This is a genomic window from Sphingobium sp., from assembly GCF_036170395.1.
Taxonomy (GTDB): Bacteria; Pseudomonadota; Alphaproteobacteria; order Sphingomonadales; family Sphingomonadaceae; genus Sphingobium.
The window spans coordinates 53926-109521 of record NZ_JAVHPD010000047.1; the positions used below are offsets into that span (position 1 = coordinate 53926).

Annotated in this window: 56 protein-coding genes (2 of these 56 cut by a window edge); 41 read left to right on the forward strand and 15 right to left on the reverse strand. The window is 65.5% G+C overall.

What is annotated here, in order from left to right:
* Both V2B31_RS12550 and V2B31_RS12555 read right to left on the reverse strand, forming a co-directional pair.
* Nucleotides 1-1273: the beginning of an efflux RND transporter permease subunit gene (locus V2B31_RS12550; RefSeq protein ID WP_328278990.1), read on the reverse strand. It extends 1892 nt beyond the left edge of the window; only the first 1273 of its 3165 coding nucleotides appear in the window; it begins with the start codon at nucleotides 1271-1273; the stop codon falls past the left edge of the window.
* A gap of 79 nt (nucleotides 1274-1352) precedes the next feature.
* Entirely contained in the window at nucleotides 1353-2525 is a 1173-nt protein-coding gene (locus V2B31_RS12555) for an efflux RND transporter periplasmic adaptor subunit (protein ID WP_328278992.1), read from the reverse strand.
* Between the two features lie 206 nt (nucleotides 2526-2731).
* Here V2B31_RS12555 and V2B31_RS12560 point away from each other — a divergent pair, with 206 nt between their 5' ends.
* Entirely contained in the window at nucleotides 2732-2980 is a 249-nt protein-coding gene (locus V2B31_RS12560) for a GlsB/YeaQ/YmgE family stress response membrane protein (protein ID WP_328278994.1), read from the forward strand.
* A 64-nt stretch (nucleotides 2981-3044) separates the two neighbouring features.
* On the opposite strand, the gene V2B31_RS12565 is transcribed toward V2B31_RS12560, so the two are convergent.
* The 3 genes from V2B31_RS12565 to V2B31_RS12575 all read right to left on the reverse strand — a co-directional run bounded on the left by V2B31_RS12565 (nucleotide 3045) and on the right by V2B31_RS12575 (nucleotide 4203).
* Nucleotides 3045-3299 carry a GlsB/YeaQ/YmgE family stress response membrane protein gene (locus V2B31_RS12565; RefSeq protein ID WP_328278996.1) on the reverse strand — a complete coding sequence of 85 codons (255 nt, stop codon included), beginning with the start codon at nucleotides 3297-3299 and terminating at the stop codon, nucleotides 3045-3047.
* Nucleotides 3300-3499: 200 nt separating this feature from the next.
* Nucleotides 3500-3799 carry a CtrA inhibitor SciP gene (gene sciP / locus V2B31_RS12570; RefSeq protein WP_328278998.1) on the reverse strand — a complete coding sequence of 100 codons (300 nt, stop codon included), beginning with the start codon at nucleotides 3797-3799 and terminating at the stop codon, nucleotides 3500-3502.
* A 104-nt stretch (nucleotides 3800-3903) separates the two neighbouring features.
* Nucleotides 3904-4203, reverse strand: coding sequence for a hypothetical protein (locus tag V2B31_RS12575; protein WP_328279000.1), 300 nt, complete (start codon nucleotides 4201-4203; stop codon nucleotides 3904-3906).
* 310 nt (nucleotides 4204-4513) lie between these two features.
* Between V2B31_RS12575 and V2B31_RS12580 the strand changes: the two genes are divergently transcribed.
* The 19 genes from V2B31_RS12580 to nusB all read left to right on the forward strand — a co-directional run bounded on the left by V2B31_RS12580 (nucleotide 4514) and on the right by nusB (nucleotide 24182).
* A complete protein-coding gene (locus V2B31_RS12580) occupies nucleotides 4514-5374 on the forward strand; it encodes a GNAT family N-acetyltransferase (protein WP_328279002.1) in 861 nt (286 codons plus the stop codon).
* Nucleotides 5371-6834: an NAD-dependent succinate-semialdehyde dehydrogenase gene (locus V2B31_RS12585; RefSeq protein ID WP_328279004.1), complete on the forward strand. Its 1464-nt coding sequence runs from the start codon at nucleotides 5371-5373 to the stop codon at nucleotides 6832-6834. Before V2B31_RS12580 ends, V2B31_RS12585 begins: the two co-directional genes overlap by 4 nt.
* A 12-nt stretch (nucleotides 6835-6846) precedes the next feature.
* Entirely contained in the window at nucleotides 6847-7917 is a 1071-nt protein-coding gene (locus V2B31_RS12590) for a tartrate dehydrogenase (protein WP_328279006.1), read from the forward strand.
* A gap of 141 nt (nucleotides 7918-8058) precedes the next feature.
* On the forward strand, nucleotides 8059-9447 hold the full coding sequence (locus V2B31_RS12595; RefSeq protein WP_328279008.1) for an aspartate aminotransferase family protein: 1389 nt from the start codon (nucleotides 8059-8061) through the stop codon (nucleotides 9445-9447).
* A 14-nt stretch (nucleotides 9448-9461) separates the two neighbouring features.
* Nucleotides 9462-9965, forward strand: coding sequence for an Lrp/AsnC family transcriptional regulator (locus V2B31_RS12600; RefSeq protein WP_328279010.1), 504 nt, complete (start codon nucleotides 9462-9464; stop codon nucleotides 9963-9965).
* Nucleotides 9966-9967: 2 nt separating this feature from the next.
* On the forward strand, nucleotides 9968-11134 hold the full coding sequence (locus tag V2B31_RS12605; protein WP_328279012.1) for a M20 aminoacylase family protein: 1167 nt from the start codon (nucleotides 9968-9970) through the stop codon (nucleotides 11132-11134).
* 143 nt (nucleotides 11135-11277) lie between these two features.
* A complete protein-coding gene (locus V2B31_RS12610) occupies nucleotides 11278-12465 on the forward strand; it encodes a DUF1624 domain-containing protein (RefSeq protein WP_328279015.1) in 1188 nt (395 codons plus the stop codon).
* Nucleotides 12466-12479: 14 nt separating this feature from the next.
* Nucleotides 12480-14018 carry an ABC transporter substrate-binding protein gene (locus V2B31_RS12615; protein WP_328279017.1) on the forward strand — a complete coding sequence of 513 codons (1539 nt, stop codon included), beginning with the start codon at nucleotides 12480-12482 and terminating at the stop codon, nucleotides 14016-14018.
* On the forward strand, nucleotides 14015-14995 hold the full coding sequence (locus V2B31_RS12620; RefSeq protein ID WP_328279019.1) for an ABC transporter permease: 981 nt from the start codon (nucleotides 14015-14017) through the stop codon (nucleotides 14993-14995). The genes V2B31_RS12615 and V2B31_RS12620 overlap by 4 nt, the downstream gene beginning before the upstream one ends.
* Nucleotides 14992-15819 (forward strand): ABC transporter permease, encoded by an 828-nt coding sequence (locus V2B31_RS12625; RefSeq protein ID WP_328279021.1) that lies wholly within the window; start codon nucleotides 14992-14994, stop codon nucleotides 15817-15819. Before V2B31_RS12620 ends, V2B31_RS12625 begins: the two co-directional genes overlap by 4 nt.
* Nucleotides 15816-17612 (forward strand): ABC transporter ATP-binding protein, encoded by a 1797-nt coding sequence (locus V2B31_RS12630; RefSeq protein ID WP_328279023.1) that lies wholly within the window; start codon nucleotides 15816-15818, stop codon nucleotides 17610-17612. Before V2B31_RS12625 ends, V2B31_RS12630 begins: the two co-directional genes overlap by 4 nt.
* Nucleotides 17613-17751: 139 nt before the next feature.
* Nucleotides 17752-18492 carry a DUF4198 domain-containing protein gene (locus V2B31_RS12635; RefSeq protein WP_328279025.1) on the forward strand — a complete coding sequence of 247 codons (741 nt, stop codon included), beginning with the start codon at nucleotides 17752-17754 and terminating at the stop codon, nucleotides 18490-18492.
* Between the two features lie 23 nt (nucleotides 18493-18515).
* Entirely contained in the window at nucleotides 18516-18893 is a 378-nt protein-coding gene (locus V2B31_RS12640) for a hypothetical protein (RefSeq protein WP_328279027.1), read from the forward strand.
* On the forward strand, nucleotides 18890-19594 hold the full coding sequence (locus tag V2B31_RS12645) for a HupE/UreJ family protein (protein WP_328279029.1): 705 nt from the start codon (nucleotides 18890-18892) through the stop codon (nucleotides 19592-19594). Before V2B31_RS12640 ends, V2B31_RS12645 begins: the two co-directional genes overlap by 4 nt.
* Nucleotides 19591-20193 carry a hypothetical protein gene (locus V2B31_RS12650; protein WP_328279031.1) on the forward strand — a complete coding sequence of 201 codons (603 nt, stop codon included), beginning with the start codon at nucleotides 19591-19593 and terminating at the stop codon, nucleotides 20191-20193. The genes V2B31_RS12645 and V2B31_RS12650 overlap by 4 nt, the downstream gene beginning before the upstream one ends.
* Before the next feature lie 44 nt (nucleotides 20194-20237).
* Nucleotides 20238-21341: a tRNA 2-thiouridine(34) synthase MnmA gene (gene mnmA / locus V2B31_RS12655; protein WP_328279033.1), complete on the forward strand. Its 1104-nt coding sequence runs from the start codon at nucleotides 20238-20240 to the stop codon at nucleotides 21339-21341.
* A 234-nt stretch (nucleotides 21342-21575) separates the two neighbouring features.
* Nucleotides 21576-22238 (forward strand): ATP phosphoribosyltransferase, encoded by a 663-nt coding sequence (hisG, locus tag V2B31_RS12660; RefSeq protein WP_328279035.1) that lies wholly within the window; start codon nucleotides 21576-21578, stop codon nucleotides 22236-22238.
* A 135-nt stretch (nucleotides 22239-22373) separates the two neighbouring features.
* Nucleotides 22374-23663 (forward strand): histidinol dehydrogenase, encoded by a 1290-nt coding sequence (hisD, locus tag V2B31_RS12665; RefSeq protein ID WP_328279038.1) that lies wholly within the window; start codon nucleotides 22374-22376, stop codon nucleotides 23661-23663.
* Between the two features lie 72 nt (nucleotides 23664-23735).
* On the forward strand, nucleotides 23736-24182 hold the full coding sequence (gene nusB / locus V2B31_RS12670; RefSeq protein ID WP_328279040.1) for a transcription antitermination factor NusB: 447 nt from the start codon (nucleotides 23736-23738) through the stop codon (nucleotides 24180-24182).
* Nucleotides 24183-24189: 7 nt separating this feature from the next.
* Here nusB and V2B31_RS12675 read toward each other — a convergent pair whose 3' ends face one another.
* Nucleotides 24190-25116: an alpha/beta hydrolase gene (locus tag V2B31_RS12675; protein ID WP_328279041.1), complete on the reverse strand. Its 927-nt coding sequence runs from the start codon at nucleotides 25114-25116 to the stop codon at nucleotides 24190-24192.
* 57 nt (nucleotides 25117-25173) lie between these two features.
* On the opposite strand from V2B31_RS12675, the gene thiL reads away from it, so the two are divergent.
* On the forward strand, nucleotides 25174-26088 hold the full coding sequence (gene thiL, locus V2B31_RS12680; RefSeq protein ID WP_328279043.1) for a thiamine-phosphate kinase: 915 nt from the start codon (nucleotides 25174-25176) through the stop codon (nucleotides 26086-26088).
* Here thiL and V2B31_RS12685 read toward each other — a convergent pair.
* Both V2B31_RS12685 and V2B31_RS12690 read right to left on the reverse strand, forming a co-directional pair.
* Nucleotides 26085-26711, reverse strand: coding sequence for a DUF1345 domain-containing protein (locus tag V2B31_RS12685; protein WP_328279045.1), 627 nt, complete (start codon nucleotides 26709-26711; stop codon nucleotides 26085-26087). The two genes, thiL and V2B31_RS12685, sit on opposite strands and share 4 nt — an antisense overlap.
* A 41-nt stretch (nucleotides 26712-26752) precedes the next feature.
* Nucleotides 26753-27331 (reverse strand): peptidase S14, encoded by a 579-nt coding sequence (locus tag V2B31_RS12690; protein ID WP_328279047.1) that lies wholly within the window; start codon nucleotides 27329-27331, stop codon nucleotides 26753-26755.
* 130 nt (nucleotides 27332-27461) lie between these two features.
* Between V2B31_RS12690 and ruvA the strand changes: the two genes are divergently transcribed.
* From ruvA to V2B31_RS12715, 5 genes are all read left to right on the forward strand, one after another.
* Nucleotides 27462-28070 carry a Holliday junction branch migration protein RuvA gene (gene ruvA / locus V2B31_RS12695; RefSeq protein WP_328279049.1) on the forward strand — a complete coding sequence of 203 codons (609 nt, stop codon included), beginning with the start codon at nucleotides 27462-27464 and terminating at the stop codon, nucleotides 28068-28070.
* 82 nt (nucleotides 28071-28152) lie between these two features.
* Nucleotides 28153-28398, forward strand: coding sequence for a type II toxin-antitoxin system ParD family antitoxin (locus tag V2B31_RS12700; protein ID WP_328279051.1), 246 nt, complete (start codon nucleotides 28153-28155; stop codon nucleotides 28396-28398).
* Nucleotides 28391-28693, forward strand: a complete 303-nt coding sequence (locus V2B31_RS12705) for a type II toxin-antitoxin system RelE/ParE family toxin (protein ID WP_328279053.1) — start codon at nucleotides 28391-28393, stop codon at nucleotides 28691-28693. The genes V2B31_RS12700 and V2B31_RS12705 overlap by 8 nt, the downstream gene beginning before the upstream one ends.
* On the forward strand, nucleotides 28690-29709 hold the full coding sequence (ruvB, locus tag V2B31_RS12710; protein ID WP_328279055.1) for a Holliday junction branch migration DNA helicase RuvB: 1020 nt from the start codon (nucleotides 28690-28692) through the stop codon (nucleotides 29707-29709). Before V2B31_RS12705 ends, ruvB begins: the two co-directional genes overlap by 4 nt.
* Nucleotides 29710-29849: 140 nt before the next feature.
* Nucleotides 29850-31592 carry an AMP-dependent synthetase/ligase gene (locus V2B31_RS12715; RefSeq protein ID WP_328279264.1) on the forward strand — a complete coding sequence of 581 codons (1743 nt, stop codon included), beginning with the start codon at nucleotides 29850-29852 and terminating at the stop codon, nucleotides 31590-31592.
* 93 nt (nucleotides 31593-31685) lie between these two features.
* Here the strand turns inward: V2B31_RS12715 and V2B31_RS12720 are convergent, their stop codons facing one another.
* Entirely contained in the window at nucleotides 31686-32261 is a 576-nt protein-coding gene (locus V2B31_RS12720) for a TetR/AcrR family transcriptional regulator (protein ID WP_328279057.1), read from the reverse strand.
* A gap of 177 nt (nucleotides 32262-32438) precedes the next feature.
* Between V2B31_RS12720 and V2B31_RS12725 the strand changes: the two genes are divergently transcribed.
* From V2B31_RS12725 to V2B31_RS12750, 6 genes are all read left to right on the forward strand, one after another.
* Complete coding sequence (locus tag V2B31_RS12725; RefSeq protein WP_328279059.1) at nucleotides 32439-33548, forward strand: LLM class flavin-dependent oxidoreductase; 1110 nt, start codon at nucleotides 32439-32441, stop codon at nucleotides 33546-33548.
* Nucleotides 33545-34123 carry an NADPH-dependent FMN reductase gene (locus tag V2B31_RS12730; RefSeq protein ID WP_328279061.1) on the forward strand — a complete coding sequence of 193 codons (579 nt, stop codon included), beginning with the start codon at nucleotides 33545-33547 and terminating at the stop codon, nucleotides 34121-34123. Before V2B31_RS12725 ends, V2B31_RS12730 begins: the two co-directional genes overlap by 4 nt.
* 71 nt (nucleotides 34124-34194) lie before the next feature.
* Nucleotides 34195-36564 (forward strand): TonB-dependent receptor, encoded by a 2370-nt coding sequence (locus tag V2B31_RS12735; protein ID WP_328279063.1) that lies wholly within the window; start codon nucleotides 34195-34197, stop codon nucleotides 36562-36564.
* A gap of 56 nt (nucleotides 36565-36620) precedes the next feature.
* A complete protein-coding gene (locus tag V2B31_RS12740) occupies nucleotides 36621-37388 on the forward strand; it encodes a TIM barrel protein (RefSeq protein ID WP_328279067.1) in 768 nt (255 codons plus the stop codon).
* A complete protein-coding gene (locus tag V2B31_RS12745) occupies nucleotides 37381-38742 on the forward strand; it encodes an MFS transporter (RefSeq protein ID WP_328279070.1) in 1362 nt (453 codons plus the stop codon). The genes V2B31_RS12740 and V2B31_RS12745 overlap by 8 nt, the downstream gene beginning before the upstream one ends.
* Nucleotides 38743-38780: 38 nt before the next feature.
* Nucleotides 38781-39761 (forward strand): ThuA domain-containing protein, encoded by a 981-nt coding sequence (locus V2B31_RS12750; RefSeq protein WP_328279072.1) that lies wholly within the window; start codon nucleotides 38781-38783, stop codon nucleotides 39759-39761.
* A gap of 57 nt (nucleotides 39762-39818) precedes the next feature.
* Here V2B31_RS12750 and V2B31_RS12755 read toward each other — a convergent pair whose 3' ends face one another.
* Both V2B31_RS12755 and V2B31_RS12760 read right to left on the reverse strand, forming a co-directional pair.
* Nucleotides 39819-40652, reverse strand: coding sequence for a nuclear transport factor 2 family protein (locus tag V2B31_RS12755; protein WP_328279074.1), 834 nt, complete (start codon nucleotides 40650-40652; stop codon nucleotides 39819-39821).
* Nucleotides 40649-40978: a DoxX family protein gene (locus tag V2B31_RS12760; protein ID WP_328279265.1), complete on the reverse strand. Its 330-nt coding sequence runs from the start codon at nucleotides 40976-40978 to the stop codon at nucleotides 40649-40651. The genes V2B31_RS12755 and V2B31_RS12760 overlap by 4 nt, the downstream gene beginning before the upstream one ends.
* A 217-nt stretch (nucleotides 40979-41195) precedes the next feature.
* Here V2B31_RS12760 and V2B31_RS12765 point away from each other — a divergent pair, with 217 nt between their 5' ends.
* The 6 genes from V2B31_RS12765 to V2B31_RS12790 all read left to right on the forward strand — a co-directional run bounded on the left by V2B31_RS12765 (nucleotide 41196) and on the right by V2B31_RS12790 (nucleotide 48731).
* Nucleotides 41196-42203, forward strand: a complete 1008-nt coding sequence (locus tag V2B31_RS12765) for a sugar phosphate isomerase/epimerase family protein (RefSeq protein ID WP_328279075.1) — start codon at nucleotides 41196-41198, stop codon at nucleotides 42201-42203.
* Nucleotides 42204-42218: 15 nt separating this feature from the next.
* A complete protein-coding gene (locus tag V2B31_RS12770; RefSeq protein ID WP_328279076.1) occupies nucleotides 42219-42611 on the forward strand; it encodes a C-glycoside deglycosidase beta subunit domain-containing protein in 393 nt (130 codons plus the stop codon).
* A 68-nt stretch (nucleotides 42612-42679) separates the two neighbouring features.
* Nucleotides 42680-45070, forward strand: a complete 2391-nt coding sequence (locus V2B31_RS12775; protein WP_328279078.1) for a beta-glucosidase — start codon at nucleotides 42680-42682, stop codon at nucleotides 45068-45070.
* Nucleotides 45071-45080: 10 nt separating this feature from the next.
* Nucleotides 45081-46199: a Gfo/Idh/MocA family protein gene (locus V2B31_RS12780; protein WP_328279080.1), complete on the forward strand. Its 1119-nt coding sequence runs from the start codon at nucleotides 45081-45083 to the stop codon at nucleotides 46197-46199.
* A gap of 10 nt (nucleotides 46200-46209) precedes the next feature.
* A complete protein-coding gene (locus tag V2B31_RS12785; RefSeq protein WP_328279082.1) occupies nucleotides 46210-47265 on the forward strand; it encodes a sugar phosphate isomerase/epimerase family protein in 1056 nt (351 codons plus the stop codon).
* Nucleotides 47265-48731, forward strand: coding sequence for an MFS transporter (locus tag V2B31_RS12790; RefSeq protein WP_328279085.1), 1467 nt, complete (start codon nucleotides 47265-47267; stop codon nucleotides 48729-48731). Before V2B31_RS12785 ends, V2B31_RS12790 begins: the two co-directional genes overlap by 1 nt.
* Here V2B31_RS12790 and V2B31_RS12795 read toward each other — a convergent pair.
* Nucleotides 48728-49261 carry a hypothetical protein gene (locus V2B31_RS12795; RefSeq protein WP_328279087.1) on the reverse strand — a complete coding sequence of 178 codons (534 nt, stop codon included), beginning with the start codon at nucleotides 49259-49261 and terminating at the stop codon, nucleotides 48728-48730. The genes V2B31_RS12790 and V2B31_RS12795 overlap by 4 nt on opposite strands.
* The gene (locus V2B31_RS12800) at nucleotides 49252-49854 is read right to left on the reverse strand and encodes a thioredoxin family protein (RefSeq protein ID WP_328279089.1); all 603 of its coding nucleotides are present in this window, start codon (nucleotides 49852-49854) and stop codon (nucleotides 49252-49254) included. The genes V2B31_RS12795 and V2B31_RS12800 overlap by 10 nt, the downstream gene beginning before the upstream one ends.
* A gap of 93 nt (nucleotides 49855-49947) precedes the next feature.
* Between V2B31_RS12800 and V2B31_RS12805 the strand changes: the two genes are divergently transcribed.
* Together V2B31_RS12805 and V2B31_RS12810 are read left to right on the forward strand one after the other, a co-directional pair.
* Complete coding sequence (locus tag V2B31_RS12805; protein ID WP_328279091.1) at nucleotides 49948-50571, forward strand: gluconate 2-dehydrogenase subunit 3 family protein; 624 nt, start codon at nucleotides 49948-49950, stop codon at nucleotides 50569-50571.
* A complete protein-coding gene (locus V2B31_RS12810; protein ID WP_328279093.1) occupies nucleotides 50571-52262 on the forward strand; it encodes a GMC family oxidoreductase in 1692 nt (563 codons plus the stop codon). The genes V2B31_RS12805 and V2B31_RS12810 overlap by 1 nt, the downstream gene beginning before the upstream one ends.
* 13 nt (nucleotides 52263-52275) lie before the next feature.
* Here the strand turns inward: V2B31_RS12810 and V2B31_RS12815 are convergent, their stop codons facing one another.
* Together V2B31_RS12815 and V2B31_RS12820 are read right to left on the reverse strand one after the other, a co-directional pair.
* Entirely contained in the window at nucleotides 52276-53202 is a 927-nt protein-coding gene (locus V2B31_RS12815; protein WP_328279095.1) for an alpha/beta hydrolase, read from the reverse strand.
* Nucleotides 53199-54401, reverse strand: coding sequence for an MFS transporter (locus V2B31_RS12820; protein WP_328279097.1), 1203 nt, complete (start codon nucleotides 54399-54401; stop codon nucleotides 53199-53201). Before V2B31_RS12820 ends, V2B31_RS12815 begins: the two co-directional genes overlap by 4 nt.
* Nucleotides 54402-54559: 158 nt before the next feature.
* Here V2B31_RS12820 and V2B31_RS12825 point away from each other — a divergent pair, with 158 nt between their 5' ends.
* Nucleotides 54560-55596 carry the 5' portion of an MFS transporter gene (locus tag V2B31_RS12825; protein ID WP_328279099.1) on the forward strand. It continues 415 nt past the right edge of the window, so only the first 1037 of its 1452 coding nucleotides appear in the window; its start codon is at nucleotides 54560-54562; its stop codon lies off the right edge, out of view.

Sequence of the window (55596 nt, forward strand, 5' to 3'; positions counted from 1 at the left end):
ACGCCTGATAGGCGCTCTTGCCCATGCGCATGTGGCGCACGATATTCTCGATCTCCACGATCGCGTCGTCGACCAGCACGCCGGCGACGAGACTGAGCGCCAGCAGCGAAATCCCGTTCAGCGTAAAGCCCATCATGTCCATGAACCAGAAGGTCGGGATCGCCGACAGCGGGATGGCGAGCGCCGAGATCATCGTCGCGCGCCAGTCGCGCAGGAACAGGAAGACGATGACGACCGCGAGCACCGCGCCCTCGATCATCGCCGACATGGCGCTGTGATACTGGCCCTTGGTGTAATCGACGCTGGTGTAGAGCTGCTTGAATTCGACCTTGGGATTTTCCTTCTTGAGCTTGTCCAGCACCTTCATCGCTTCGTCATAGACGGTGACGTCGGACGCACCCTTGGCCTTCTCCATGCTGAAGCTGGTGACCTGCCGCCCGTTCATCAGCGACAAAGTGCGCTGTTCGGCATACATGTCGCGCACCTGCGCCAGGTCGGACAGCTTGACCGTGCGCCCGCCGGAAATCGCGATCTGCGTCTCGCCGAGCGAGCGGGCATTGGGCGCGTTGCCGAGCACACGGATCGACTGTTCCGCTCCGGCGATTTCGGTGCGGCCGCCCGCCGCGTTCAGGTTCACCTGCTGCAACTGGCCGTTCACCTGCGCGGCGGTGACGCCATAGGCCTGCAGCTTGGCGGGGTCGAGGATGACGCGGATTTCGCGGCTGACGCCGCCGCCGCGATTGACCGCCGCCATGCCGGAAATCGCCAGCAATCGCTTGGCGACGGTGTTGTCGACATACCAGGACAGCTCCTCCAGCGTCATGTCGGTCGCTTCGGCGCTGAAATAGGCGATCGGCCCGCCATCCACGTCGATGCGGCGGACCTGCGGCTCCAATATGCCGTCGGGCAGGTCGCTGCGGATCTGGTCGACGGCGTTCTTGACGTCGTTCACCGCGCGATCGACCGGGGTGCCGATCTGGAACTGGACGTTGGTCAGCGACTGGCCTTCGGACGCGAAGGAGGTGATGTCCTCCACCCCGCTGATGCTGCGCACCGCCGCCTCGATCCGCTGGGTGACCTGGGTTTCCAGCTCCGTAGGCGCGGCGCCGGGCTGGACCACGGTCACGCTGACCATTGGGAAGCTGACGTCGGGATTGTTGTTCACGTCCATCCGCAGGAAGCTGACGATGCCCGCCAGCACCAGCGCGGCGAACAGCACAAGCGGACTCACCGGATTGCGGATCGCCCAGGCGGAAATATTGCGAAAACTCATGACGCGCTTCCTTTACCGGACGCCGGTCCACGGCATGTCCGTATCTCTCTTGCGGCGGTCGGGCGTGGCGCCCGGCCCGTCAGCGGCCCCTGGCCAGTTCCGGCTTCACCTTCTGCCCCGGCGTCAGGAAGGCGCCCGCCGACGTCACGATCTTTTCCGCGCCGCTGATGCCGCTGGTCACCGCGACCCCGGCGTCGGACACCTGCCCGACGGTCACGTTGCGCCGTTCGACCTGGTCCTTGGCGTTGACGATGTAGACGAAGCTGCCCTTGTCGTCGCTCTGCACCGCCGATTCGGGCAGCAACGGCGCGCTGCCCGATCCGCTGGTGATGAGCGCGGAGGCAAAGCCGCCCGGCCGCAGCGCATTGTCATAGGGCAGGGCGATGCGGGCAATGCCCTGCCGCGTCTGCGGGTCCACCACCGGGGAAACCTGCCAGACCCGGCCGGCAAAGCCCTGGCTCGATCCGATCGGCGTCACCGTGGCGCCGTTGCCCGGCCGCAGCGTCTGAAGATCGCCCTCGGCCACCTGCGCGCGCATCTCCATCTCGCCGCCTTTGGCGAGGCGGAAGAGGGCGGTGCCGCCCGCCTGGACGATCTGCCCCGGCTCGACTGCGCGGGTGAGGACAAGGCCCGCCGCCGGCGCGCGAATGTCGAGCCGCCCGGTGCGGGCGCGCTGTTCGTTGAGCTGCGCGATGGCGACATTGACGCGCGCCTGCGCCGCGTCGCGGGTGGCGGTGCGCTGGTCGATATCGGCGGCGCTGATGAAGCCGCGCGACACCAGCGCCTTGGCGCGGTCGAGCTGCGCCTGGGCGAGCTTCGCGTCGGCGCGCGCCACCTCGACCTGGGCGGCGAGCGAGCGCACCTGCTCGGCCTGCACCGATCGTTCGACGCTCGCCAATATCTGCCCGGCGCGGACCCAGTCGCCCGGCTCGACCATGACCCGAGTCACCATGCCGCCTTCGCCTACGACGCCGACCGGCATGTCGACCCGCGCGGCGAGCGACCCGGTGGCGCTGATCGTGCGGGCGACGGTGGACTGGCCGGGGCTGGTGACGGTGACGACCGGCGCGGGCGCGCTCGCGGCCGGCGTGGCCGCCTCCTTGCCGCCATAGAGCGAGATGGCGGCGGCCGCAGCGACGAGCAGCGCGGCCGCGCCGCCGCCGATCAGCAGCAGCCGCGTGCGCCGCCTGCGCGCGGCATCCTCATCGATGACGATCATCGTGTCGCCCATCAGCTGCGTCTCGTAATTCATGCCGTGCCTAGTCTTTCCGGCGCATAGCCCCTGTTCGGGAGCTGTGTTATATGAATATAGCACCCGGCTCAACCCCATTTATCATGCTTCATCGCGGGACGGCAGAGCCATAATGATCCGTATCGCGACGCTTGTGCATGGCGGAATGGAAGCGCATTCTTCGTTCGGCAAGAGGGGCGCCCGTCGGGTGGGGAGAGGAGCGCGGCATGGATTTTCTGGGATGGATCTTCATCGGTCTGCTGGCCGGCGCGCTGGCGAAGCTGGTCATGCCGGGCCGCGATCCGGGCGGCTGCGTCGTCACCATATTGCTGGGGATCGCCGGCGCGCTGCTGGCGGGGTTCGTCGGCCGGCTGGCGGGCATCTACCGGCCGGGGCAGGGCGCCGGCTTCATCGCCGCCGTTCTGGGCGCAATCGCCGTGCTCGCCATCTATCGCTGGTTCGCCGCGCGCCGGTAAGGCGCACGAAAAAAGGGCCGCGCTTCCCGCACGGCCCTTTTGAAGCAGTCTGGCGAAACGGCGCTTAGCGCACCGAACCGCGACGCACGAGGTTGACGATCGCCAGCAGGATGATCGCGCCGACCAGCGACACGAGGAAGCTGTAAACGGTCAGACCTTCGTTGATCGAACCGCCGCTGAAGATCAGACCGCCGATGAAAGCGCCGACGATGCCGACCACGATGTTGAGCAGGATGCCCTGCTGCGCGTCGGTGCGCATGACCATGCTGGCGAGCCAGCCAATGATGCCGCCGACGATAAGCCACAGAATGATGCCCATGATACTCTCCTTGCCACGCCCCCAGCGGGTTGGGTGCAGGGTTCAACGGCCGATATTCCGTCGCGTTCCATGGTCGTAAAAATGATTCCGGCCCGGAAACCATCTGCCCCCGCCGCCGTTATTCGCGCCCCCGAAACGAAAGGGGCCGCCGGACTTTCGTCCAGCGGCCCCTTTCCGTCAGCCAGCCCGCGGGCAAGCGCTCAATATTTCTGCTGCCGTTCGTAGAGGGACTTGTAATATTGGATGCGCGTGACGCGCAGCCCGTGCATCCCCGACCGATCGACTGCGCGCTGCCAGCCGGCGAATTCCTCCAGGGTCAGATTATAGCGGGCGCAGGCTTCATCGACGCTCAGCAGCCCGCCATTGACGGCGGCCACCACCTCGGCCTTGCGCCGCACCACCCAGCGCGTCGTATCCGACGGCGGCAGGCTGTCCAGCGTCAGGGGCTCCCCGAGCGGCCCGACGACCTGGGCGGGCCTGATTTTCTGGTTCTCGATCATTCTTACCCTCAATATGCGGCACTGGCGTTGTCGAATTCAGCCGTGCGAACCTTGATACACATCAGCCCTGAACAGGGGCTAAAGCGCCACGGTAAACACCGCCTTCATCTTCCTTTGCCCCCGATTAAACGGCTCGCGATCAACGGGTTGAAGCTTCCCGTCAGACGCACGGCTTCGATCATGCCGCCGGAGCGCGGCGCGAAAATTCCCGCCAGCTCCTCGATCCAGTCGTCGCTCCCGTCCTGCCCCCGCAGGACGCCCGCCACCGCCTGCGCGGTGGGGCTAGCCGCCTGCGCCGCCGCCGTAGCGGCCCGCAGGAACGGCCAGGCCGGCACTTTTGGCCGACCGGCGGGGCGGGTTGCACCGGGCTTAAGCCCACCACCCCGGAGGAAACTCAGATCCATGGCCTCCTTCTACCCGGCAATGGATAAGGGTCGGTAAATGGGGTGAAAGGCAGATGGCTCGCTTGACCGGCGGTTCGGCCCATCTGGTCCCGATCGCGCGATTTAGGCGAAGGAATTTGTTAACCTTTGAGCCAAGCCGCGCTCCAGCGGTGCCGGCGGCATGGTGGGCAGGCGCGCCAGCCCATTGCGCGCCATAATGTTCCGAAAACGGGCGCAAGCCGGCAGCCAATGCTTGGGACGCGCCATTATCTCTGCCCGGAACCGATCTTTAATGGCGCGACAGGCGGGTGCGATCCGCCGGGGAGCAAGCATGGCGACGAGCATAGAGGCGATGGTGCGGCTGCGAGCGATGACGGTGGACGATCTGCGCGCCGCCCAGTCCCTTTCCAACGCGAAGAAATGGCCGCACCGGGTCGAGGATTGGGACATGCTGCTCAGCCTCGGCTTCGGCTATGTCGCCGAAAGCGAGGACGGGATCGTCGGCACGGCAATGGCGTGGCTCTATGGCGCGGACGCAGCGACTTTGGGCATGGTCATCGTGTCGCCGCAGGTTTCGGAGCCGGGCGTCGACCAGCGGCTGATGGACGCGGTTCTGAACGATCTTGGCGGGCGCACCGTGCTGCTGAGCGCGCCCGGCGACACGGCGGAGCAACTTTTCGCGGCTATGGGGTTCGCCCCGATCGGCGCGGTGTTTCAGCATCAGGGCGCGGCCTTTTCCGTGCCCATTGCGGCGCTTCTGCCCGAAGAGCGGGTGCGTCCGCTGGGCGCCAAGGACATGCCGGCGCTCTACGATCTTTCGCGCCGGGCGAGCGGCATGGACCGCGATGCGCTGCTCGACGCGCTGGTGCCCGGCGCGCAAGGCGTGGTGCTGACGCGCGGCAATGATCCGGTCGGCTTCTCCCTCTTCCGCCGATTCGGCCGCGGCCATGTCATCGGCCCGACCGTCGCGCCCGATGTCGGCGGGGCGAAGGCGCTGATCTCGCACTGGCTGGGTTCCCAGGCGGGCAGCTTCTGCCGCCTCGACATTCCCGAAGACAGCGGCCTTGGCGAATGGCTGGAGGAACTGGGCCTGCCGCGCGTGGGCCAGGTGATGCGCATGGCGCGCGGCCGCCCGCCGCAGGCCGATGCTTCGGTACGGACCTTCACTCTCACGACGCAGGCGCTCGGATGACTTTCTCGCTCAAAAATCCCGCTCTTCTGGTCCAGCACGCCTATATCGGCGGCCAATGGGTCGGCGCGTCCTCCGGCGCGACGATGCCGGTCGACAATCCGGCGACGGGCGCTGTCATCGGCACGATCCCGGATTGCGGCGAGGCCGACACCCAGGCCGCGATCGACGCTGCGCAGGCGGCCTGGCCGGCGTGGCGCGCCCGCACCGCGGGGGACCGCGCCGCGCTGCTGGAGCGCTGGCATGCGCTGGTGATGGATCATGTCGCCGACCTCGGCCACATCATGACCGCCGAACAGGGCAAGCCGGTCGCCGAAGCCGAGGGCGAGATCCGCTATGCGGCGAGCTTCATCAAATGGTTCGCGGAGGAAGGCCGCCGCATCGACGGCGCGATCATCCCCGCGCCCGAAGCCAATCGCCGCATTCTCATCCTCAAGGAACCCGTCGGCGTCTCGGCCGCGATCACGCCCTGGAACTTCCCGGCCGCGATGATAACCCGCAAGTGCGCGCCCGCGCTGGCGGCTGGATGCCCGGTGGTGGTGAAGCCGTCCGAACTCACGCCGTTCAGCGCGCTGGCGCTGGTCAAGCTGGCCGAGGAAGCGGGCTTTCCCGCCGGCGTCATCAACATCGTCACGGGCCAGGCCGCGCCGATCGGAGCCGCGCTGACCGGCAGCGAGACCGTCCGCAAACTGTCCTTTACCGGATCGACCCGCGTGGGCGCGCTGCTGATGCGGCAGAGCGCGGACACGATCAAGCGCCTTAGCCTCGAACTGGGCGGCAATGCGCCGCTCCTGGTGTTCGACGATGCCGACCTCGACCTCGCGGTCGCCGCAACCATGGCGAGCAAATTCCGCAACGCGGGCCAGACCTGCGTCTGCGCCAACCGCATCCTGGTGCAGGACAGCGTCTATGAGGCTTTCGCGGAGAAACTGGCGGCGGCGGTCTCGGCGCTGAAGGTCGCGCCCGGCGATCAGGACGGCAGCACGATTGGCCCGCTCATCAACCGCGCGGCAGTGGAGAAGGTCGCCGCCCATGTCGAGGATGCGCTGGCGCACGGCGCGACCATCTTCGCCCAGGCGCCTGAGGGCGCGACCGGCGAGCGGTTCGCGACGCCTTTGATCCTGACCGGCGCGACTCGCGACATGCGCCTTGCCAGCGAGGAGACGTTCGGTCCGGTCGCGCCTCTGTTCCGCTTCCATGACGAAGCGGAAGGAATCGCCCTCGCAAACGACACCAGCTTCGGCCTCGCCAGCTATTTCTACACCGAAAATCTCCACCGCGCCTTCCGCGTCGGCGAGCGGCTGGAGGCCGGCATGGTGGTGCTGAACACCGGCGGCATGGCGATGGAAATGGCGCCCTTCGGCGGCATCAAGCAATCGGGCCTCGGCCGCGAAGGTGCCCATGCGGGAATCGAGGAATATCTTGAGACCAAGGCATTCCATATCGGCGGTCTGAAACTCTAGAGCGGGGGCACTATGGCGCGCAGCTACACGATTTCGGTCATCCCCGGCGATGGCATCGGCAAGGAAGTCATGCCGGAGGGCGTTCGCGTGCTGGAGCGCGCGGCCAGCCTCTATGGCTTTGCGATCGAGCAGACATGGCAGGATTTCGCCTGTTGCGACTATTACACCAAGCATGGCCAGATGATGCCGGACGACTGGAAGGAGCGGATCGGTTCGCCCGATGCCATCTTCTTCGGCGCGGTGGGCTGGCCCGACACCGTGCCCGATCACGTCTCGCTCTGGGGATCGTTGCTCCAGTTCCGGCGCGAATATGACCAATATGTCAATCTGCGCCCGGTGCGCCTGATGCCCGGCGTGCCTTGTCCGTTGGTGGGTCGGGAGCCGGGCGATATCGACTTCTGGGTGGTGCGCGAAAATACCGAGGGCGAATATAGCGCGGTCGGCGGCAAGATGTTCGCGGGCACCGATCGCGAGGTCGTGATCCAGGAAACCGTCATGACCCGCCACGGCACCGATCGCGTGCTGCGCTACGCCTTTGAGTTGGCGGCGACGCGGGAACGCAAGCATGTCACCTCCGCCACCAAGTCCAACGGCATCGCCATCACCATGCCCTGGTGGGACGAGCGGGTGGAGGAGATGGCGAAACACTATCCGACGGTCACGCACGACAAATATCATATCGATATCTTGACCGCGCAGTTCGTGCTGAACCCCGACCGCTTCGACGTGGTGGTAGCGTCCAACCTGTTCGGCGACATCCTCTCTGATCTCGGCCCGGCCTGCACCGGCACGATCGGCGTCGCGCCATCGGGCAATATCAACCCGGATCGCACCGCGCCCTCGCTGTTCGAGCCGGTCCATGGCTCCGCTCCCGACATTGCGGGGAAGGGCGTCGCCAACCCGGTCGGGCAAATCTGGTCGGCGGCGATGATGCTGGAGCATCTGGGCGAGGCGCAAGCCGCTGCCGCGATCATGCGCGCGGTGGAGACGGTGCTGGCCGAACCCCGCCTGCGCACGGGCGACCTCAAGGGCAAGGCCACGACCGAAGAATGCGGCCGGGCGATCGCGGACGCGCTCGCCTGAACCGCCCAAAGGCGCGCGGCAGATTATGCCGCGGACTTCGCTCCAAAGACGCGCTAAGCGCCGCCGCATGGCGCAACTTGGGCTTTCCCTCCGCTCCGCGCGCCTAGTCTGGTCGGCATGACCACAAGGGCGAGCCCGATCATGACGCTGCATTCCAACCGGTCGATCCTCGATATTGACCGCGACCATCTGATCCACCCCGTCACCTCCTTCCGCGCGCACGAGGCGCGGGGCGCGACCATGCTCCAGAGCGGCAAGGGCATGTGGCTGACCGACATGGACGGGCGCGATCTGCTGGACGCCTTTGCCGGCCTCTGGTGCGTCAATGTGGGCTATGGGCAGGACAGCATCGTCGAGGTAGTGGCCGAGCAGATGCGCCGGCTTCCTTATGCGACCGGCTATTTCCATTTCGGCAACGAGCCCGCCGCGCGCCTTGCGCAACGACTGGTGGACCTCAGCCCCGAGGGCCTCGACCATGTCTATTTCACCCTGGGCGGGTCTGACGCGGTCGATGCCGCGATCCGCTACATCACCCATTATTACAACGCGATCGGCAAGCCGCAGAAGAAACAGTGCATCGCGCTCGATCGCGGCTATCATGGCTCGACCAGCACCGGGGCCGGGCTGACCGCGCTCGCCAACTTCCACCGCAATTTCGACCTGCCGCTCCGCTGGCAGCATCATATTCCGTCGCCTTATCCCTATCGCAGCGATCTGGAGGGCGATGATGCCGCGATCATCGCCCGTTCGGTGCAGCAATTGAAGGACAAGGTGGCGGAATTGGGCGCGGACAATGTCGCTGCCTTCTTCTGCGAACCGATCCAGGGGTCGGGCGGCGTCATCGTGCCGCCGGTCGGCTGGCTGAAGGCGATCCGCGCCGCGTGCGACGAGCTGGGCATATTGATGGTCGCCGACGAGGTCATCACCGCCTTCGGCCGCACCGGCCCGATGTTCGCCTGCGAAGCGGAGGGCGTGACGCCCGACCTGATGACTGTGGCCAAGGGGTTGACGTCGGGCTATGTTCCGATGGGCGCGCTGCTGATGTCAGACAAGGTCTATCAGGGCATCGCCGATGGCGCGGCGGCGGACATGGTGATCGGCCATGGCGCGACCTATTCGGGCCATCCGGTGAGCGCGGCGGTGGGCCTTGAGGTGCTCCGCCTCTATACCGAGGGCGGCATTTTGGCGAACGGGCAGAAGGTCGGCGCGCGCTTCGCGGCGGGCCTCGCCGCCATTGCCGACCACCCGATGGTGGGCGACACGCGGGGCAGGGGCCTGCTGGGTGCGATCGAGCTGGTCGCGGACAAGGACAGCAAGGCGCGGTTCGACCCGGCGCTCAAGCTGCCCGACCGTCTTTTCGCGAAAGCCTATGCCAACGGCGTCATCTTCCGCGCTTTCGGCGACAATATCATCGGCCTCGCCCCGGCGCTCTGCGCATCGGACGAGGAGATGGACATGATCTTCGGGCGCATCCGCAAAACGCTGGACGACCTGCTGGAAGAGGCGGATATTCGCGCTGCGGTCGCATAAGAGGGGCAAAGGGCATGTTGGGCGGACCTAAGCTGGACAGGATCGACCTCAAGATCCTCACGCAGTTGCAACAATCGGGCCGGGTCACCAATGTCGAGCTGGCCGATGCGGTCGGCCTGTCGCCCAGCCCCTGCCTCACCCGCGTCAAGCGGCTGGAGAAGGCCGGCTATATCACCGGCTATGGCGCGCACATCAACCTGCACAAGCTCGGCGAATATCTGACCGTTTTTACGGAAGTGACGCTGGCCGAGCATCGCTCCGGCGACTTCTCCCGTTTTGAGGCGCGCATCCGCAAGCTGGACGAGATCGTCGAATGCCATCTTGTGAGCGGCGGCTACGACTATCTGCTGAAATTCGTGACGCGCGGCGTCGCGCACTACCAGTCGATCGTCGAAGGGATGCTGGAAAGCGATTACGGCATCGAGAAATATTTCAGCTACGTCGTCATCAAGTCGCCCTTCATCAAGCATCATTATCCGATCCAGCATCTGTTCGGCGAACAGCGGCACGGGGCGTGACGATGAGCGATCTGGCCGACCTCATCGAACCGCTCGTCGCCTTCCGCCGCGACATCCATGCCCACCCGGAACTCGGTTTCTGCGAGCATCGCACCGCCGGCCGCATCGCCGAGCAACTCCGCGCGCTGGGGCTTGAGGTGCATGAGGGGATCGGCCGCACGGGCGTCGTCGGCGTGCTGCGGAACGGCGAGTCGGGCCGCAGCATCGGCCTGCGCGCGGACATGGACGCGCTGCCGATCGACGAGCAGACCAACCTTCCCTATGCCAGCCGCACGCCGGGGCAATTCCATGGCTGCGGCCATGACGGCCATGTCGCCATGCTGCTGGGCGCGGCGCAGCATCTGGCGCGGACCCGCCGCTTTGATGGCACGGTGAACTTCTTGTTCCAGCCGGCCGAGGAAGGGCAGGGCGGCGCGCGGGAAATGGTGCGGGAAGGGCTGTTCGATCGCTTCCCGTGCGATCGCGTCTTTGCCCTCCACAACTGGCCGGACCTTCCCGCCGGGACGATCGCCACCCGGCCCGGCCCGATCATGGGCGCGGCCGACAAGTTCGAGATCAGGCTGGAGGGGCGCGGCGGCCATGCCGCTATCCCGCAGGATACCCCCGACGCGATCCTTGCGGCGGCGGCCTTGGTGCAGCAATTGAACGCCATCGTCTCCCGGCGGATCGCGCCGACCGCCTCGGCCGTGCTGTCCATCACGCAGATCCATGGCGGCCACACCCATAATGTGATCCCCGCCCTCGTGACCGTATCCGGCACCGTCCGCACCTTCGACCCGGCGGTGCAGGACCGGATCGAGGCGTCGGTCCGGGAGATCGCCGCTGGCGTCGCGCTGGCGGGCGAGGTGACGGCCAACGTCGACTACACGCGCTATTATCCCGCGACGATCAACGACCCGCAAGCGGCGGCGGAAGCGCTGGCCGCCGCCGCAACCGTCGGCGAAGCGCGGATCGCGCCCGATCCCGCCTTCACCTCCGAGGATTTCGCCTTCATGCTCCAGGCGTGCCAGGGCGCCTATATCTGGCTGGGGCAGGCGAAGGCGCCGGGTTCGCCGCCGCTGCACAACCCGCATTATGACTTCAACGACGATGTGCTGGAACTGGGCGTGCGCCTGCATGTCGCGCTGGTCGAGCGGCATCTTGGGGGCGGCGAAAACGCCGCGCTATAATATTTCACGCGGGGCCGCCGGACCGGCAGGAAGCGCCGGGCGGGGGCGAAACACGATATACGCCGCTTTGTAACATCCGCATGATCGGCATGCAACTATGCCGCTTGGCGACAGGGGACGAGCAGATGGCAAGCAACGCTTCGATGACACAGACTATGGTCGCTCCGGCCGCGGCCCGGACGCCGGCGGCTGCGGTCGCCAGCCGGCTTCAGAATATCGACGCGCTGCGCGGTTTCGTCATGGTGCTGATGCTGCTCGACCATCTGCGCGAGACATTCTTCATCCACATCCCGGTGACCGATCCGATCGACGCGACCACCATCCTGCCGGCGATGGGCTTCGCGCGCTTTGCCGTCAGCTTCTGCGCCCCGATCTTCGTCGCGCTGACCGGGCTTGGCGTCTATCTGTTCAGCATCCACCACACAGCGCAGGAGACGACCGCCTATCTGCTCAAGCGCGGGCTTCTGCTGATGGCGCTCGAACTGTTCCCGCTCTCCTTCTTCTACTGGGGAATCGTGCCGCAGCCCACCTTATGGATGCAGGTGATCTGGTGCATTGGCCTCTGCATGATTATCCTGGCGGCGCTCCGCCACTTGCCGCGTCCGGCGCTGATCGGCCTTGGTCTCGCGTTGGTCTGCCTTCACAATCTGCTCGACCCGATCCGCCTCACGCCCGACGACAGCCTCTTCCCGCTCTGGGCGATGCTGCACCAGCGCGACACTTTCCCGCTGGCATTCGGCCTCGTCGCCAAGACGACCTACCCCATCCTGCCATGGGTCGGCGTCATCCTGCTCGGCTTCGGCATCGGGCCTTGGTTCCGTGGTGATGTGCCGGCCGATGTGCGGCAGCGGCGGCTGCTCATTCTGGGCTTCGGCATGATCGCGGCCTTCATCGCGCTGCGCCTGCTCAACCTCTATGGCGACAAGCCATGGTTCGTGGTCGAAGGCGATCCGGTTCGTACGCTGATCGGCTTCATCTCGCTCACCAAATATCCCCCGTCGCTGCTGTTCCTGTTGCCGACGCTTGGCGGTGGCGCGCTCCTGCTCGTGCTGTTCGATCGGATCAAGGACACGGGGTTGATTTCGGCGCTGGCGGTGTTCGGCGGCGCGCCGATGTTCTTCTACATCCTCCATCTTTTCGTGCTGCGCATCCTCTACCATAGCGCGCTGGCGATCTGGGGCCCGACCCACGGCCAATATTTCGCGTTCGACAATTATAACTGGGTGTTCGTCTGGTATGCGGCGATGATCGTGCCGCTCTACATTCCGACGGCCTGGTATTCGCGGCTGAAGCGCCGCCGCCGTGACATCGCCTGGCTCAAATATTTCTGAGCGGAGAGAGGCCCATGGCGACCGTCATCTCCACCGACCTGTCGCGACGGACGCTGCTGGGCGGACTGGCTGCCGGGGTGGCCGTGGGTGGCGCAAGCGCGGCCACTGGCCGACCCAAGGTCGGCGGGCGTATCCGCGTCGCCAGCATCGCCGCCTCGACCGCCGACACGCTCGATCCGGCCAAGGGCAATTTGTCGACCGACTATATGCGGCTGTACCTTATCTACAGCGGCCTCACCCAATATGACGGCCAGCTGCGCGCGCTGCCGGGCCTCGCCGAAAGGATCGAGACGCGCGACAATATCGTCTGGCACATCCGCCTCCGCAAAGGCGTCCATTTCCACAATGGCAAGCCGCTGACGGCGGACGATGTGGTCTATTCCCTGATGCGCCACCGCGATCCCGCCACGGGCTCTAAGGCGCTGGCCGTCGCCGAACAATTCGCCCGCGCGCGCAAGACCGGCCCGCTCGACGTCGAGCTGCGGCTGACCGGACCAAACCCCGACCTGCCCGTCATCCTCGCCCAGCCCCATTTCCTGATCGTCGAAAATGGCCGCCGCGATTTCAGCGTGGCGAATGGCACCGGCCCCTATATTTGCCGCGCCTTCGCGCCCGGCATCCGCACCGTCGTGCGCCGCAACCCCAATTACTGGAAGCCCGGCCGCCCTTATCTGGAAGAGATAGAGGTAATCGCCATCCCCGACGAGATATCGCGCGTCAATGCGCTGCTGTCAGGCGACGTGCAGATGATAAACGCGGTCAGCCCCGGATCGGTCAAGCGCCTGCGCGCCTCGCCCGGCCATGCCTTCATGGAAACCAAGTCGGGCCTCTTCACCGACCTCATCATGCGGCGGGACAATCCGGTGACCGGTCATCCCGATTTCGTGCTGGCGATGAAATATCTGCTCGATCGCGAGCTTATCAAGCGCGCCCTGTTCCGCGGCTATGCGACGATCGCCAACGACCATCCGGTGCCGCCCTTCAGCCCCTATTATAATGCGGACATCCCGCAGCGCCGGTTCGATCCCGATCGCGCCCGCTTTCTCCTGAAGCGCGCCGGGCTGCTCGGCACGCGGTTGCCCGTCTATGTCTCGCCGGCCGCCAACGGATCGGTCGACATGGGATCGGTGCTTCAGGAACATGCCGCGCGCATCGGCCTGCATCTGGCGATCAACCGGGTGCCGAGCGACGGCTATTGGGCGTCGCACTGGATGAAGCATCCGCTGACCTTCGGCAACGTCAACCCGCGCCCGACGGTCGACATGATGTTCAGCCTCTTCTTCCAGTCCAAGGCGCTGTCGAACGAATCGGGCTGGAATAATCCGCGCTTCGACCGGCTGCTGCTGGAAGCGCGGCGATCGACCGACGAGGCGCAGCGCAGGGCGATCTACGGCGAAATGCAGTGGATCGTGCACAGCCATGGCGGCGTCGGCATCCCCGTGTTTCAGAGCCTGATGGACGGGTTCGATCGCCGCCTGAAGGGCATCTTCCCGATCCCGCTGGGCGGCTTCATGGCCTATACCTTCGGCGACCATGTTTGGTGGGACGCATGAGCGGCGCGCCGACCGCATCCCGCTGGCGGGGGCCGGTGCGGCTCATCATCCATCGCATCGGACTCGCCATCCTCACCCTGTTCCTGGTGTCGCTGGTCATCTTCACCATCAGCGGCCTGTTGCCTGGCGACGCCGCGCAGGAAGTGCTGGGACAAAGCGCTACGCCCGAACAGGTGGCGGCGTTGCGCCATGAGATGGGCCTCGATCAGCCGGGTCCGGTCCGCTACGCGCGCTGGCTCCAGGGCATCGTCACCGGCGATCCCGGCCAGTCGCTCGTCGCCAACCAGCCGGTGGCGGACATCATTTCGGAGCGCCTGCCCAACACGCTGACGCTCGCCGTGTTGGCGGCGCTGGTGTCGGTGCCTTTCGCCTTCCTGATCGGCATCGTCTCGGCCGTGGCGCGCGGGCGGGGGCTCGACCGGGCGCTCAACATCCTCACCCTTTCGATGGTGGCGCTGCCCGAGTTTCTCGTAGCAACGATCGCCGTGCTGATCCTGTCGGTAAAGCTGCTCTGGCTCCCCTCGATCGCGCTGGTGCCCGAAGATCCGACATTCGGCGAGTTCGTCCGCGCTTATGCGATGCCGGTGATGGTGCTTGCGGTCGGCGTGATCGCGCAGCTTGGCCGCATGATCCGCGCCGCCATCATCGCCGAACTCGACCGCCCCTATGTCGAAATGGCGCGACTGAAGGGGGTGGGGCCGGTTCATCTGATCTTCCGCCACGTACTGCCCAACGCGGTCGGCCCGGTCGTCAACGCCATGGCGCTCAGCCTGTCCTATCTGTTCGGAGGTGCGATCATCGTGGAAACGATCTTCAGCTATCCCGGTCTCGCCAGCCTGATGGTGAACGCCGTCACCTCGCGCGACATGCCGCTGCTCCAGGCGTGCGCGATGATCTTCTGCGCCGCCTATCTCCTCCTCGTGCTGGTCGCCGACACGGTTGCGATCCTCGCCAACCCGAGGCTTCGGCACGGATGAAGCGCCGGGGACTCCTTCGCCGCGCGGGCGCGCTGCCCCTGTCGGGCAAGATCGGCCTGGCGCTGGTCTGCTTCTGGATCGTCGCAGCGATCGCCGGGCCGTGGCTCGCGCCTTATTCGCCGGGCGCGTTCGTCAGCGAAGAAGTGTTCGCCGGCGCGAGCGGCCTCTTCTGGTTCGGCAGCGATTTCCTCGGCCGCGACGTGCTGAGCCGGCTGCTGGTCGGCGCGCGCTTCACGGTTGGATTGTCCGCCGTCGCCGTCGCCATCGCCGCGTCGATCGGCACCGGTCTTGCGCTCACCGCCGCCGTCGGCCCCCGCTGGCTCGACGAACTGCTCGCGCGCGGCATGGATACGCTGATCTCCATTCCTGCCAAGATTTTCGCGCTGGTGCTGGTCGCCGCTTTCGGCTCGTCGCTGCTGCTGCTGACGCTGATCGTCGCTGTGACCTATGTCCCCGGCAATTTCCGTATCGCTCGATCGCTCGCGGTAGGGCTCGCGCGGCTCGATTATGTCGAGGTGGCGCGGGCGCGCGGCGAAGGACGGTTGCACATCGCCCTTGTCGAAATGCTGCCTAACATGATCCGGCCGCTGTTCGCCGACATCGGCCTGCGCTTCGTGTTCATCGTGCTGCTGTTGTCGGGCCTCAGCTTCCTGGGGCTTGGTCTCCAGCCGCCCGATGCCGATCTCGGTTCGCTGGTGCGCGAAAATGTGTCGGGCCTGGCCGAAGGCGCGCTGGCGATCCTCGCGCCGGCCGTCGCCATCGCCAGCCTGACCGTGGGGGTCAACCTGCTGATCGACGCCGCCACCCAAGGGGGCGTGAAATGAGCGAGCGGCCCCATGTCGAAGCGCGCGGCCTCAGCGTCACCGTCCGGGGACCGGGCGGCGCGCCGCTGCGCATCGTGGATGACGTATCCTTCGCTGTCCCGAAAGGTGAAGTGCTGGCGCTGATCGGCGAATCGGGGTCGGGCAAGACCACGATCGCGCTCGCGCTGATGGGCTATGGCCGGGGCGGGGCGGTGATCGGCGGCGACATCCGCGTCGGCGACGCCAGGCTCGACAGGCAGGGCGACGCGTCGCTCGCGGCGCAGCGAGGGCATCGCATCACCTATGTGGCGCAAAGCGCGGCGGCGGCCTTCAACCCGTCGCGCCGGGTGATCGACCAGGTCATCGAGCCGGCGCTGATCCACCGCACCGCGACCCCCCCCGCCGCTCGCGCCCGCGCGATCGACCTGTTCCGCGCGCTCGCCTTGCCGCAGCCCGAAACGATCGGCAGCCGCTACCCGCACGAACTGTCGGGTGGTCAGCTCCAGCGGCTGATGGCGGCGATGGCGCTCATCACCAAGCCGGACCTCGTCATCTTCGACGAGCCGACCACCGCGCTCGACGTCACCACCCAGGTCGAAGTGCTGCAAGCCTTCCGCAAGGTGGTGCGGGAGGAAGGCGCGACCGGCGTCTATGTCTCGCACGACCTCGCCGTCGTGGCGCAGATGGCCGACCATATATTGGTGCTCAATCGTGGGCAGGTGCGCGAGCAGAATGCCGTTCACGCGATATTGGAAGCGCCGGCGGACGATTACACCCGGACGCTGATGGCGGCTGCCCATCCCGTTGTAGCCACGCACGTCGCGCCCGCGCGCGCCGCCGATCCGCTGCTGGCGATCGATGGTGTGTTCGCCGGCTACGGCCCGGTGGACAAGGCCGGCCGCCCCGCCAACCCGGTATTGAGCAACGCCAGCCTGACGATCGGGCGCGGCGCGGCCGTCGGCGTCATCGGCGAATCGGGATCGGGCAAGTCCACCGTCGCGCGCGTCGTCGCCGGACTGCTCGCGCCGACCGCCGGGACGGTGTCGCTCGACGGCACGCCGCTCGCGCCCACCGTGGCGGGCCGCACCCGCGAGCAGTTGCGCCGGGTTCAGATCGTGTTCCAGAATGCCGATGTCGCGCTCAATCCCGCGCACAGCGTCGGCGAAATACTGGGCCGCGTCCTGCGCTTCTATCACGGCCTGCGCGGGCCGGATGCGGCGCGGCGCGTGGCGAAACTGCTGGACCTCATCCGCCTGCCCGCCGGAGTCGCCGATCGCCATTGCGCCGAACTGTCGGGCGGGCAGAAGCAGCGCGTCAATCTGGCGCGGGCTCTGGCGGCCGATCCCGACATCATCCTGTGCGACGAGGTCACCTCCGCGCTCGATACGGTGGTGCGCGGCGCGATCCTCGACCTGCTCGCCGAACTACGGCGCGACCTGGGCGTCGCCTATCTCTTCATCAGCCATGACATCGCCACAGTGAAGGCGCTGTGCGACGACATCGTCGTGCTCTACAAGGGCACCCGCGTGGAAAGCGGCGATTGCGCCAGCTATGCGGCCGCGCCTTTTCATCCCTATACCGATCTGCTGATCTCCTCTGTTCCCGAAATGCGAACCGACTGGCTGGCCGACGAGAGCGCGCGCGCCGTTACGCCCTTCGCCCATCTGGGCGAGCAGCCGGACCTGTGCCGCTTCCTGCCGCGTTGCCCGGCGGCGATCCCAGGTCTCTGCGACAGCATGGTTCCGCCCCTGCGGCCGATGGCGGCGGGGAACAGCATCCTGTGCCACCGCACCGAGGGGCAATTGACGCATTGATCTGCGTCGCCCGGCCGATGCAGCACCTGCTTTGCCGAGCCGTCCAAACGGCGCATCCTGCCAAGGCCCGGTGCAAAATGGTGAATCCTGCCGATCCGCTGCCATAGGCTCGGTCGCATAACAGCAGTGGAGAAACAGCGTGGCGAAGTTCAACTGTCTTGCCTGGCCGGCGGCCATAAGCGCCGCCATCCTCGCCCCGGCCGTCGCTGACGCGCATGGCATCTGGTTCGCCCAGCGCGCCAAGCAGATTGCCATCATCTACGGCGTCGGGGCGGACGACCTCGAAGCGGTCAAGCGCCAGCCCAACATGGAAAGCGTTGAGGCGTGGGACGCCGATCTCAACCCCATTGGCGCGCAGCTTCGCGCCAACGGGTCGCTGGTCGTGGTCGATACTGACGAGCCTCCCGCAATCGTCAGCGCCGTGCTCCAGAACGGCACCTGGTCCTGGGCGCCCGATGGCGAGATCGTCAAGAAGACACGGGAAGAGCTGCCGACCTCGACAAAGACCGAGACGACGATCAAATATGCGGTGACGATCCAGGGGCAGCTGACCAAGCCGGTGCCGCTGATCGCGGCGCAGGCGCTCCAGATCGTGCCGGTCGGGAAAATCCCGGAAAAGCCGGGCGAGCCGCTGACCTATCGCGTCAGTTGGAAGGGCAAGCCGGTGGAAGGGGCCGGGGTCATCAACGACATGGTCAATGATCCCGATGCGGTCGAGGTGAAGACCAAGGCGGACGGCACGGTGACGCTTCCCGTCCGCAATCAGGGGCTGAATGTCATCCGCGCCGTTCTCGTCACGCCGACCGACAATCCGGCCAAGACGGATCGCTACGAGCATACGGCAACGCTCGCCTTCACGCTGGCCCACAAGCCTGAATGACCCTGACCGGATCGGGAGAATCCATGATGAAGTTCCTGCCTTTTGCAATCGCATCGGCGCTCGCTCTATCCGTCGCCCCCGCTTTCGCCCATGGCGATGACAAGCCGCGCCATGGCGGCCAGGTCGTCGAAGTCGGCGACACCGTGTTCGAACTGGTCCGCGCCCCCGCCGGCGCGTCGCTCTACATCATGGAGGATGGCGACGAGGTGCCCGCCGCAACGATGACCGGCAAGCTGATCGTCACCGCCGGATCGGCCAAGACCGAATTTCCGCTGGTCGCGGCGAAGGGCAACCAGTTCGTCGCCAAGGGCGCGAAAATCCCTGCCGGCGCGCGGGTCGGCGTGCTGGTCGTCAACAAGCAGACGCAAGCGCGCCAGACCGCGACCTTCGCGATCAAATGAGCGGACGGCGCGCCGCGCTTCTCGCCCTTGCCGGCCTCGCGCTCGCGGCGGGTTTCGTCGATCCCGCCGCCGCGCATGGCGTGGCGGAGGGCGACAAGGCCTTCATCCAGAACAATCCCGGCGTCAACATCGTCCCCTATATCTATCTGGGGGCCAAGCATATGGTGACCGGATACGACCATCTGCTATTCCTGTTCGGCGTCATCTTCTTCCTCTATCGGCTGAAGGATGTCGGCGCCTATGTGACCCTGTTCGCGCTGGGGCACAGCACGACATTGCTGGCGGGCGTCTTCTTCAACATCCACGCCAACCCTTTCCTGATCGACGCGATCATCGGGCTGTCGGTCGTCTATAAGGCGCTCGACAATCTCGGCGCGTTTCCGACGCTGATCGGGTTTCAGCCCAACCAGAAGGTCGCGGTGCTGATCTTCGGTTTCTTCCACGGCTTCGGCCTTGCGACCAAGCTTCAGGATCTTATCGCCTCGCGCGAAGGTCTGATTCCCAATCTTGTGAGCTTCAACATCGGCGTCGAAATGGGCCAGTTCATCGCGCTCAGCATCATCCTGATCCTGATGAGCCTATGGCGGCGCTCGCCCGGCTTCAGCCGCAACGTCGTCGTCGCCAACAGCGCGCTGATGTGCGCCGGCATCGTCCTCACCGGCTACCAGCTTGCCGGCTTCGCCATGGAGAAGAGCCTGTGACCGCTCCCGCTTCCGTCGCTGCGCCCTATCGAGCGTCCCGCGCGACCCTGCTGCGCGCCACCATTGCCGCTGTCCTGGGCGGCGCGGCGATCCTTGTCGTGTTCGTGCTGCCTGCCGAATATGGCGTCGATCCGACCGGCATCGGCCGCGCGATCGGCCTGACGCAGATGGCGGGCGAGCAGGACGTCGCCGAGCCAGCCCCACCCCCGGCACCCGCCGCCACCGTCTATGCCGTCCCGCCGCAGACGCAGGCCAGCATCGCCCGGACGACCCCCTACCGCAGCGACGAGATGACCCTGACCCTCGCGCCGCATACCGGCATCGAGGTCAAGGCGCAGATGAAGGCGGGCGACAGCTTCAACTTCCGCTGGACCGCGACCGGGCCGGTGCGCGCCGACATGCATGGCGAACCGACCGGCGGCAACGAAGACGAATTCACCGACTATTGGAAGCAGAAGGACATCAAAAGCGCGCAGGGGAGCTTCACCGCGCCTTTCGCCGGCACCCATGGCTGGTACTGGAAAAATCGCGAGGATGTCCCCGTCACCATAACCGTGAAGACCGACGGCTTCTACGAGGCGCTGTTCGAGCGGAAATAAGCCCGGCTTTGCACGGCGAGCGCTGCTGCCCTATATGCGCCGCCATGCAGCCCCAATTCCAGTTGCCTGAGCCGCTCTCCGCGCGGCGCATCGTCGTCGCCATGTCGGGCGGTGTGGATTCTAGCGTCGTCGCGGCGTTGGCCGCCAGGACTGGCGCGGAAGTTATCGGCGTCACGCTCCAACTCTACGATCATGGCGCGGCGACGGGACGGACGGGCAGCTGCTGCGCGGGGCAGGACATACGCGATGCGCGCGCCGTGGCCGACCGCATCGGCATCGCCCATTATGTGTTCGACTATGAAAGCCGCTTCCGCGACTCGGTGATCGCCGACTTCGCCGACGAATATATGGCGGGGCGCACCCCCATTCCGTGCGTGAAGTGCAACATGGGCGTCAAATTTACCGACCTGTTCCAGATCGCGCGCGATCTCGGCGCGGACTGCCTCGCCACCGGCCATTATGTCCGGCGGGTCGAGGGATCGGCGGGCGCGGAGCTGCACCGCGCCGCCGATCCCGCCCGCGACCAGAGCTATTTCCTGTTCGCCACGACCCAGGCGCAGCTCGACTATCTGCGCTTCCCTTTGGGTGGCCTGCCCAAGCCGCAGGTCCGCGAGATCGCGGCGGAGCTTGGCCTTTCCGTGGCCCTGAAGCCGGACAGCCAGGACATCTGCTTCGTCCCCGACGGCGACTATGCGAAGATCGTGCGGAAACTGCGCCCGGACGCGGACGAGGGCGGCGATATTGTCCATGTCGATGGCCGGAAACTGGGTCGGCACAAAGGGCTGATCCATTACACGGTCGGCCAGCGCAAGGGGCTGGAGATTGGCGGGCAGGCAGAGCCGCTTTATGTGGTGCGGCTGGACGCGGAAAGCCGCCGCGTGATCGTGGGGCCGAAGGCGGCGCTGGCGGTGTCGGGCGCGCTGCTCTCGGACATCAACTGGCTAGGCAGCGATTTCACCGGGCCTTTGACCGCCAAGGTGCGGTCGATGGCGAAGCCCGTCCCGGCGCGGCTGGAGGGCGACCGCCTGCTCTTCGACGCGCCCGAGTTCGGCGTCGCGCCGGGGCAGGCGGCGGTCCTCTACGCCGGCGACCGCGTGCTCGGCGGCGGCTGGATCGCCAGCACGCAAAGCGCGATGGTGGAGGCCTAACTCCCTCTCCCTTGAGGGAGAGGGTTGCGTAGCCTTGGCGGCTTTTGCCGCTTAGGCGAAGCTGGGTGAGGGGGATACCGCCAGATGAATGCGCTTTGGCTACCCCCTCATCCAACTCCGCCTAACTTCGCTTCGCTCCGTAAGGCTTCATATCCTTCTCCCTCAAGGGAGAAGGTTCGTCGAGAGAGCCCGAACCTTGCCCTTTGCCGCCCCCGCGCCTAAGTGCCGCGCGTCATGACTCGCCCGCTCACCTTCGCCATTCCCAAGGGACGCATTCTCGATGAGGCGCTGCCGCTGCTCGCGCGCGCCGGGATCGAGCCAGAGGCCGAGTTCCATGACAAGAAGAGCCGCGCGCTGCGTTTCGCCACCAACCGGCCCGACATCTCGATCATCCGCGTCCGCGCCTTCGACGTCGCCACCTTCGTCGCCCATGGCGCGGCGCAGATCGGGATTGTGGGATCGGACGTGGTGGAGGAATATGGCTATTCCGAGCTTTACGCACCGGTCGATCTCGACATCGGCCATTGCCGCCTGTCGGTTGCCGAGCTTGCCGGGCTGGCCGACGAGGATCAGGCCGCGCTGAGCCATGTCCGCGTCGCCACCAAATATCCGCACCTGACGCGCCGCTATTATGAGGCGCGCGGGCTTCAGGCGGAGTGCGTGAAACTGAACGGCGCGATGGAGCTGGCCCCGTCGCTCGGCCTGTCGCGGCGGATCGTGGACCTCGTCTCCTCGGGCGCGACGCTCAAGGCCAACGGGCTGGTGGAGACAGATGTCATCATGCAGATCAGCGCCCGCCTGATTGTCAACCGCGCCGCCTACAAGATGCGTTCGGCAGACCTGACGCCGCTGGTCGAGGCGTTTCGCGCGGCGGTGGGGGTGCAGGATGCGGCATGATTTAACCTTCATCCTCCCCTGCAAGGGGAGGTGGCTGGCCGAAGGCCAGACGGAGGGGTGTCCCCCTCACGATAGCGCGACGCCCCTCCACCACTTCGTGGTTCCCCTCCCCTCACAGGGCGGGATGGTAAAGCCATGACCCTCCGCCTCTCCACCACCGACCCCGACTTCGCCGCCGCCTTCACCGCGCTGGTGGACGCCCGCCGCGAAGCCGACGAGGACGTGTCGCGCGACGTGACCGCGATCCTGAAGGCGGTGCGGGCCGGGGGCGACGCCGCGCTCGCCGATTACACGCAACGCTTCGACCGGCATGATCTCGATGTCAGCGGCTGGTCGGTGACGGCGGCGGAGACGCGCGCGGCGCTGGACGGCCTCTCCAGCAAATTGCGCGACGCGCTGGAACTCGCGGCCGCGCGCGTCACCGCCTATCATGAGAAGCAGAAGCCGCAGGACAGCGACGGCGTGGATTCAGCGGGCGTGCGCCTGGGCGCGCGGTGGAGCGCGGTCGACGCGGCCGGCCTCTATGTGCCGGGCGGGCGGGCGGCCTATCCCAGTTCGCTGCTGATGAACGTCATCCCGGCCAAGGTGGCGGGCGTGCGCCGCATCGCCATGGTCACGCCGACCCCCAATGGCGAGATCAATCCGCTGGTCCTGGCCGCCGCGCAGATCGCGGGGATCGAGGAAATCTGGCGCGTCGGCGGGGCGCAGGCGGTGGCCGCGCTTGCCTATGGCACGGAGCGCATCAGGCCAGTCGATGTCATCACCGGCCCTGGCAACGCCTGGGTCGCCGAGGCCAAGCGCCAGCTATACGGCGTGGTCGGCATCGACATGGTGGCTGGGCCGTCCGAGATCGTGGTGGTGGCCGACGGGAAGAACGACCCCGAATGGACGGCCGCCGACCTGCTCAGCCAGTCGGAGCATGACCCGACCAGCCAGTCGGTCCTGTTCACCGACGATTCGGCGTTCGCCGACGCGGTCGCCTCTGCGGTGGAGCGCCAAATCCCGGCGCTTTCCACCAGCGCGGTCGCGCGGACGAGCTGGGACGCCAATGGCGCGATCATCCTGGTGCGCAATCTGGACGAGGCGATGCCGCTGGTGAACGCCCTGGCGCCCGAGCATCTGGAACTGGCGGTGGACGATCCCGAACCCTTGTTCGCGCAGGTGCGCCATGCCGGCTCCGTGTTCCTGGGCCGGATGACGCCGGAAGCGGTGGGCGATTATGTCGCGGGGCCGAACCATGTACTGCCCACAGGCCGCCGCGCGCGCTTCTCCTCGGGCCTGTCGGTGCTCGACTTCATGAAGCGGACCAGCTTCCTCAGCCTCTCGCGCGACGCCATCGGCGCGATCGGCCCCGCCGCCGTGGCGCTGGCGGAGGCGGAGGGCTTGCCCGCCCACGCGGCTTCGGTGGCGCTGCGCCTCAAATAAACATCCGTTCGGTTCGAGCTTGTCGAGAACCGGTTCTCGACAAGCTCGAACCGAACGGAGTAGGGAAAATCCATGAACGACCGCTCCAAATCCCGCTCCGCCGCGCGCCTTGCCGCGGTGCAGGCGCTCTACCAGATCGAGATGGAGGGAACGCCGCTCGCGACCCTGCTCCATGAATTCCACCAGCACCGGCTCGGCGCGACGATCGAGGACGTGACCTATGCGCAGGCGGAGGAAGGTTTTTTCGACGATGTCGTGTCCGGCGTGGACAAGCGCCGCGCGGAGATCGACGCGCTCATCGCCGCGCGCCTGTCGGCCGGATGGAGCCTTGAGCGGCTCGACAAGCCGATGCGCCAGATATTGCGCGCTGGCGCCTATGAACTGCTCGCGCGCAAGGATGTCGGCACCGGCACGGTCATCAGCGAATATGTCGATGTCGCCCACGCCTTCTACGACAAGCGCGAGGCGGGGTTCGTCAACGGTCTGCTCGATGCGGTGGCGAAGGACGTGCGCCGCTGAACCCCCTTCAGGGGCGCGCCAGCAGGAAGGCGAGAGGAATGTCCGCCCGCTCGGCCCAGGCGCGCTCGTCATGCGCGGTGCCGGTGAAGATCCGGCTCTGGAAAGCGTAGCCAGTCCGCCAGCCGCGCGTCGCCAGCACCCCCTCCATCGCCCGCGCGAAGGGCGGATAAAAGGCGTCGATCGTTGCCGTGCCATGATCGATATAGAGGCGGTTGACGCGCGGATCGACGCGGCTGTCCTTGAGCCAGGCGGCGAAAGCCGTCGTGACGATAGCGGGGGCGTCGGGAGGCACATTGCCCGCCGCCTGCGCGCCGACCAGCGGCCAGTGCACCGAGAGCGCCGCCGCCTGGCCGAAAATCTCCGGGTAGCGGCCGAGTGCGTAGATCGAAATGAGCCCGCCCATGGAGGAGCCCATGATCGCGGTGTCGGCTCTGCCCGGCCGCGTGCGATAGGCGCGGTCGATGCGCGGCTTTAGTTCCTCAACGATGAAGCGCAGATAGGCGTCGGACACAGGCTCACCGTCATGGCTGTCGCGCACCAGTTTCGCATAAGCGGGCGGCAGCCGGTCATAGACGCCGCGCGGCATATATTCGCGGTAGCGCAGCGCCGTACTGTGGATGCCGACGATGATCGCGGCGCGGCCGATACCAAGCGAGGCGAGCCGCGCCATCGCTTCGTCCATGCCCCATTCGACGCCGAAATTGGTCTTCTTCGCGTCGAACAGATTCTGCCCGTCGTGCATGTATATCACGGGGTAGCGGTCCCGCCCCCGCTCATAGCCCGGCGGCAGCCAGAGGGTCACAGCGCGCGGACCGACTAAGGCGGAGGGCAACTCGCCCATTTCCACCAGCCGCCCGCTCGAAGGCGGCTGCGCCATTGTCGCGTTGCCCGCCAGCATCGCCAGCACAAGCCCCAGCATCCTGATCCAGCGCATCCTCTCATCCCCTTCCGCCATGGTCTTGGCCCCCCTCATGCCCTAAAGCGGTGGGCGATGGCGGATGAATACGAATTCCTGAGCCTGGTGCGCGCGCGGACGACGCATGAGGCGGCGCGCGGGCTGCTGGACGATGTCGCTTTGCTGCCGGTGGATGATGCGCGGCTTGTCCTGACCAGCGACACGATCGTCGAGGGCGTTCACTATCTGCCCGCCGATCCTCCGGCCGACATCGGCTGGAAACTGGCGGCGGTGAACCTGTCCGACCTCGCGGCCAAGGGGGCAAGGCCGATGGGGTGCCTGCTCAATTACAGCCTGTCGGGCGACCGGGATTGGGACGCGGCCTTCCTTGATGGCCTGCATCAGGCGCTCGACCGTCACGCCATGCCGCTGCTGGGCGGTGATACGGTGAAGATGCCGGCGGCCTCCGCGCGCAGCTACAGCCTGACCGCGATCGGGATGGCGAGCGGGGCGGTGCCGACCCGCGCCGGCGCACGCGCGGGCGACCGGCTCTACGTCACCGGGCCGGTGGGCGACGCGGGCGTGGGGCTGGAGTTGTTGCGGGGCGATGCTGGCGCGTCCGGGCCGCTGGTCGACGCCTATCGCCGGCCGCGTCCGCGTCTGGCCGAAGGGGCGCTGCTCGCCCCCCTCGTCACGGCGATGATGGACGTGTCCGACGGGCTGCTGATCGACGCCGCGCGGCTGGCGCAGGCGAGCGGGCTGGCCGCCGTTATCGACCATATCCCACTGTCGCGCGCGCTCGAAAAGGCGCGGGGTGCGAGCACCGCCGTCCAGATCGCGGCGGCGCGAGCGGGCGATGATTATGAACTGCTCTTCGCCCTGCCGCGCGGGGTGACGCCACCAGTGCGAGCGATCCCGGTCGGCCATCTGGAAGCGGGGTCAGGACTGACGTTGAAGATCGACGGCGCGGTGATGCCGCTGCCCGACCGGCTAGGGTGGGAGCATGGCTAGCTGCCGCCGAGCACGTTGATGGTGAAGGCGAGGATGCCGAGGTTGAACAGGAACGCCGCGAAACAGTGAAACAGCGCGATCCGGCGCATCGCCGTGCTGGTCATGCCCACGTCCGACGTCTGGAAGGTCATGCCGAGCGTGTAGGCGAAATAGAGAAAGTCCCAATAGCCCGGCTCCGCATCGCCCGGAAAATCGAGCCCGCCGCCATCCTTCCCCGCCGCATCGGGCAGATAATAGGCGTGGGCATAGTGCATGGCATAGACGAGGTTGGAAAAGAGCCAAGCGATGAGCAGTGTCGCCAGCAGCAGCGCGATCGAGGCGGCATCGGGGCCGCCATGCTGGCTGATCGCGACGCCCACCGCTACCAGGATGACGAGGCAGACGGTTCCGGTCAGCAGCAGCATGAGTTCGCGATTGGCGTCGTTCGCCGCCGCCTTGCGCCGCATCGCGTCGGGCGCGGAATCGATCAGCGGCACGACGCAGGCCATGAACGCAAGGGCGGCGATGTCGAAGCCCGCCATCACCGCCTCATGCCAGGGCAGCCACAGGGCCAGCGGCGCCATGGTGGCGAGCAGCGCCAGGAACATGCCGTAACGCCAGGGGAAGACGGGGGATGCGCGCATCCCCCGCATGAAAGAACCGCTGTGGCTCGTTGGCAAGCGGTTTAGAGCACCGCCGCGATCAGCCCGCGCGCCTGCGCCTCGTTCGCCTCCAGATACCAGTTTTCCGGCGCTTTCTGGAGCAGTTCGTCCATCGTGATGTCGGATCCGAGGATGAGATTCTCGAACCCCTCATTCTGGATCGCGATGGAGCTTTCGATCTCGTGCAGATTGGCTTTCAGCGTCGCGATGCAGGTGGAGAGCGGGCCGGAGAGGTTGATCGTCTTGGTGATGAGCCGCTCGTGAATCATGAGGCGGGTGCCGCGCGTCAAATAGCGGTTCTCGGTCGCGAAGAAGCTCATGAAGGTCGCGCCGGCCGAATAGACCGCCGTCTTGCCGAGGAACACGAGGCGACGATCGGGATAAAGATCGGAGTGGAAGCGAATGTCCTCGCCCATCATGCGGGCGATTTCCGGGTCGCCGCCGAGCGTCGAAATTTCCACCACGACCAGGCCCTGCTGCGGCGCGGTGCCAAGACAGTTGCGGAAGTGGAGATACATGCCATGGTCCACGACGCCCGACAGGGTGATAGCGGGAAATTCGAAATCCTTGGGGCCAAGCAGCGGGGCGCTGGTCATCAACATGGGTAAAGTCCTTCGGGGATGGGAAAGTCGGGCTGCACTACGCATGAGTTTGGAAAAGGTGCCGCGCTTTCTGGCTGGCGCGATGGCGTGGAGGCTGTAAAGAACAGATCATGACCATGGGGCGGACGGCATGATCGCGAAACTCAAAGGGCGGCTGGATAGCACCGGCATCGACCATGCCATCATCGATGTAGGCGGGGTCGGCTATCTTGTCGGCGCGTCCTCGCGCACGCTCGCGGCGCTGGGGCCGGTGGGGGAGGCGGTGACGATCCACACCGAAATGCTGGTGGCGGAGGATTCGATCCGGCTCGTCGGCTTCGCTCGAGCGGAGGAGCGCGACTGGTATCGGCTGCTGACCCATGTGCAGGGCGTGGGATCGCGCGTGGCGCTTGCCATCCTCTCCGCGCTCGAACCGCTGGAACTGCATCGCGCCGTGGCGATGGGCGACAAGGCGATGATCGTGCGGGCGAACGGGGTTGGGCCGAAGCTGGCGCAGCGGATCGTCAACGAGTTGAAGGACAAGATCGGCGCGGTCGCCACCGGCGGGCCGGTGGGCGCAGGCGGTTTGACTGTCGCGCCGGTAGGGAGCCTCAGCGCTGACGCGCTTTCGGCTTTGCAAAATCTCGGCTTCAAGCCCAGCGAGGCGAGCAGCGCAGTGGCGGCGGCGGAGGAGGAACTGGGTGACGGCGCGAGCCTCGACGCGCTGGTGCGCCTGGCGCTGCGGAATGCGGCGAAGTGAGATTTCCATTCCCTCGCGTGGTGAACGAGCGGCGCGGAATGACCAGCTTGGTGCGCCGGTTTGAAAGGTTTATGGTGTAAGGATGTCGAACCTCAACATCTCGATGCCTCCCGCGCTGGAGCAATGGATTGAAGCCCGCTTGGCGCAAGGGCGCTACGCCGATGCCGCTGATTATGTTCGTGACCTGATCCGGCAAGATCAACAGGCCGCTCAAGAGGATGGGCGGTGGGTTCGCGCCATGATCGAAGAAGGCTATGCATCGGGCGTGATCGATGCGGAGCCGGAAGACGTCTTGAAAGAGATCATGGCGCGCCTGCCGGATGCATAAGCTGAGGCTGACCGTCGCCGCGCGCAAGGATTTGGAGACTATCCAGGAACGGGGTCTGGAACAATTCGGGCTGGAGCCTGTGCGAAGGCATATGCAGGGCTTCGAGCGCATCTTCACGCTGTTGCGGACGCACGCCGAGGCCGGCACGGCGCGACCCGATTATGGTGACGGTATTCGGGTCTTTTCCCATCGTCCGCATCGGCTAATCTATCATGTTAGCGATCGGGAAATTTTGATTTTGCGCGTCCTCCATTCCGCCATGGATGCGGCTTCCGCTTTGGGAGCCAAGCTATGACCGACGACCGCCTCCTTACCCCATCCCGCCGGCCCGAGGATGTCGACGCCGCTCTCCGCCCCAAATCGCTCGACGAATTTGTCGGGCAGCAGGCGGCGCGCGAGAATTTGCGGATTTTCATCCAGGCGGCGAAGTCGCGCGGGGATGCGCTCGACCATGTGCTGTTCTTCGGGCCGCCGGGCCTGGGCAAGACGACTCTGGCGCAGATCGTCGCGAAAGAAATGGGCGTCGGCTTCCGCGCCACGTCCGGCCCCGTCATCGCCAAGTCTGGCGATCTTGCCGCGCTGCTCACCAATCTGGACGAGGGCGACGTGCTGTTCGTGGACGAGATCCACCGGCTCAATCCCGCGGTCGAGGAAGTGCTTTATCCGGCGATGGAGGACCGCGCGCTCGACCTGATGATCGGGGAGGGGCCGTCCGCCCGTTCCGTTCGCATCGACCTGCCGCGCTTCACTTTGGTCGGCGCGACGACGCGGCAGGGGCTGCTGACAACGCCGCTGCGCGACCGGTTCGGCATTCCCGTTCGCCTACAATTCTACACGGTAGAGGAACTGGAACTGGTGGTGCGCCGCGCCGCGCGGCTGCTCGACCTGCCCATCACCCCGGACGGCGCGGTGGAGATCGCCCGCCGGTCGCGCGGCACCCCGCGCATCGCCGGGCGGCTGCTGCGCCGGGTGCGCGACTTCGCCAATGTGGCCGGCGCACCGAGCGTCGATCGCAAGGTCGCCGACGCGGCGCTCCAGCGGCTGGAGGTGGACCAGCTCGGTCTCGACCTCATGGACCGGCGCTACCTGATGATGATCGCGGACATTTATCGCGGCGGTCCGGTCGGCGTCGAGACGCTCGCTGCCGGCCTTTCCGAAGCGCGCGACACGATCGAGGAGGTGATCGAGCCTTATCTCATCCAGCTCGGCCTCATCGCCCGCACTGCGCGGGGGCGCTGCCTCAATGGGCCGGGCTGGAAGCATCTCGGCCTCAATCCGCCCGCCAGCGCGCAGGATGGTCTGTTCGACTAAGTCTCTCCCGCGAAAATCATGGCCGTTACGGCAAGGCGCGGCTATAGCCGTCGCCATCAACGACGCGCGCGAAAGACGCGCCGGACAGGCACAGGAGTCGAGCCTTGCAGGCGATCGAGCGTTTTCCCAATCTCGTGACGATGTTCTTCACCCGCGCCCGCGAGCGCGGTGACGCGCCTTTCCTTTGGCGCAAGGAGGCGGGGGAATGGCAGCCGCTCAGCTGGACGGAGGTTGCACGGCAGGTGGCGTCCATCGCCGCGGCGTTGAAGGCGCAGGGATTGCGGCCCGGCGACCCGGTGATGCTGGTGAGCGAGAACCGGCCGGAATTCTGCATCGCCGATCTTGCGATCATGGCGGCGGGCTGCGTCACCGTGCCAACCTACACCACCAACACCACGCGCGATCACCAGCATATCCTGACCGACAGCGGCGCGCGGGCGGTGATCGTGTCGACCGCCAAACTGGCGCAGGCGCTGATGCCCGCCGTCGTGCGGAGCCAGGCCAGTTTCGTCATCGGGATGGAGCCGCTGCGCGGCGCGCAGGGCACGTCCACCTGCCATCTCTGGGGCGATCTCATCGCCGCGCACCCGGCCGATGTGGCGGCGTGCGAGGCCGCGCAGACGGCGCAGCGGGGCGATCTGGCCTGCATCATCTACACCAGCGGCACCGGCGGCGCCCCGCGCGGGGTGATGCAGCATCATGGCGCGATCCTGCTGAACTGCGAAGGGGCAGGGGCGATCGTCAACGAGGATTTCGGTATCGGCGACGAAGTGTTCCTCTCCTTCCTGCCACTCAGCCATGCCTATGAGCATAGCGGCGGCCAGTTCCTGCCCATGCTGCTCGGCGGGCAGATCTATTATGCCGAAGGGCTGGAGAAGCTCGCCTCCAATATCGAGGAGACGCGGCCCACGATCATGGTCGTCGTGCCGCGCCTGTTCGAGGTGCTGCGCGCGCGCATCATCAAGGCGATCGAGAAGCAGGGCAAGTTCCCCGCCTATCTGCTGGGCCAGGCGATGCGGATCGCGGCAAAGGAGCAGGCGGGCAAGGGCAGCATCCTTGACGTGCCGATGAAGCTCGTCCTTTCGCGCACGCTGGTGCCGAAGATTCGCGGGCGCTTTGGCGGGCGGATGAAGGCGCTGGTGTCGGGCGGCGCGCCGCTCAACCCGGACGTGGGGCTGTTCTTCGACGCGATGGGGCTTACCTTGCTTCAGGGCTATGGGCAGACCGAGGCGGGGCCGGTCATCAGCTGCAACCGCCCCAGGGCCGGGATCGCGATGGAGACGGTCGGCCCGCCCCTCGACGGTGTGGAGGTGCGGATCGCCGAAGATGGCGAGATATTGGTGCGCGGCGAACTTGTGATGTACGGCTATTGGCGCAATCCGGCGGAGACGGAAAAGGCGCTGAAGGATGGCTGGCTGCACACCGGCGATATCGGCGAGTTCGACGCCAAGGGGCGCATCCGCATTACCGACCGCAAGAAGGATCTGATCGTCAACGACAAGGGCGACAATGTCTCGCCGCAGAAGGTCGAGGGGATGCTGACGCTCCAGCCTGAGATCGGGCAGGCGATGGTCCATGGCGACCGGCGGCCCTATCTGGTGGGCCTGATCGTGCCCGACGCCGAATGGACTCGCGAATGGGCGGCGGCGCAGGGCGTGGGTTTGGACGGCGTGGCCGCGAATCCCGCTTATATGGCGGCGCTGCGCGCGGCCGTGGACCGCGTGAATGACGACCTGTCGGTGATCGAGCGCGTCCGCCGCTTCATCCTGGCGGATGGGCCGTTCAGTATCGAGAATGAACAGATGACGCCATCGATGAAGATCAGGCGCCATGTGATCCGCAAGGTCTATGCGGAGCGGCTCGATGCGCTTTATAAGGGGTAGGTTATTTTTTCATGATGGAGGCGCTTCGCTCTGATCGGCGCCATCGGCTGCATGAGTGACAGCCCTCCGGTGGCGGCCCCCCACCCCGCAATATCAGCCTTCATATTGGAGATAGGCGAGGGCCATTACCGATAGCTCGGACTTCAACGTGTTCCAGATTTCGTCGTCGGCAGACTCGGCCGTCGAGCCAAGGCCATATTGTCGCGCCGCCGTGGCGAAGACGATGCGGAACACCGCATGGGCACGACGTTCGGCATCCTTGGCACGGATTTCGTCGCGAAATGTGAGGATCGCATTTGCCGACAAATCGGCCGATTTTTGCGCGGTCTCGCGCCCAGGGGCGGATACGGCGGGATCGAGTGACGCTCGCTGCATGATCGTGCGCAGCAACTGTGCGTGGGTCGCCAGAAAGCCGCTATAGCCGTCGACATAGCGCGGCAGGAAGTCCGCAAGAGAGGATGATTCGGCGAGGATACCCTCGATCAGTTCGCGTTCCTTTTCGACGATGCTTTGCAATTCCTCCGCGATGACGGCGTGTAGCAGGCGGTCCTTGCTTTCAAATCGCAGATAGATCGAGCCGATCGACACGGCGCCGAGATCGCTCACATCCTGCAACGTGAAGTCTTCGCTGCCCCGTTCCAGCATCAGCGCCTTTGTCGCGTCCAGCATGCGGCGAAACGAAGCGAGGCTTCGGCCTTGGCGGGGTTTGCGGCTGAGCGCGCTCGCGGCGAGCATTTCGGTGGGGGACGCGGAGGGGCTTGACATATCCGCCATAAGAAATATCAAAATAGGAACGTCAATTCTAATTTAGAAATGCGCGAACATTCTGATTCGCGAGGAGGGGTGATGCGGTTCTCGGTCTTTCTCAATGCTCGTTCGATGCGGCCTGAAGACGATCGGAGCTTGATGCGCGATCTTGAGGACCATGCGGTGCGCGCACGCGACGCCGGCTTTTCGGCTATTTTCATGCCCGACCATCATTTCAACGGGTACATGCCGCTGGCGAGCGACAGCTTCATGTTCGCGGCCTATCTGGCTGCGAAGCTGCCGGAAATGCATTTCGGATTTTCGGTCGTGTCGGTGCCTCTGCACCATCCGGTTCGCTTCGTGGAGCGCATCAATCTTCTGGACCAACTGACCGACGGCAAGCTGCTGGTGGGCGTGGGCAGCGGCACGACGCCGGAAGAGATGATCGGCTTTGGCGTCAACTACAAGGAGGCCGGCGCGATTTCGGACCGCAATCTGGAACTGGCCGAACAGCTCTGGGCCAAGCGGATGGATGATCCCGCGATCGAGATCGACAACGGCCCCCACCAAGGTCGCGTGCTGCAACGGATCGCGCCGGCGCCCTACACCAGCGGCCATGCCCGGTTGATGCCGGTCGCGATGAAGGAAGCCAGCGCGCGTCGCGCCGCCAGGCATGGCTGGCCGGCCTTCATTCCGGCATTCACCCCGCCGCAGATCGGCGGGACCGAGCCCTATATTCATGTGAAGAAATATTTCGACATCTACCGGGGGATGCTGGGCGAGTTCGGCCATGACGCGGCGACGATCACCTCCGCGCTCGACTGGACCACGCACACCTATCAGGCGGTGCACGTCGCGGAAACGGACGAGCAGGCCCGCGCGGAACTGATGGTGATCCTCAAATCCTATCAGGAGGCGATCGAGCGCGAGGCCGAATTCAACGCCCGCGCCGAATCGGACGACGCCAACCGCAAAACCGATCGGACGCCCAATGCACTGACGGACGATTGGATCGGAACCTGGTGCCTCTACGGCTCGCCCGAAACGATAATAGAGCATCTCAAGCCCTATGAGGCGCTCGGCATCGGCAACATATTGTGCGGCACGGTGACCGGCCCGCTGACGGAGGAGCGGCTCCGGCTGGGCAACCAGACGCTTGACCTGCTTTCCCGCAAGGTCATGCCGGCGTTCGGCGGTGGCCGCGCGTGACGCGCGTTGTGGGCATCGGCGGGACGCTGCGTGCCGGCTCGTCGAGCGAGCGACTGGCGCGCGCGGTGCTCGACCGATGTGCCGAGGCCGGCGCGGACGTGCAGATGTTCGACGGGCTGCATCTGGCGAAGCTGCCGCATTACGAGCCCGGCACGCCCATGCGCTACGACGCGGAGCGGGTGCTGGTCGATGCAGTTCGTCAGGCTGACGCGATCGTCATTGCCTCGCCCGGCTATCATGGCGGTATTTCCGGCCTGGTGAAGAACGCGATCGATCTGCTGGAGGATACGGCGCGGGACGATCGACCCTATTTCGACGGGCGGCCTGTCGGGCTGATCGTGTCGGCGGCGGGTTGGCAGGCGACCGGCGTAACACTGGCCGCACTGCGCGGAGTGACTCATGCGATGCGTGGCTGGCCGACGCCGTTGGGACTTGCGATCAACTCGGTCGAGCAGCGTCCGTTCGATGCCGACGGCGTGCTGGTCGATGCCGCCGTCGGCAGCCAGATCGCGACGCTCGCCAACCAGCTGCTGCGCCCCGTCGGCAACGCCGAGAGCGGCTTGACACAGATTTAAAAAGAACTAAAATAACCATTCTATTTTGTAATGATGCGGGATGCTACCCGCGCTGAAACTGGGAGGGGAAGATGCGTATGCTTACCTTGAAGTCGTGCCTGCTGATCGGAGCCGCCGCCATGGCGGTAACGCCGGCTATTGCGCAGGAGACGCCGCCGGCGGCTCCGGTGGATAGCAATGAGATCATTGTTACCGCACAGAACCGGGCGGAGAACGTCCAGGACGTCCCCATCGCCATCCAGGTGGTTTCAGGTGCGACCCTCGAGAAGGCGGGCGTTTCGGACTTCAGCGGTATCCAGCAGGTAGCGCCTGCGGTTCAGATCGTGCAGGACACCAACCTGACGCGCGTTACCGTCCGCGGCGTCGGCACCAATGACAATGCCGAAACGCAGGATACCTCGATCGCCGTCAACATTGACGGCGAATACATCAACCGCCCAACCGTCCTCAATGCGGGTCTGTTCGACCTCGCCCGGGTCGAGGTGCTGCGCGGGCCGCAGGGTACGCTGTACGGCCGCAACTCGACCGGCGGCGCGATCAACTTCATTACGCGCAAGCCCGGCGACGAACTGGGCTTCAACCTCACGGCATCCCTCGGCAACTTCGATCATGTGCTGCTGCAGGGCGGAATCGACCTGCCGCTCGGCGATATCGGCGGCATTCGTTTCGCTGGCACCTATTCGAAGCGGGACGGCTATTTCTCGCATCCCAATCTCAACATTCGCACGGGTGATGACTATACCCGTGGCGGCAGGATCAGCCTCACACTCCGTCCAACCGATGCGCTTACGATCGATGCGGCAGTCGAGCATGTGGCGGCGGATCGCAAATTGGCGGCACAGGCTTTTGCTAACTTCAATTCGGGCCTGGGCTATAACGCAGCGAACGCACCGGGCGCGACGTGCAACCAGAACGGCTTCGTGCGCGTCGGCGCCGATCCCCGTCTGGTCGTCTGCATTCCGCAGAACACCAACGCGCTCGCATCTGTCGACCGCAGCAACTATACGGCGCCAGCGCGCAGCCCGAGCATCCAGGAGCAGCGGACGACGGCTGTTCGCGGGCGGATCGCCTATGATTTCGGGCCTGCGACCCTGTCCTACACGGGCGGCTATCGCACGACGGACGAGAGCTTCGACGCCGCGCTGGCTCCGGCCTACACCTTCAAGAATTTCGCCAACGACGTGGATACGCAAAGCCATGAGCTGCGGATCAACGGCGGCGAGCCTGGCGGCATCCAGTGGCAGGGCGGCGTTTTCCGCTTCAAGGAAGATCTGGATATCGAGCGCGGCCTGTTCAACGGCCCGCCCTTCCTGCCAGCGTTCCTGCTGGGCGCCAGGGGCGGCTATATCAACTATTTCGATCGCCAGGTAAGCAGCTCGAGCTGGGCTGTGTTCGCCCAGACCGATATTCCGATCACCGACACGCTTACCGCGGTCGTCGGCGGGCGTTATACCTGGGACAAGCGCAGCGGCGTGTTCAACGTCTATGGCAGCGGAATCGCAAACCCCACATCGCCGCTGAACAATACAGGCCCGGTTCGGATCACGGCGGCGCCGCTTTCGGTGCAGCGTCCGAGCGCAAGCGCGGAAAAGTTCACCTGGCTGGCCGGCCTCAACTATAAGCCCGATGCCGATACGCTAGTGTTTGCGAAGGTATCGACGGGCTTCAAGGCCGGCGGTTTCGACTCCGTGGGTTCATATGCGCCGGAGAGCAACACCGCCTATGAAGCCGGCATCAAGCGCAGCTTCGGCGGCAGCAGTGCGAACTTCGTCAACTTGTCCGGCTTCTATTACGACTATAAGGATCTCCAGGCATCAGTGCTGCTCGATAACTCGATCGGCGGCCAGGTTTTCAATGCCGGCAAGGCGCGCATTTGGGGCATCGAACTCGACGCATCGTTCAAGGTGCTCGACAATGGTCGCTTCACCGCGAGCGTAAATTATCTGGACTCGAAATATCAGGAATTCCTGGCATCCTATGCGGTGTTCTGTGCGTCCTCGACGCTGCCCGGCGGTTGCGTCACGGGTCTTGGCGATCTGGACGCGGATTCGCGGGCTGCGCCGATCGCGCAGCCCAACCTGTCCGGCAATCGCCCGCCGCAGTCGCCGCGTTGGGTTCTGGCCGCAGGCTATGAGCATCGCTTCGATCTGGGCAATGCCGGGAGCATCACGCCGAGCGTCTTCTCGCGGTACAAAAGCTCCTATTTCCTGGACATCTTCAACTATAACGACTCGCGACAGAAGGCATTTTTCCAGACCGACGCCAGCATCGAATGGCGCACCGCCGACGACAAGTTCGGGGTGCAGGCATTCGTCCGCAATATCGAAGATAATCAGCCCCTGACCTATGCGGGTTTCACCGCTGCGGGCAATGATGACATCTATGTCTGGCAGTTTGGTACGCCGCGTACTTATGGCGTCCGGGTCAGCTTCGACTTCTGATGTGACTCCCCTGGGGCGGCCAGCAATGGCCGCCCTTTTTACCTCAAGGATCTGCCGTGAAGCTTTCCCCCTGCATCGAATGGATCTTCGCCGACTCGCATGACAATCTCGGCGACCGCGTCCGCGCCGCCAAGGCCGCCGGCTACGAGCATGCCGAATTCCATCTGTGGCGCGACAAGGACATGGCCGGCCTTGCCGAAGCGCTTGATGAAACCGGGGTGACTCTCACCGGCTTCTGCGTCGACCCACGGCGGTCGATCGTCGATCCCGCCCAGCATGGAGAGTTTCTCGATGCCGTGCGTGACACACTGGAAGAGGCAAAGACAGTCGGTTCGCCGCCGCTGATCGTGGCGTCGGGCTTCACGCGCGAGGGCGTTTCGGCGCAGGAGCATTTCGATGCGGCAGTGAGCGCACTGCGCCAGGCGGCCGATCTCGCAGAGGCAGCCGAAGTAACGCTGGTGCTCGAGCCGCTCAACAGTCGGATCGATCATCCAGGCATGTATCTGGTCGAAACCAGGCTCGGCCTCGATCTGGTCGAGGCTGTGAACAGTCCGCGCCTGAAGCTGCTGTATGATGTCTATCATTCGCTGGTCATGGGTGAAGACCCCCGTGAGGTGCTCGCTGGGCGGATGCATCTGGTCGAACATGTCCAGATCGCCGACCTGCCGGGCCGCAACGAGCCGGGCACCGGCGGGATCGACTGGCCCGCCTTGCTCGCTGATCTGCGCGGGCTTGGCTATGATGGACCATGGGGGCTGGAATATCGGCCCACCCAGCCGGCGCTCGCATCGCTCGAATTGACGAAGGAAGCGCTGGATGCCTGAAGCCGCAGCCGGACCCGCCGGGGCTGTCCGGCTCTCGCTCACCGAGCGGCTGAGCTACGGCTTCGGCGATTTCGGCTACAGCCTCGCCTATAATATGGCGGGGGCGTTCCTGCTCTTCTACTACACCAACGTCGCCATGCTGCCGGCGGCGGCGGTAGGAACCATCTTCCTCGCCGCGCGGCTGCTCGACGCGGTGGTCGATATCCTGGTTGGGATCGCGGTCGACAAGACGCGGACTCGCTGGGGGCGGACGCGCCCCTATTTCCTGTTCACCGCCATTCCCTATGCGCTGGTGCTGATCCTCGTCTTCTCGGTGCCGGACTGGTCGCAAAATGCCAAGCTGATCTACGCCTTTCTGACCTTCAAGGCGCTCGGCATTCTCATGTCACTGGGGTCAATTCCTTACACCGCGTTGATGCCGATGATGACGACCGACATGGGCGAGCGGCTGAAGCTCGGCGGAATGCGGTCGATCGGCACGTCGGTGTCGGTGATCCTGGGCACCGCTGCGACAATGCCGCTGGTTGGGCTGCTGGGCGGCGGCGATCAGCAGCGCGGCTTCCTCGCGACGGCGACGTTGTTCGCCGGGCTGTCTCTGATTGCGCTGTTAATGCTGTTCCGCAACTGCAAGGAGCGATTCGACGATGGCAGTTCGCCGCGCTTTGCCGTGTTGCCGGCGATCGGGGAAATGCTGCGCAACCGGGCCTGGCTGATCTGCTTTGCCTTCACCTTGCTCTATTTCGTGCGGTTCGGCACAATGATCTCGCTGACCGCCTTTTTCGCGATCGACGTGCTGGGGCGTCCCTGGATGATCTCGATCCTGTTGCCAGCGATATCGGGCACGCTGCTGATCGCGGCGTTCATCGCGCCGCCGATCCTGTCGCGCACCGGCATTCGCAAGGGGTGCTTCGCCGCGATTCTGGTGGCGATCGCCTTGTTCGCGACGCTGCCGCTAGCCGAAGCGCGGCCGTCCCTGTTCCTCGCACTCTATGTCGCCGCGTCGGTGGCGACGTCGGTCACCATCACCGGCATCTTCACCATGGCCGCCGAAGCGGTCGACTATCATGAGGCGCTGTTCGGCACGCGCAATGAGGGGCTGCTCTCGTCCGGCATCAGCCTGGCGACGAAGATCGGCATGGCGATCGGCGCGGCGGCCATCGCCTATTCGCTGGCGGCGGCCGGCTATGTTCCAAACGCCGTCAGCGATGCCGCGCGGCAGACCATCCGCTGGTCTTATTATGTCTGGCCGATCGGATTGCTCGCTCTCCAAGCGGTCGTCGTGCTCGGCTGGCCGATGGGCGGCGCGCGGCCGGACGTCGGCGCCGCACCGGTGGCGCAGGGCGCGTCAGCCTAAACCATTGCATCACTTACACCAGGGTTGAGGAGCGCCAGATGCGTGTCACATCATATCTGATCGCGACAGCGTTGCTGTGCGGCACAGCTGTCGCTGCGGCGCAGACCGTGCCGGTGGCCGATATCCCGGTGACGGTCGACAATATACCTTATGCCCCGCCCGAGACGGTTCAGCGCGTCGCGACGCCCGCAAACCCCAAGGAAGGGCGGCTGAAGGTGCTGATTATCAGCGGCCAGAACAGCTACGAGCATGATTGGACGGGCGTCAACAATCGCCTGCGCACCCAGCTCAAGGATACCGGCAGGTTCGACGTGCGGGTGACCGAGGATTTTGACGACGGTACGCTCGATCAGCTCAAGAAATATGACGTCGTCATTCTAAACTATTCAAGCCGTTGGAACTATGCCGACAAGGAACAGCATCTCTGGTCCGACGGCGCGTTCCAGGCGTTGTACGACTATGTCGCCCAAGGCGGAGGGCTGGTCGCCTATCATTCGTCCTTCACATGGGGGCGCGACATTACCGAATATCGCAAGCTGATCGGCGCGGTGATGGTGCCAGGCATCAGCCGCCGCTCGCCGCCCGACGCATTCAGCATCGAGATTATCGATCGCACGCATCCGATCACGCAAGGGCTGCGCCGCTATCACTGGAATTTCATGGAGGATAAATACACCAACATGGTGTTCGACCCTGAAGCGAAGGTGCATGTGCTGGCGACGGCAATCGACGATCCGACGGATTATGACTCGGAGCGCGCCGGCCCCAAATATGATCCCAAGGCCTATGCGCCCGAGCGGCTCAAGACGATGGGTGGCATGGGGAAGCCCAACCCGCAGCTATGGGTACAGAATTACGGCAAGGGCCGCGTCTTTTCGATAACGCTAGGCCATGGGCCGGACACGATCCAGTATGACGGGTTCAAGACTTTGTTCGCGCGCGGCACCGAATGGGCGGCAACGGGCAAGGTCACGATCAAGCCCTATGACAAGGCGGCGGGGTTTGTCGTCGCCAAGTAGCGTTCCGCGCGCGTTTATGAGGGGGGAAGGGGCGGACCGAGGTCCGCCCCCTTTTTGTCAGTAGGAGAAGGTTTCGGCGAAGGTGCGGTACGGCACCGGCGGCTTCGCCTCGAGCGACTGGGCGGTGTCGGTACGATAGGTGTTGTTACGGACCGTCACCGGTTCGTCCGCCTTGGGCATGAACACTGGCTTGCCATCGTCGCCGACATACATCAGGTCGACGTTGAAGGCATCGTCCTGCGCCACCGCCGCGAACGGAATCCAGCCCATCGAATAGGGCGCGCGCGCGGTCTCGAAGCAGTGGAAGTGCCAGATTTTCCACTGGCCGTCCTGCTTGATGAAGTCGATGCCATATTTCAGATAGACATTGTGCATCCACACCTTCTTACCATCGACCTCGACATTGGGCTCGAACATCCAAGCGGGCATATTCTTTGCATGCTCCGGCTTCGTAAGGCCTGATTCCAGGCCGTTGACGATCCACAGGCCCTTGGCGGTCTGGCCGTCCTCGGCCACCTCGATCACCGGGGTTGTGACATAGTGCATCACCAGCTTGCCGATCGGCGACGGGCGATCGCGATGATAGGCCATGATGCTGTCCCAGTTGGTATATTTGCCGAGGTTCGAATATTGCGAACTGATCCCTGGCGTGCCCTTCTTCGCCCAGAGTGGGATGATTTGCCCGTCCTGAAACGCATTGTGCAGATACATGTAGCGCGAGAAGAGATTTTCCACCGCTGCGCGGTCGTGCGCGGCGGTGGTCGCGCGTTCGAGCTTTTCCAGCTTGGCGGTAAGATCGGCAATGCTCGGCTGCTGCGCCCTTGCCGGCGCGACGGCCATGATCGCAACGCCGGCCGCGGCCAGCATCCATTGCTGCTTCAAAACCCTCATCCTTCATTCTCCTCTGGTTGAACTTGATGGAAGCGCGTGGCTGCCAGGACCAGCGCTGCGAGCGCTGCGAGCACAGCGTTTTGCGGAAGCGCGGCGATCTCGCCGCGTGTGGTGTGCACCAGTGCGGCGGAGGCCTGATTGGCGATGGCATAGAGCGCGACTCCGGCGACGATCCCGGGCCGCTCGGGCCGGAACAGGCCGAAGATCAGCAGCAAGGTCGCCGCGATCAGCTCGCTCAGGCCAACCGCGCGCCCTAGAAAGTCGGGCAACGCATTGGTCCAAGCATGATGCTGCTCCAGCACCGAGCGGTCCGCGAAGCTTGAAATAGCCGAAGAAACCGAATGCTGCCGCCAGCAGCAGCGCGGATATGCGTGCCAGGATGCGGAAGCCGAACGCCATGATGACCGATCCCCTCAGACAATTTCGGGCTTGACCAACCCGACGCTTTATAGAATGAAGGTTCTAATTCGGATGCCTGGTGGACGCAAGTGCCGCAGCCGAGTAAAAGCGGAATTGTCCGCACCCGAGAGAGCGAGAGGATCTATGGGTACGATCAAGCGGGGCGTGAGCCTTTACAGCTATCAGAATGAGACGTTTCAGGGCAAAATGTCCCTGGAGGACTGCATCCGCACCAGCGCCGAGCTGGGCGCTAACGGTATCGAGATCATCGGCGAGCAGACCTTCTGGGGCTGGCCCGAGGTCGGCGTGGAAGATGCCAAGATTGACGAGTGGCACCAGCTGATCGCCAAATATGACTGCGTGCCGGTCAGCCACGACTTCATGCTTGACTATAAGCGCTACAAGGGCCGCGAAATGCCCTTCGAAGAGCAGGTCGCCAGTGTGCGGAAAGACATCGACTTCGGCGCGCGCCTCGGCATGAAATATATCCGCGCGCTGGTTTCGATCGCGCCGGAAGTGCTGGTCGCCGCCGCGCCCTATGCCGAAGAGAAGGGCATCAAGATCCTGATCGAGGTGCACGCGCCGCTGCACTTCGACCACCCCTGGATCATCCGCCATGCCGAAGCCTTCGAGAAGAGCGGCTCCGACGCGCTAGGCTTCCTGCCCGACATGGGCATGTTCCTCCACGCCTATCCGCCTGTCATGGTCGAGAAGTTCAAGCGTCTGGGCGTACCTGCGAACATCGCCGACTATATCGTCAAGGCGTATGAGGACCGGATGCTGAGCGAATATGTGATCCTCAACGTCCAGCAGATGGGCGGCGCCGGGCCATCGATCGCGATGGCGGAAGTCATCAGGCACAATTCGGCGTTCGAGCCCAAGCGCATGCTCGACTATATGCCGCGTATCCACAATATCCACGGCAAATTCTACCAGATGTACGCCGATTATGTGGAGCCGTCGATCCCCTACGACAAGATCGTCGATGTGCTGAAGCAGGGCGGCTATGACGGCTATATCTGCTCGGAATATGAGGGCAATCGCTGGATCGAGGACGCCGAGGAGCCCGACAGCGTCGAGCAGGTGCGTCGCCAGCAGGTGATGCTGGCACAGCTAATCGGCGAACCGACGCCGACGGCGCTGGCCGCGTAAAGGGAGAGCGGGACCATGATGGACAACAAGATGATCTGCACAGAGCAGTTCGAAAATTATGTCGAGGGCGGCGAGGTCAAGGGCTTCGCCTTCCTCGGCCGACTTCCTTATTACCGCGGCCTTGGCCTTTCGATGGTCGAGGATATCCAGGTCAGCGTGGATGGCGAGAAGATCGCGCGCGAGGACGTGCGTTTTTCGGTACGCGGCAAGACCTATACGCTCGACGAAATGGAGACGGTCTATGACGATCGCTGGAATTTCGGCGAGAAGGCGCGGATCATCGCGCTGAAGCCGGGTGGCCTGGCACCGGGCAACCACCGCATCGAGTTCGCTGTGCGGATGCGCGTGTCCTACCTGCCGTTCGTCCCGACGACCAAGGACGCCAAGGAACTGGCGCTCGCCGCCTGATCCCGGAGCGGGCGGCAGGCTTTGTTGCCGCCGCCCGCTTGTCCGCGCCGTGCAATGGAATTCCACCAATGACTGAGCTGACACTCGATCAGGCCGCATCACTGACGGCCGGCGCGGCCATGTGGTCGTCTGTGGCGATCCCGGAGGCCGGCATCCCGGCGTTCACGATGAGCGACGGGCCGATGGGCATCGCGAGCGGCAAGGTGGACGAACGGGACATAGCGCGCCTCTCGCCCTGTGCGACGGCGCTCGGCGCGAGTTGGGACGCTGAGCTTGTCCGTCGTATCGGTACGCTTGTTGGGCAGGAAGCTGCCGCACGCGGCGTGGACGCTGTGCTGGCGCCCAACGTCAATCTGGCGCGCAGTCCGCTGGCTGGGCGGGCGTTTGAATATTTTTCCGAAGACCCGTTATTGGCCGGCCAGCTCGGCGCGGCGTGGATCGAGGGGCTGCAATCGACCGGCACCATGTCGGTGGTCAAGCACCTGGTCTGCAACGACAGCGAGACCGACCGCGATAATGTCGACGTGCGCGTGGACGAGCGGACGCTGCGCGAAGTCTATCTGCTCCCTTTCGAGTTCGCAGCAAGGGCCGGCTGCGGCGGCATGCTGGCGGCCTATAATCGCGTCAACGGCCTGCATTGCGCCGAGCAGCATCATGTTCTCACGACAATCGTCAAGGGCGACTGGGGCTATCGCGGCGCGATCATGAGCGACTGGTTCGGCACCCATTCGACCACGCCGACGCTCAATGCTGGGCTCGACCTGGAGATGCCGGGGCCGGCGCGCTTTCTTGGACCGAAAGCGGCTGCTGTTGCGGCGGCGGGCGAAGTCGATCGGGCGCGGATCGATGATGCGGCATCGCGTGTCGCCGCGCTCGCGCGTCGTGCGACGGGGCCGAAGAATTCGTCGATGGGCGACAGGGAGATCGACGCACTGCTGGTCGAGGCGGCCGCCGCCGGCTTCGTCATGTTGCGGAACAAGGACGCGATCCTGCCGCTGGTGCCGGACACTATTGGGACATTGGCCGTGATCGGCCCGAACGCGGCCGCGCCCTGCTTCCAGGGCGGTACTTTCGCCAAAATCTCGGTCTCGCCCGACCTACCGTCGCCGATCGATGCGATCCGCGCGCGCTTCGGGGGTGTGTGCGACATCCTGTTCGAGCCGGGCATCGATCCTGCGCCACGCCTGCCCAGCATGGCAATTCAGCCGGCGCGCGATCTGGGCGATGGTTGCACGCGCGGCATGACGCTCGACTATTTCGAAAGCAGGGATTGTTCGGGCGCGCCGCTGTCAAGCGAGACGCGCGACACCAATTCGTTGGTCTGGTTCGTCGGCGTGCATGAGCAGGCGAAGTTCGCCGCCGGCGGGTCGATCCGCGCGAGCGGCACGTTCACGCCGCAGCGTGATGGCATGCACCGCTTCCATCTGGGCGCAACCGGCGTGTCGCGGATGCTGGTGGACGGGCGCCAAGTCGTCGCGACGACCCAGTGCCCGCCCGGCGACGTGATGGGCGTGCTGAAGGCAGGCGATTCCTCGATCGCAGAGGTGGAATTGCGCGCCGGCGTGCCGGTCGACGTGGTGGTCGAGTTCACCTTCGAGCCGGCCCGCGTTCACGGATTATGGTACGGCATTCGCGCGCCAGGCAGCCGCGAGGAATTGCTCGTGGCCGCCGAAAACGCGGCGCGGCAGGCCGACGCCGTGGTGATGATGGTGGGCGAAACATCCGACTCGAGCGTCGAGAGCAAGGATCGGCCGGACACGCTGCTGGCCGCCGGTCAAATCGAACTGATCGAGCGGGTGACCGCCGTCAATCCCCGGACGATCATCGTCGCCAATGTGGGTCATGCGTTCGACGCCTCTTGGGAAGAGCGCGGCGCTGCCCTGATAAGCGCCTGGTATCCCGGCGAAGGCTTCGCGCAAGCGATCGCCGAAGTGCTGGCGGGCGATCGAGAGCCGGGCGGGCGGATGCCCGTGACCATCGCGCGCAATGAGGCGGACTATCCCGGCTATGCCTTGCAGCCCGACGCGGATAAACGGCTACTCTATTCCGACGGGACACGGTTCGGCTATCGTGGCCTCATCGCCGCTGGCAAGCCGGCGCGTCACACGCTGGGCGCCGGGTCGGGCTATGCCAGCTTCGAATGGGGCGACGCTGCGGTCGAGGGGGATGGGGTCGCGGTGACGGTGCGCAACCTGGCGCAGCGCGCCGGGAGCGAGGTGGTGCAAGTCTATCGCGATGTGCCGGAAGCGACGCTGGTCGGCTTTGCCAAAGTGCATCTGGCGGCGGGCGAGAGCGCGCGGGTGCGCGTGCCGCTCACGCAGCGGCGGTTCATGCACTGGACCGACGCCGGCTGGTCCAATCTGGCCCAGCAGATCGAGGTGCGGCTGGCGCGCGATGCCGAAGATGCGGGAATGCCGCTGACCGTGGATATCGCCGCGCTGCCGACCAACCAACTGTAAAGAGGTCGATATGAGCAAGCGCTTGCGGATGGGCATGATCGGGGGCGGGCCGGGGGCGTTCATTGGCCCGGTGCATCGCATCGCCGCCGAACTGGACCGTGAGATCGAACTGGTCGCCGGCGTGTTCAGCAGCGATGCGGACCGTTCGCGCGCCGCCGCCCGGGAATATCGCATCGACCCGGCGCGCGCCTATCCCGATCTGACGGCTATGTTCGCCGCCGAAGCGGCGCGCGACGACGTCATCGACTTCGTGACCATCGCCAGCCCCAATCGTCACCATCTGCCCGCTGCCCGCGCCGCGCTGGCTGCCGGCGTGGCGGTGATGAGCGACAAGCCGATGACCGCCTCGCTGGCGGAGGCGCGCGAACTTGCCGACCTCGTCGCGCAGGCGGGGCGACCTTATGCGCTCACCTACACCTATTCCGGCTATCCGCTGGTCCGCGAGGCGCGGGTGCGGGTTGCCGCCGGTGCGATCGGAACCGTGCGCAAGGTTGTGGTCGAATACCCGCAGGGCTGGCTCGCCGGCGGGGCGGAGGGCAAGCAGGCGGAGTGGCGGGTTGATCCCACCCGCGCCGGCGCTGGCGGCTGCATCGGCGACATCGGCGTCCATGCGTTTCAGCTCGCCGAGTTCGTCACTGGCCTCCAGGTGACGCGCCTGCTGGCGGACCTCGCAGCGGTCGTGCCGGGCCGGATGCTTGACGATGATTGCTCGATCCTCCTGCGCTTCCACAATGGCGCGCGCGGCGTGCTGCTCGCCTCGCAGATCGAGGTGGGCGAACTCAACGGGCTGCGTATTCGGGTGTATGGCGACAAAGGCGGCCTCGTTTGGCGGCAAGAGACGCCCAACGAACTGACGCTGCACGGGATCGACGGACGGACCGAGATCGTCCGTGCCGGGGACGCCTCGCTCGGTGCCGATGCCCGCGCGCGGACGCGCACGCCCGGCGGCCATCCTGAGGGTTATCTGGAAGCCTTCGCCAATCTCTATCGGGATTTCGCCGCGCGGCTGCGGGGCGAGGCCGCGCCGCTGCTGCCGGGCGCGGCGGACGGGCTGCGCGGGATGGCGTTCATCGAGACGGCGGTGGCCGCAAGCCGGGACGAGGCCGGCTGGGTCGATCTGACAATATAAGGAGAGGGCGATGAAGACGTTGCAGGGGCCGGGCATCTTCCTCGCCCAATTCGCCGGCGATAGCGCGCCGTTCAACTCGCTCGACAGCATCGCGCGCTGGGTGGCCTCGCTCGGATATAAGGGCGTCCAGGTACCAAGCTGGGACAAGCGGCTGTTCGACCTTGATCGCGCGGCGGAGAGCCAGGATTATTGCGACGAAGTAGCAGGCATTGTCGCCGGTCACGGCCTGGCCATCACCGAACTCTCGACTCATCTTCAGGGGCAGCTGGTTGCTGTGCATCCCGCCTATGACGCGCAGTTCGACGGCTTCGCCGCCGAGCATGTGCGCGGCAATCCGGCTGCGCGGCAGGCATGGGCGGTCGATCAGGTCGGGAAGGCGGCGACCGCGAGCCGTCGCCTTGGGCTGACCGCCCATGCGAGCTTTTCGGGCGCGCTTGCCTGGCCCTATGTCTATCCCTGGCCGCAGCGTCCCGCCGGGCTTGTCGAGGATGCGTTTGACGAACTGGCGCGGCGTTGGCGGCCCATCCTCGATTATTTCGATGGCGAGGGCGTTGATATCGGGTTCGAGATCCATCCCGGCGAGGACCTGCATGACGGGGTGACGTTCGAGATGTTTCTGGAGCGTGTAGGCAACCACCCCCGCGCCAACATCCTCTATGACCCCAGCCATTTCGTGTTGCAGCAGCTCGACTATCTGCAATTTATCGACATCTATCATGAGCGGATCAAATGCTTTCATGTGAAGGATGCCGAGTTCCGCCCCAATGGCCGCTCGGGCGTCTATGGCGGCTATCAGGGCTGGGTTGACCGGCCGGGGCGGTTTCGCTCGCTCGGTGACGGGCAGGTCGATTTCAGCGGCATCTTCTCGAAGATGGCGACCTACGACTTCGCCGGCTGGGCGGTGCTGGAATGGGAATGCGCGCTCAAGCATCCCGAACAGGGCGCGGCCGAGGGCGCGCCGTTCATCGACCGCCACATCATCCGTGTCACCGAGCATGCGTTTGACGACTTCGCCGCCGGGGGCGCGAACCGCGATCTCAACAAGCGCATCATGGGCATCGCCTGATGATCGCCGAGGGCGACGGGCAGCTCCCGCCGCTGGCCTGGCGGACGCGCTTCGCGTTCATGGCGTGCGCCATGCCGGAGCTGATTAAGAGCTTCGCCTGGGACGCCTTCGTGCTCTTCTACTATGCTCAGGTGATCGGGCTGAGCGGCTTCCTGCTCGGCCTGGCGCTGGCCATCATTTTGGTATTCGACGCCGTCGCCGATCCCTATATCGGCGCTCTGTCCGACCGGATGGACCGCGCGCCGCTCGGCCGGCGGCATACGCTGATGGCGGCTGCGGTGGTGCCGTTCGTCGTCGGTATCGCGATGGTCTTCCGTGTCCCGGCCGATCTTGGCCAATGGCAGATCTTCGCCTGGCTACTGGGCTTCGGCCTGCTCGCGCGCATCGGCATCTCCTTCTGGACGGTGCCGGCCTATGCGATGGGCGGCGAGCTGACGCGCGACAGCGGCGAGCGCAACCTTGTCGCCGTGATGCGGAACATGGGGAACCAGCTCGCGATCTTGACCGTGCCCTGGGCGGCCTTTGCCTGGTTCTTCGTGCCGGGCGGCGGCTATAGCAAGCCGCAGCTCAACCCTGCGCCCTATCCCGATTTCGGGCTGTTCGTGGCGGCCGCCGGCGGCGCGCTGATGATTGTCGGTCTGCTCGGGACGCGCGCGCGGATGAAGCAGGTGGAAAGCCTAGACCGCATATTAGCCATCGAAAAGCCGGAGACGCTGCCGCAACTGTTCCGCCGCCTCGCCGCCGCGATCCGGCTGACGCCCAATGTCGGGCTGCTGCTGCTGGTCGCGCTGCTCGTCCTGTTCGTCAATTCCGTGGTCAATCAGCTGACGCTGCACCTCGCCACCTATTTCTGGCAACTCGATGGCGCGTGGACGCCGCGGCTGCTGATCGCTGGTGTTTGCGGGTCGATCGTCGCGATGTTCATCGCGCCCGCCTGGATGAAGCTGATCGGGACGCGGGCGGCCATGATCTCGGGGCTCGCCGTGTTCTTCCTGGTTCAGGCGGGCGCGGTGCTGCTGCCGCTGCTCGGCCTTGCCCCGTTGCCGGCGACGGCGGCGATCGGGGCGTTCGTGTTTCTGTTCCGGGTTCTCGGCGGCTTGGCCTATGGCCTCTACGTCGTCCCGTTCAACACCGTGACCTACGACATTGGCGACGAGCATGAAGCGAATACGGGGAAGCCGCAGCAGGGCTTGGTCGCGAGTTTCATGTTCATCGGGCTTCAGGTCGGCAGCGGCTTGGTGGCGCTCTTCGCCGGGTCGTTCCTCGGCATCATCGATTTTCCTGCCGGGCTGCCGGTCGATCAGATGCCGCAGGACAAGGTGCGCGCGCTCGCCTGGTTCGTTACCGGCCTCATCCTGGTGGCGGGCATGGCGATGGCGTGGTTGGTCGGGCGGTTCGACGTGTCGGCGGAGAAGCAGGCGCGCATCCGCGCCGATCTTGCCCGGCGTCGCGCCGATAGGAGTTAGTCCGCCGGAACGAACCCGGCCCCTGCGCCATAGAAGCGGACCGTGCCATCCGCTTGCCCCGCGCTGACGCCGACGCATAGCTGTAGTCCAAAACGCAGGGGCAGCGGTGGATCCAGAGGCAGGGTGGTCAGCCGCCGCGCGGACGCAGGATAATAGTCGCGCCATTGTTCGGGCGGATCGAATGGCGCGGGCTCGCTTGGCGGCTCCGCCTGCCGTTCGGTCAGTGGAATGCGTTCCATCCCGCCATGTTGCAGCACCAGCCAATGGATCCGTGCGCTATCCAGCACTTCCCACATCAGCGATAGCTCGGCGAGCGCCATTGGCTTGCCGTCGCGGATAACAGGCGTTGGCAACGGAAAGTGGAACCAGGCGTCCTTGCCCGCCCGCAGCCGGAAGCTGGAGAAGAAGCCGCGATGCCATCCAAAGCCGTCCGACCATTCTGCGCCGTCGACCGGCGCGAAATAGGTGGGGCCGCGCTCTTGCGGCACGACAGCGGCGGAGGGCATCCAGATGCGTTCGGTCACGCCCATTCCGGTTCATTTCCTTCCAGCCACTTGATCGAGCAGCCGGCGCTCGCCCGTTGCGGCTGCGGCGGAGCCTGCCCGGCCAGCATTGCGTCCACCGCGCGGCGCATGTCCTCACCCGTCACGGGCAGGTCGGTGCGAAGCGGCGGTAGGCCGGGCACGGGCGGGCGGTTGATCTTGGGCCGGCTGGCGTCGAACTGCCCGGCATAAAAGAGCCGCAGGTCGCTATCGAACAGGAAGAAATCAGGCGTACAGATCGCTTCATAGGCGATCGCGACCCGCTGGTTGGCATCGTGCAAATAGGGAAAGGTGAAGCCGCGATCGACGGCAAATCGCTTCATATGCGCGAAATCATCCTCGGGAAATTCGACGATGTCATTGGACGAGATCGCCACCACGCCCACCCCGCGCGCCTGGCATTCGCCGGCGAACGTTACGAACGCATCGATGACGTGCAGCACGAACGGGCAGTGATTGCAGATGAAAGCGACCACGAGGCCGTTGGCCCCCGCGACGCTGGCCAGCGTCCGCACCTGGTCTTTTGTATCCGTCAGGGCGAAGTCCGGCGCTGGCGTGCCGAGCGGCATCATGCGTGACATTCTCAGCATCATACTCTCCCGCTGGAAATAGAATATACATTCTGATATCAGCGGGAATCGAAAGCGGCAAGGGCCGGCGAGGAGAGGAAGAGCATGTCCCAGGAGGGATGGAGCAGACGGGAATTGGGCGGCGCGGCGGCGTTGCTGGCGGCGGTGGTGGGCTTGCCCGCTGCGGTCGCCATGCTGTCGAAGGGGGATCAGACCGAGGCGCCGACTGATCGCCAGCGGGCAATGATGCGCGCCGTGAGCCAGCTGGTCGTGCCGCGTACCTCAACGCCGGGGGCTGGCGATGTTGGCGTCGGCGACTTCGTGATCCTGGCGCTGGAGCATGGGCTGGATGGCACGCGCAGCCCGGCTGCGTCCGATGCGTTGCCACCGCTCGCAACCGCCCATCTGCGCCGGGACGGGAGCTTGCGCTATCTCGATTGGCTGGAGGCGGAGCTTGATCGCGCCGCGAACGGCAATTGGCTCGGCAAGCCCGAAGCGCGCCAGGCCGCGCTGCTGACCAAGCTCGATGCCGACGCCTATGCTGCGAAGAGCGATCACCCGTGGAAGAAAGTGAAGGCGTTGATCCTGACCGGCTATTACACGTCTGAAACCGGCGGCGCGCGCGAGCTGCATTATGAGCTGACGCCGGGCCGCTACGACCCGGCTGTAGCGATCAAGCCGGGCGATCGCGCCTATTCGAGCGACTGGACAGCGGTGGATTTCGGCTGATGGCGCAGGACATGCAATTCGACGCGATCGTCGTCGGCTCCGGCATCACCGGTGGCTGGGCCGCCAAGGAACTGACCGAGGCGGGGCTCAAGGTGCTGATGCTCGAACGCGGGCGCAAGATCGAGCATCAGGTCGATTATGCGACCGAAACCAAGGCGCCATGGGCGATGCCGTTTCGCGGCATCGGCGACGCGGAGAAATATGCGCGGGAATATCCGGTGCAGATGCTCAATCGGCATTTCACCGAATTCACCGAACCGCATTTCGTCAACGATGCGGAAAATCCCTACAGCCAAGCTGAAGGCACCGACTTCACCTGGTTCCGCAGCTATCAGCTGGGCGGGCGCTCGCTCACATGGGGGCGGCAATCCTATCGCTGGTCCGACTATGACTTTGACGCCAACCGGCGCGACGGGCATGGCACCGACTGGCCAATCCGCTACGCCGATCTCGCGCCATGGTATGACAAGGTGGAGGAATTCATCGGTGTCTCGGGCGCGGCCGAGGGGTTGCCGCAGTTGCCCGACGGCAAGTTCCAGCCGCCGATGGCGCTCAATGTGGTCGAGCAGGCGGTGCGCGAGCGGATTTCGGCGCGCTGGCCGGAACGCCGGCTGACCATCGGGCGCACCGCCAATCTCACCGAGGCTAAGGAGGGACGCGCCGAATGCCAGCGGCGCTCGATCTGCGCGCGCGGCTGTTCCTATGGCGCCTATTTCTCGACCCAGTCGAGCACGCTTCCCGCCGCGCAAAACACCGGCAACCTGACGCTGGTGACCGACGCGGTGGTGGAGAAGGTGGACTATGATCCAACCACCCGCCGGGTTACCGGCGTGCGCTGGATCGACACCAGGACCAAGTCGCGCGGCAGCGCGACGGCGCGCATCGTGTTTCTCAATGCCGGCGCGTTCAACTCGGTGCATCTGCTATTGAATTCCGCCAGTGAGGCGATGCCGAAGGGGCTCGCCAATTCAAGCGGGATCCTCGGCACGCACATCATGGATCATGCCAGCACGCTCGCGGCGATCGCGCTGATGCCGGGGTTCGAGCAATGGACCACCTTCGGCAACCGGCCGACGGGCATCGTGATCCCCCGCTTCCGCAACATGGATCGGATGGATGGGGCCGGACATAGCCGCGGCTTCTCCTATCAGGGCGGCGCGCTACAATCGGGCTGGACGCGCGGCAAGCGGGAGGCTGGCATCGGCGCCGCCTACAAGGACTCGCTCCAGCCGCCGGGGCCGTGGCGGATGGTGCTGGTCGCCTTCGCCGATTGCGTGCCGCGCGCGACCAACCGGCTGACGCTCGACCGCGCCCGCACCGACGCCAACGGGCTGCACCTGCTTAAGGTCGATTTCGCCTTCGGCGCGGAGGAACATGCGGCACTGGCGCAGGCCAAGGCAGACGCGGCGGAGATGATGAGTCATGCCGGGGGTCAGGTCATCATGGGCTTCGACAAGCCCAATCCGGGCGGCAGCGCGATCCATGAAATGGGGGGCGCGCGGATGGGCAATGACCCGGCAACTTCCGTGCTGAACAAGTGGAGCCAAGCGCATGACGTCGCGAACCTGTTCGTCACCGACGGCGCGCAGATGAGTTCGAGCGCCTGCCAGAACCCGTCGCTCACCTATATGGCGCTCACTGCGCGCGCTTGCGACGCGGCGGTGGGAATGATGCGGGAGGGAGCGATCTGATCCGGGGCGCGGGTCAGCCGCTGGCTTTGAGCATTCCGATGCTACTTAGCCAGCGGTAGAATTGCTCGATCCACCCTTCTGCCGCCGTGCCCGGACGTCCCAGCCCGAAGCCATGGCCGCCATTGGCGAGCAGGTGGAATTCGACCGGGCGACCCGCGTTGCGATACGCGTCGATCAGCGGGAAGCCATCCAGCCCACGCAGCAGAAAGTCGTCGGCGGCGATCGTGACGAACATCGGCGGCGCGTCGGCTGGCACCGCCATCGGCGCCATATCGGGATAGATCGGCGCGGCGAAGGCGGGCATCTGCGCGCCGCCTTGCGCGACGATCGAACGGGTCAGAAAACCGCCCGCCGAAAAGCCCATAAAGCCTATTCGCTTGGGATCGACGCCATAGGCAGCAGCATTGGCGCGAACATGCGCGAGCGCGGCGAGGCCATCCGCCAGCGCTTCGGGCGGCGTGTCCTTGGGGTTGGCGAAGCTCACTTTCTCGCCCGCGATCATGCGGTTGAATTCCGCTTCCCACACGGCATTGTCGCGCGGCGTCGGCAGCACCCGATATTTGAGCACGAAGGCCGCAATGCCATGATTGGCGAGCCAGCGCGCGACCTGCCAGCCCTCGGCATCGATGGCGAGGCCGAGAAAGCCGCCGCCCGGCGCAACGATCACCGCCGCGCCAGTGGACGGACCGGCAGGGAGAACCGGCGTCAGCGTGGGATGGGATATGTTGCGAACCCCGATCGACCCATTCTGCCGCATCCATTGCTCGCGATCCGTGCTGGACTTGGGCGCGGTCGGCAGCAGCACCGCGCCAGCCTGCAATGGCGCGTCAATCGCATCGTATCGGAACCGGGGCGGCTCCTGCGCCACCGTTGGCAATGGCGCGCCAAGGGCGGCGAGCAGCGCGAGGCGTAGCGCGATTGAGTGAGCGTGCCGGGTCATGCGGTTGCCCTCGCGGCAGCGGCCGGTCGTCCAATGATGAACAACGCTGCCACCGCGCCGGCGATGCCGACGATCCCGGCCACCAGGAACGCGCCTTGCATCGTCCCCGTCTGCGCACGGACTATGCTCACGATCAGGGGAGAGACGAACTGTCCGAAGAAGAAGCAGGCCGTCCACACTCCCATGCCGCGCCCCCGATGGGCATAGGGTAATTGGCCCTGCGCCCAGTAGATCAGCGTCACGACGCCCATGCCCGCGCCGGTCTGCTGCACGGCCATGCCCAGCACCATCATGCGCCAGTCGGTCGCGAGGCCGATGATCGCAAGGCCCGCGCCGAGCGTCGCCAGGAAGGCGGACAATTGCCCGCGCGAACTGACGCCGTTGCGTCCGAGCAGCCAGTAAATGACTGCGCCGAGCAGCACGAACAGGCTGGGCAGCGCGGTGATCCGGCCGATCTTGCCCGGATCGCTGACTCCCAGCTCCTGCCAGACCAGTCCGCCGTTGATGATGAAGACATAATAAAGGATCGACGAAAACAGCGTGACGCCGCCGATCGTCGCGAAGACCCGCCACGGCGTCGCTCCGGCGGTCGCGGCTGCGGCGGCTACTGGCCGCTCCGATCGCGGCTCATACATATAGCGCAGCATGGCGAGGAAGATGGGAAAGGCGACGAGATAGAGCAGGAAGATGCCGTTCCACCGCCACGCCGTAAGCGTTCCGGCAAAGAAGATCATCAGCGAGGATAGGCCCGGCCCGATCAGGCCCTGAAGCGTCAGCCAGTTGCGGCGGCCGCGCTCGTCCCAATAATCGGCGATCAGCGTGTTGAGCGTCGTCAGGATCGCCGCCTCGCTCAATCCCAAAAGAAGGCGCGAGGCATAGATCGCGTCGAGCGACTCGAGCAGGAAGGGCACCGCCCCGAAAAAGCCGTAGAACAAGGTAGAGATCAGCAGCAGCTTGCGCCGCCCGAACCTGTCGACCAGCATGCCGACGAACAGCGCGACCAGAGCGATCGTCAGCCCCGGCGCGGACACCATCGCCGGCACCTTCCATCCCGCATTCGGATCGGCGCTGAAATGCTGGATCATCGCGGGGACAGCCGGGAACATCGAAACGATCGCCATGATCGGCAGGAAGCCGGCGATGATGACGGTCAATCCCTGCGGCAGGCCCGGCGTCCGGGTTGCTGATGAAGCATTCAATGCATCTACTCCCTTAATCGCGGCTGTTGCGGCTGGATGCGCCGCCGTCGCTTCGCTTGACGATAAGCCAATATGGACGATAATAGAAGCATCATTTTAATTTAGTCGCGCGCGAGCGGGCGGCCAACAGACAAGCGCGTGGGGGACGGATGGAGAGGGTGGCGGACGCAACCGGCGGCGATGGGACCGGTGAGGAAATGACCGATCGGCAGCGAACGCTCGCCTTTGTCACGGTGCTGATCGCGCTGGTGCTCGAAGTGGCGGACAGCACGATCGTGAACACCGCGCTGCCCGTGATCCGCCAGACGCTCGGTGCGTCGCCGGCCGCGATGCAGTGGATCGTCGCCGGCTATCTGCTCGTGCTGGGATCGCTGCTGCTGCTCGGTGGCCGACTGGGTGATGCGTTCGGCTATCGTCGCATGTTCCTGATCGGCGTCGCGGCGTTCATTGCCACGTCGATGCTGTGCGGCATGGCGCACACGCCGCAGCAACTCGTCGTCGCACGGCTCCTGCAAGGGGGTGCCGGCGCGATGATGGGGCCGCAGGTGATGGCAATCGTGCAGATACTGTTCACGCCGCTGGAGCGAGTCGCGCGGCTGGCGTGGTTCGGCGTGATTGGCGGGCTGGCGGCGATCGTCGGCCCGATCATCGGCGGCCTGCTGATCGAGGCGAACCTTTTGGGCCTGGGCTGGCGGCTCATCTTCCTCATCAATCTGCCAATTGGTCTGCTCGCCCTTTGGCTGGGCGTCCGCACCATTCCGCACAAGGATGTCGGTCACAGGCTGCGAGTCGATCTGGCCGGCGCAGCGCTGTTCGCCATCGGCTTCGCGGGCCTGTTGCTTGCCCTGATAGACGGAGCCGAGCATGGCTGGCCCGCCTGGACTTTGCTGAGCGCCGCCGTCGGGCTCGCCGCGATCCTGAGCGGCTGGCGGCGCGCGGTGGCCCGTCGCAGGGACGGGCTGTCCGCCATGATTGAACCGACGCTGTTTCGGCTGCGGACCTTTCGCTGGGGGCTGCTGGCGATCCTGACCTTCGCGGCGTCCGCGGCCGGCTTTCTGCTGGTGCTGGCCGTGACGCTGCAACAGGGGCTGGGCAAGTCGCCGCTCGCGACCGCGCTGCTTCACATGCCTTTCGGCCTGGGCGTAATGGCCGGGATCAGCCTGATCGGCAAACGCTACCTGCCCCGATTCGGGCG

Excerpts from the sequence above, each read along its gene's own strand:
- V2B31_RS12805 (WP_328279091.1), top strand. The coding sequence starts at position 49,948 with ATGTCCCAGGAGGGATGGAGCAGACGGGAATTGGGCGGCGCGGCGGCG.
- V2B31_RS12625 (WP_328279021.1), top strand. The coding sequence starts at position 14,992 with ATGAAGCGCCGGGGACTCCTTCGCCGCGCGGGCGCGCTGCCCCTGTCG.
- nusB (WP_328279040.1), top strand. The coding sequence starts at position 23,736 with ATGAACGACCGCTCCAAATCCCGCTCCGCCGCGCGCCTTGCCGCGGTG.
- V2B31_RS12600 (WP_328279010.1), top strand. The coding sequence starts at position 9,462 with ATGTTGGGCGGACCTAAGCTGGACAGGATCGACCTCAAGATCCTCACG.
- V2B31_RS12795 (WP_328279087.1), bottom strand. The coding sequence starts at position 49,261 with ATGGGCGTGACCGAACGCATCTGGATGCCCTCCGCCGCTGTCGTGCCG.
- ruvB (WP_328279055.1), top strand. The coding sequence starts at position 28,690 with ATGACCGACGACCGCCTCCTTACCCCATCCCGCCGGCCCGAGGATGTC.
- V2B31_RS12575 (WP_328279000.1), bottom strand. The coding sequence starts at position 4,203 with ATGGATCTGAGTTTCCTCCGGGGTGGTGGGCTTAAGCCCGGTGCAACC.
- V2B31_RS12615 (WP_328279017.1), top strand. The coding sequence starts at position 12,480 with ATGGCGACCGTCATCTCCACCGACCTGTCGCGACGGACGCTGCTGGGC.
- sciP (WP_328278998.1), bottom strand. The coding sequence starts at position 3,799 with ATGATCGAGAACCAGAAAATCAGGCCCGCCCAGGTCGTCGGGCCGCTC.
- V2B31_RS12775 (WP_328279078.1), top strand. The coding sequence starts at position 42,680 with ATGACTGAGCTGACACTCGATCAGGCCGCATCACTGACGGCCGGCGCG.
- V2B31_RS12725 (WP_328279059.1), top strand. The coding sequence starts at position 32,439 with ATGCGGTTCTCGGTCTTTCTCAATGCTCGTTCGATGCGGCCTGAAGAC.
- V2B31_RS12585 (WP_328279004.1), top strand. The coding sequence starts at position 5,371 with ATGACTTTCTCGCTCAAAAATCCCGCTCTTCTGGTCCAGCACGCCTAT.
- V2B31_RS12700 (WP_328279051.1), top strand. The coding sequence starts at position 28,153 with ATGTCGAACCTCAACATCTCGATGCCTCCCGCGCTGGAGCAATGGATT.
- mnmA (WP_328279033.1), top strand. The coding sequence starts at position 20,238 with ATGCAGCCCCAATTCCAGTTGCCTGAGCCGCTCTCCGCGCGGCGCATC.
- hisD (WP_328279038.1), top strand. The coding sequence starts at position 22,374 with ATGACCCTCCGCCTCTCCACCACCGACCCCGACTTCGCCGCCGCCTTC.
- V2B31_RS12620 (WP_328279019.1), top strand. The coding sequence starts at position 14,015 with ATGAGCGGCGCGCCGACCGCATCCCGCTGGCGGGGGCCGGTGCGGCTC.
- V2B31_RS12580 (WP_328279002.1), top strand. The coding sequence starts at position 4,514 with ATGGCGACGAGCATAGAGGCGATGGTGCGGCTGCGAGCGATGACGGTG.
- V2B31_RS12610 (WP_328279015.1), top strand. The coding sequence starts at position 11,278 with ATGACACAGACTATGGTCGCTCCGGCCGCGGCCCGGACGCCGGCGGCT.
- V2B31_RS12720 (WP_328279057.1), bottom strand. The coding sequence starts at position 32,261 with ATGCTGGACGCGACAAAGGCGCTGATGCTGGAACGGGGCAGCGAAGAC.
- V2B31_RS12785 (WP_328279082.1), top strand. The coding sequence starts at position 46,210 with ATGAAGACGTTGCAGGGGCCGGGCATCTTCCTCGCCCAATTCGCCGGC.
- V2B31_RS12595 (WP_328279008.1), top strand. The coding sequence starts at position 8,059 with ATGACGCTGCATTCCAACCGGTCGATCCTCGATATTGACCGCGACCAT.
- V2B31_RS12565 (WP_328278996.1), bottom strand. The coding sequence starts at position 3,299 with ATGGGCATCATTCTGTGGCTTATCGTCGGCGGCATCATTGGCTGGCTC.
- V2B31_RS12755 (WP_328279074.1), bottom strand. The coding sequence starts at position 40,652 with ATGAGGGTTTTGAAGCAGCAATGGATGCTGGCCGCGGCCGGCGTTGCG.
- V2B31_RS12735 (WP_328279063.1), top strand. The coding sequence starts at position 34,195 with ATGCGTATGCTTACCTTGAAGTCGTGCCTGCTGATCGGAGCCGCCGCC.
- V2B31_RS12780 (WP_328279080.1), top strand. The coding sequence starts at position 45,081 with ATGAGCAAGCGCTTGCGGATGGGCATGATCGGGGGCGGGCCGGGGGCG.
- V2B31_RS12810 (WP_328279093.1), top strand. The coding sequence starts at position 50,571 with ATGGCGCAGGACATGCAATTCGACGCGATCGTCGTCGGCTCCGGCATC.
- V2B31_RS12750 (WP_328279072.1), top strand. The coding sequence starts at position 38,781 with ATGCGTGTCACATCATATCTGATCGCGACAGCGTTGCTGTGCGGCACA.
- thiL (WP_328279043.1), top strand. The coding sequence starts at position 25,174 with ATGGCGGATGAATACGAATTCCTGAGCCTGGTGCGCGCGCGGACGACG.
- V2B31_RS12560 (WP_328278994.1), top strand. The coding sequence starts at position 2,732 with ATGGATTTTCTGGGATGGATCTTCATCGGTCTGCTGGCCGGCGCGCTG.
- V2B31_RS12645 (WP_328279029.1), top strand. The coding sequence starts at position 18,890 with ATGAGCGGACGGCGCGCCGCGCTTCTCGCCCTTGCCGGCCTCGCGCTC.
- V2B31_RS12640 (WP_328279027.1), top strand. The coding sequence starts at position 18,516 with ATGATGAAGTTCCTGCCTTTTGCAATCGCATCGGCGCTCGCTCTATCC.
- V2B31_RS12555 (WP_328278992.1), bottom strand. The coding sequence starts at position 2,525 with ATGAATTACGAGACGCAGCTGATGGGCGACACGATGATCGTCATCGAT.
- V2B31_RS12605 (WP_328279012.1), top strand. The coding sequence starts at position 9,968 with ATGAGCGATCTGGCCGACCTCATCGAACCGCTCGTCGCCTTCCGCCGC.
- hisG (WP_328279035.1), top strand. The coding sequence starts at position 21,576 with ATGACTCGCCCGCTCACCTTCGCCATTCCCAAGGGACGCATTCTCGAT.
- V2B31_RS12715 (WP_328279264.1), top strand. The coding sequence starts at position 29,850 with ATGTTCTTCACCCGCGCCCGCGAGCGCGGTGACGCGCCTTTCCTTTGG.
- V2B31_RS12675 (WP_328279041.1), bottom strand. The coding sequence starts at position 25,116 with ATGCGCTGGATCAGGATGCTGGGGCTTGTGCTGGCGATGCTGGCGGGC.
- ruvA (WP_328279049.1), top strand. The coding sequence starts at position 27,462 with ATGATCGCGAAACTCAAAGGGCGGCTGGATAGCACCGGCATCGACCAT.
- V2B31_RS12815 (WP_328279095.1), bottom strand. The coding sequence starts at position 53,202 with ATGACCCGGCACGCTCACTCAATCGCGCTACGCCTCGCGCTGCTCGCC.
- V2B31_RS12690 (WP_328279047.1), bottom strand. The coding sequence starts at position 27,331 with ATGTTGATGACCAGCGCCCCGCTGCTTGGCCCCAAGGATTTCGAATTT.
- V2B31_RS12790 (WP_328279085.1), top strand. The coding sequence starts at position 47,265 with ATGATCGCCGAGGGCGACGGGCAGCTCCCGCCGCTGGCCTGGCGGACG.
- V2B31_RS12765 (WP_328279075.1), top strand. The coding sequence starts at position 41,196 with ATGGGTACGATCAAGCGGGGCGTGAGCCTTTACAGCTATCAGAATGAG.
- V2B31_RS12630 (WP_328279023.1), top strand. The coding sequence starts at position 15,816 with ATGAGCGAGCGGCCCCATGTCGAAGCGCGCGGCCTCAGCGTCACCGTC.
- V2B31_RS12590 (WP_328279006.1), top strand. The coding sequence starts at position 6,847 with ATGGCGCGCAGCTACACGATTTCGGTCATCCCCGGCGATGGCATCGGC.
- V2B31_RS12705 (WP_328279053.1), top strand. The coding sequence starts at position 28,391 with ATGCATAAGCTGAGGCTGACCGTCGCCGCGCGCAAGGATTTGGAGACT.
- V2B31_RS12685 (WP_328279045.1), bottom strand. The coding sequence starts at position 26,711 with ATGCGCGCATCCCCCGTCTTCCCCTGGCGTTACGGCATGTTCCTGGCG.
- V2B31_RS12770 (WP_328279076.1), top strand. The coding sequence starts at position 42,219 with ATGATGGACAACAAGATGATCTGCACAGAGCAGTTCGAAAATTATGTC.
- V2B31_RS12800 (WP_328279089.1), bottom strand. The coding sequence starts at position 49,854 with ATGTCACGCATGATGCCGCTCGGCACGCCAGCGCCGGACTTCGCCCTG.
- V2B31_RS12745 (WP_328279070.1), top strand. The coding sequence starts at position 37,381 with ATGCCTGAAGCCGCAGCCGGACCCGCCGGGGCTGTCCGGCTCTCGCTC.